Annotated in this window: 47 protein-coding genes, 1 tRNA gene, 2 rRNA genes and 3 pseudogenes (2 of these 53 cut by a window edge); 24 read left to right on the forward strand and 29 right to left on the reverse strand. The window is 34.0% G+C overall.

Annotated features, from left to right (window positions below):
* On the reverse strand, positions 1-274 hold the 5' end (the start) of the coding sequence (locus ACFE3K_RS05430; protein WP_410521674.1) for a lytic transglycosylase domain-containing protein. It extends 1,688 nt beyond the left edge of the window; only the first 274 of its 1,962 coding nucleotides appear in the window; the start codon lies at positions 272-274; its stop codon lies off the left edge, out of view.
* Between the two features lie 35 nt (positions 275-309).
* On the opposite strand from ACFE3K_RS05430, the gene fabD reads away from it, so the two are divergent.
* The 3 genes from fabD to ACFE3K_RS05450 all read left to right on the forward strand — a co-directional run bounded on the left by fabD (position 310) and on the right by ACFE3K_RS05450 (position 4,456).
* On the forward strand, positions 310-1,239 hold the full coding sequence (gene fabD / locus ACFE3K_RS05435; protein WP_375358568.1) for an ACP S-malonyltransferase: 930 nt from the start codon (positions 310-312) through the stop codon (positions 1,237-1,239).
* Positions 1,240-1,317: 78 nt separating this feature from the next.
* On the forward strand, positions 1,318-3,147 hold the full coding sequence (locus tag ACFE3K_RS05440) for a ribonucleoside-diphosphate reductase subunit alpha (protein WP_375358569.1): 1,830 nt from the start codon (positions 1,318-1,320) through the stop codon (positions 3,145-3,147).
* Positions 3,148-3,466: 319 nt separating this feature from the next.
* The gene (locus ACFE3K_RS05450) at positions 3,467-4,456 is read left to right on the forward strand and encodes a ribonucleotide-diphosphate reductase subunit beta (protein WP_375358570.1); all 990 of its coding nucleotides are present in this window, start codon (positions 3,467-3,469) and stop codon (positions 4,454-4,456) included.
* A gap of 399 nt (positions 4,457-4,855) precedes the next feature.
* Here the strand turns inward: ACFE3K_RS05450 and ACFE3K_RS05455 are convergent, their stop codons facing one another.
* The gene (locus ACFE3K_RS05455) at positions 4,856-5,587 is read right to left on the reverse strand and encodes a hypothetical protein (protein ID WP_375358571.1); all 732 of its coding nucleotides are present in this window, start codon (positions 5,585-5,587) and stop codon (positions 4,856-4,858) included.
* Positions 5,588-5,669: 82 nt separating this feature from the next.
* Between ACFE3K_RS05455 and odhB the strand changes: the two genes are divergently transcribed.
* The 6 genes and pseudogenes from odhB to dcm form a co-directional block, all read left to right on the forward strand.
* Positions 5,670-6,857, forward strand: a complete 1,188-nt coding sequence (gene odhB, locus ACFE3K_RS05460) for a 2-oxoglutarate dehydrogenase complex dihydrolipoyllysine-residue succinyltransferase (RefSeq protein WP_375359491.1) — start codon at positions 5,670-5,672, stop codon at positions 6,855-6,857.
* 21 nt (positions 6,858-6,878) lie between these two features.
* Positions 6,879-11,315: a pentapeptide repeat-containing protein gene (locus tag ACFE3K_RS05465; RefSeq protein ID WP_375358572.1), complete on the forward strand. Its 4,437-nt coding sequence runs from the start codon at positions 6,879-6,881 to the stop codon at positions 11,313-11,315.
* A gap of 199 nt (positions 11,316-11,514) precedes the next feature.
* A 23S ribosomal RNA gene (locus ACFE3K_RS05470) occupies positions 11,515-14,295 on the forward strand.
* 154 nt (positions 14,296-14,449) lie between these two features.
* Positions 14,450-14,564, forward strand: a 5S ribosomal RNA gene (rrf, locus tag ACFE3K_RS05475).
* Positions 14,565-15,855: 1,291 nt separating this feature from the next.
* Positions 15,856-15,963 (forward strand): DNA cytosine methyltransferase, encoded by a 108-nt coding sequence (locus ACFE3K_RS05480; RefSeq protein WP_375358573.1) that lies wholly within the window; start codon positions 15,856-15,858, stop codon positions 15,961-15,963.
* Between the two features lie 12 nt (positions 15,964-15,975).
* Positions 15,976-16,794 (forward strand): annotated as a pseudogene (gene dcm / locus ACFE3K_RS05485) (DNA (cytosine-5-)-methyltransferase); the annotation flags it as partial.
* Positions 16,795-17,211: 417 nt separating this feature from the next.
* Here the strand turns inward: dcm and ACFE3K_RS05490 are convergent.
* The 3 genes and pseudogenes from ACFE3K_RS05490 to ACFE3K_RS05500 all read right to left on the reverse strand — a co-directional run.
* Positions 17,212-17,535 (reverse strand): annotated as a pseudogene (locus tag ACFE3K_RS05490) (transposase); the annotation flags it as partial.
* A gap of 43 nt (positions 17,536-17,578) precedes the next feature.
* Positions 17,579-18,223, reverse strand: a complete 645-nt coding sequence (locus ACFE3K_RS05495; protein WP_375358574.1) for an IS630 family transposase — start codon at positions 18,221-18,223, stop codon at positions 17,579-17,581.
* On the reverse strand, positions 18,132-18,581 hold the full coding sequence (locus tag ACFE3K_RS05500) for a helix-turn-helix domain-containing protein (RefSeq protein WP_375358575.1): 450 nt from the start codon (positions 18,579-18,581) through the stop codon (positions 18,132-18,134). The genes ACFE3K_RS05495 and ACFE3K_RS05500 overlap by 92 nt, the downstream gene beginning before the upstream one ends.
* Positions 18,582-18,802: 221 nt before the next feature.
* On the opposite strand from ACFE3K_RS05500, the gene ubiG reads away from it, so the two are divergent.
* The 3 genes from ubiG to ACFE3K_RS05515 all read left to right on the forward strand — a co-directional run bounded on the left by ubiG (position 18,803) and on the right by ACFE3K_RS05515 (position 21,715).
* Positions 18,803-19,561 carry a bifunctional 2-polyprenyl-6-hydroxyphenol methylase/3-demethylubiquinol 3-O-methyltransferase UbiG gene (gene ubiG / locus ACFE3K_RS05505; RefSeq protein WP_375358576.1) on the forward strand — a complete coding sequence of 253 codons (759 nt, stop codon included), beginning with the start codon at positions 18,803-18,805 and terminating at the stop codon, positions 19,559-19,561.
* Positions 19,562-19,577: 16 nt separating this feature from the next.
* Entirely contained in the window at positions 19,578-21,032 is a 1,455-nt protein-coding gene (gene gltX, locus ACFE3K_RS05510; RefSeq protein WP_375358577.1) for a glutamate--tRNA ligase, read from the forward strand.
* Between the two features lie 122 nt (positions 21,033-21,154).
* Positions 21,155-21,715, forward strand: coding sequence for a DUF6314 family protein (locus ACFE3K_RS05515; RefSeq protein ID WP_375358578.1), 561 nt, complete (start codon positions 21,155-21,157; stop codon positions 21,713-21,715).
* A gap of 463 nt (positions 21,716-22,178) precedes the next feature.
* Here the strand turns inward: ACFE3K_RS05515 and ACFE3K_RS05525 are convergent, their stop codons facing one another.
* From ACFE3K_RS05525 to ACFE3K_RS05540, 4 genes are all read right to left on the reverse strand, one after another.
* Positions 22,179-22,913 carry a Bax inhibitor-1/YccA family protein gene (locus ACFE3K_RS05525; protein WP_375358580.1) on the reverse strand — a complete coding sequence of 245 codons (735 nt, stop codon included), beginning with the start codon at positions 22,911-22,913 and terminating at the stop codon, positions 22,179-22,181.
* A 174-nt stretch (positions 22,914-23,087) separates the two neighbouring features.
* Positions 23,088-23,315, reverse strand: coding sequence for a hypothetical protein (locus ACFE3K_RS05530; RefSeq protein WP_375358581.1), 228 nt, complete (start codon positions 23,313-23,315; stop codon positions 23,088-23,090).
* 70 nt (positions 23,316-23,385) lie between these two features.
* On the reverse strand, positions 23,386-23,649 hold the full coding sequence (locus ACFE3K_RS05535) for a hypothetical protein (protein ID WP_375358582.1): 264 nt from the start codon (positions 23,647-23,649) through the stop codon (positions 23,386-23,388).
* 247 nt (positions 23,650-23,896) lie between these two features.
* Positions 23,897-24,886 (reverse strand): hypothetical protein, encoded by a 990-nt coding sequence (locus tag ACFE3K_RS05540; protein WP_375358583.1) that lies wholly within the window; start codon positions 24,884-24,886, stop codon positions 23,897-23,899.
* A 258-nt stretch (positions 24,887-25,144) separates the two neighbouring features.
* On the opposite strand from ACFE3K_RS05540, the gene ACFE3K_RS05545 reads away from it, so the two are divergent.
* The 4 genes from ACFE3K_RS05545 to ACFE3K_RS05560 all read left to right on the forward strand — a co-directional run bounded on the left by ACFE3K_RS05545 (position 25,145) and on the right by ACFE3K_RS05560 (position 27,420).
* Positions 25,145-25,229: transfer RNA gene (locus tag ACFE3K_RS05545), tRNA-Leu, on the forward strand.
* Between the two features lie 274 nt (positions 25,230-25,503).
* The gene (gene tolQ, locus ACFE3K_RS05550; RefSeq protein WP_375358584.1) at positions 25,504-26,229 is read left to right on the forward strand and encodes a protein TolQ; all 726 of its coding nucleotides are present in this window, start codon (positions 25,504-25,506) and stop codon (positions 26,227-26,229) included.
* Positions 26,229-26,663: a protein TolR gene (gene tolR / locus ACFE3K_RS05555; RefSeq protein ID WP_341747488.1), complete on the forward strand. Its 435-nt coding sequence runs from the start codon at positions 26,229-26,231 to the stop codon at positions 26,661-26,663. Before tolQ ends, tolR begins: the two co-directional genes overlap by 1 nt.
* A complete protein-coding gene (locus tag ACFE3K_RS05560; RefSeq protein ID WP_375358585.1) occupies positions 26,653-27,420 on the forward strand; it encodes an energy transducer TonB in 768 nt (255 codons plus the stop codon). The genes tolR and ACFE3K_RS05560 overlap by 11 nt, the downstream gene beginning before the upstream one ends.
* Positions 27,421-27,490: 70 nt before the next feature.
* On the opposite strand, the gene ACFE3K_RS05565 is transcribed toward ACFE3K_RS05560, so the two are convergent.
* On the reverse strand, positions 27,491-28,015 hold the full coding sequence (locus tag ACFE3K_RS05565; protein WP_375358586.1) for a disulfide bond formation protein B: 525 nt from the start codon (positions 28,013-28,015) through the stop codon (positions 27,491-27,493).
* A gap of 273 nt (positions 28,016-28,288) precedes the next feature.
* Between ACFE3K_RS05565 and ACFE3K_RS05570 the strand changes: the two genes are divergently transcribed.
* From ACFE3K_RS05570 to ACFE3K_RS05580, 3 genes are all read left to right on the forward strand, one after another.
* Positions 28,289-29,866, forward strand: a complete 1,578-nt coding sequence (locus tag ACFE3K_RS05570) for a lysine--tRNA ligase (RefSeq protein WP_375358587.1) — start codon at positions 28,289-28,291, stop codon at positions 29,864-29,866.
* A gap of 133 nt (positions 29,867-29,999) precedes the next feature.
* Positions 30,000-30,449: a helix-turn-helix domain-containing protein gene (locus ACFE3K_RS05575; RefSeq protein ID WP_375358540.1), complete on the forward strand. Its 450-nt coding sequence runs from the start codon at positions 30,000-30,002 to the stop codon at positions 30,447-30,449.
* Complete coding sequence (locus ACFE3K_RS05580) at positions 30,443-31,021, forward strand: IS630 family transposase (protein ID WP_375358393.1); 579 nt, start codon at positions 30,443-30,445, stop codon at positions 31,019-31,021. Before ACFE3K_RS05575 ends, ACFE3K_RS05580 begins: the two co-directional genes overlap by 7 nt.
* Positions 31,022-31,269: 248 nt before the next feature.
* On the opposite strand, the gene ACFE3K_RS05585 is transcribed toward ACFE3K_RS05580, so the two are convergent.
* The 8 genes from ACFE3K_RS05585 to ACFE3K_RS05620 all read right to left on the reverse strand — a co-directional run bounded on the left by ACFE3K_RS05585 (position 31,270) and on the right by ACFE3K_RS05620 (position 42,167).
* Entirely contained in the window at positions 31,270-32,541 is a 1,272-nt protein-coding gene (locus tag ACFE3K_RS05585; RefSeq protein WP_375359492.1) for an MFS transporter, read from the reverse strand.
* 27 nt (positions 32,542-32,568) lie between these two features.
* Positions 32,569-34,383, reverse strand: a complete 1,815-nt coding sequence (gene aspS / locus ACFE3K_RS05590; RefSeq protein WP_375358588.1) for an aspartate--tRNA ligase — start codon at positions 34,381-34,383, stop codon at positions 32,569-32,571.
* A gap of 156 nt (positions 34,384-34,539) precedes the next feature.
* Positions 34,540-36,513, reverse strand: coding sequence for a UvrD-helicase domain-containing protein (locus tag ACFE3K_RS05595; RefSeq protein ID WP_375358589.1), 1,974 nt, complete (start codon positions 36,511-36,513; stop codon positions 34,540-34,542).
* Between the two features lie 87 nt (positions 36,514-36,600).
* Positions 36,601-37,161 carry an IS630 family transposase gene (locus ACFE3K_RS05600; RefSeq protein WP_375358342.1) on the reverse strand — a complete coding sequence of 187 codons (561 nt, stop codon included), beginning with the start codon at positions 37,159-37,161 and terminating at the stop codon, positions 36,601-36,603.
* On the reverse strand, positions 37,155-37,604 hold the full coding sequence (locus ACFE3K_RS05605) for a helix-turn-helix domain-containing protein (RefSeq protein ID WP_375358519.1): 450 nt from the start codon (positions 37,602-37,604) through the stop codon (positions 37,155-37,157). The genes ACFE3K_RS05600 and ACFE3K_RS05605 overlap by 7 nt, the downstream gene beginning before the upstream one ends.
* 301 nt (positions 37,605-37,905) lie before the next feature.
* On the reverse strand, positions 37,906-38,676 hold the full coding sequence (locus ACFE3K_RS05610) for a PD-(D/E)XK nuclease family transposase (RefSeq protein ID WP_375358590.1): 771 nt from the start codon (positions 38,674-38,676) through the stop codon (positions 37,906-37,908).
* 216 nt (positions 38,677-38,892) lie between these two features.
* Positions 38,893-41,256 carry a glycosyltransferase gene (locus ACFE3K_RS05615; protein WP_375358591.1) on the reverse strand — a complete coding sequence of 788 codons (2,364 nt, stop codon included), beginning with the start codon at positions 41,254-41,256 and terminating at the stop codon, positions 38,893-38,895.
* Complete coding sequence (locus ACFE3K_RS05620; protein WP_375358592.1) at positions 41,253-42,167, reverse strand: NAD-dependent epimerase/dehydratase family protein; 915 nt, start codon at positions 42,165-42,167, stop codon at positions 41,253-41,255. The genes ACFE3K_RS05615 and ACFE3K_RS05620 overlap by 4 nt, the downstream gene beginning before the upstream one ends.
* A gap of 89 nt (positions 42,168-42,256) precedes the next feature.
* On the opposite strand from ACFE3K_RS05620, the gene ACFE3K_RS05625 reads away from it, so the two are divergent.
* Positions 42,257-43,393, forward strand: a complete 1,137-nt coding sequence (locus ACFE3K_RS05625) for a glycosyltransferase family 4 protein (protein ID WP_375358593.1) — start codon at positions 42,257-42,259, stop codon at positions 43,391-43,393.
* Between the two features lie 15 nt (positions 43,394-43,408).
* Here ACFE3K_RS05625 and ACFE3K_RS05630 read toward each other — a convergent pair whose 3' ends face one another.
* The 8 genes and pseudogenes from ACFE3K_RS05630 to ACFE3K_RS05665 form a co-directional block, all read right to left on the reverse strand.
* Positions 43,409-45,277 (reverse strand): patatin-like phospholipase family protein, encoded by a 1,869-nt coding sequence (locus tag ACFE3K_RS05630; protein WP_375358594.1) that lies wholly within the window; start codon positions 45,275-45,277, stop codon positions 43,409-43,411.
* A gap of 174 nt (positions 45,278-45,451) precedes the next feature.
* Positions 45,452-45,649 (reverse strand): transposase, encoded by a 198-nt coding sequence (locus ACFE3K_RS05635; RefSeq protein WP_375359443.1) that lies wholly within the window; start codon positions 45,647-45,649, stop codon positions 45,452-45,454.
* A gap of 22 nt (positions 45,650-45,671) precedes the next feature.
* Complete coding sequence (gene ltrA, locus ACFE3K_RS05640; protein WP_375358595.1) at positions 45,672-47,078, reverse strand: group II intron reverse transcriptase/maturase; 1,407 nt, start codon at positions 47,076-47,078, stop codon at positions 45,672-45,674.
* Between the two features lie 480 nt (positions 47,079-47,558).
* On the reverse strand, positions 47,559-48,026 hold the full coding sequence (locus ACFE3K_RS05645; RefSeq protein WP_375358596.1) for an IS5 family transposase: 468 nt from the start codon (positions 48,024-48,026) through the stop codon (positions 47,559-47,561).
* 242 nt (positions 48,027-48,268) lie between these two features.
* A pseudogene (locus ACFE3K_RS05650) lies at positions 48,269-48,562 on the reverse strand (DUF2335 domain-containing protein); the annotation flags it as partial.
* Positions 48,552-48,722, reverse strand: a complete 171-nt coding sequence (locus tag ACFE3K_RS05655; protein ID WP_341747583.1) for a hypothetical protein — start codon at positions 48,720-48,722, stop codon at positions 48,552-48,554. The gene ACFE3K_RS05655 and the pseudogene ACFE3K_RS05650, both read right to left, overlap by 11 nt.
* Positions 48,723-49,211: 489 nt before the next feature.
* Positions 49,212-49,979, reverse strand: a complete 768-nt coding sequence (locus ACFE3K_RS05660) for an NAD kinase (RefSeq protein ID WP_375359493.1) — start codon at positions 49,977-49,979, stop codon at positions 49,212-49,214.
* Positions 49,970-50,560: a phosphatase PAP2 family protein gene (locus ACFE3K_RS05665; protein ID WP_375358597.1), complete on the reverse strand. Its 591-nt coding sequence runs from the start codon at positions 50,558-50,560 to the stop codon at positions 49,970-49,972. Before ACFE3K_RS05665 ends, ACFE3K_RS05660 begins: the two co-directional genes overlap by 10 nt.
* A 141-nt stretch (positions 50,561-50,701) precedes the next feature.
* On the opposite strand from ACFE3K_RS05665, the gene ACFE3K_RS05670 reads away from it, so the two are divergent.
* Both ACFE3K_RS05670 and ACFE3K_RS05675 read left to right on the forward strand, forming a co-directional pair.
* Complete coding sequence (locus ACFE3K_RS05670; protein WP_375358598.1) at positions 50,702-52,375, forward strand: ribonuclease J; 1,674 nt, start codon at positions 50,702-50,704, stop codon at positions 52,373-52,375.
* A 311-nt stretch (positions 52,376-52,686) separates the two neighbouring features.
* Positions 52,687-53,757, forward strand: a complete 1,071-nt coding sequence (locus ACFE3K_RS05675; RefSeq protein WP_375358599.1) for a hypothetical protein — start codon at positions 52,687-52,689, stop codon at positions 53,755-53,757.
* Between the two features lie 34 nt (positions 53,758-53,791).
* Here ACFE3K_RS05675 and tsaB read toward each other — a convergent pair whose 3' ends face one another.
* A complete protein-coding gene (gene tsaB, locus ACFE3K_RS05680; protein WP_375358600.1) occupies positions 53,792-54,469 on the reverse strand; it encodes a tRNA (adenosine(37)-N6)-threonylcarbamoyltransferase complex dimerization subunit type 1 TsaB in 678 nt (225 codons plus the stop codon).
* A 53-nt stretch (positions 54,470-54,522) separates the two neighbouring features.
* Here tsaB and ACFE3K_RS05685 point away from each other — a divergent pair, with 53 nt between their 5' ends.
* The gene (locus ACFE3K_RS05685; protein ID WP_375359494.1) at positions 54,523-55,935 is read left to right on the forward strand and encodes a phosphomannomutase/phosphoglucomutase; all 1,413 of its coding nucleotides are present in this window, start codon (positions 54,523-54,525) and stop codon (positions 55,933-55,935) included.
* 112 nt (positions 55,936-56,047) lie between these two features.
* On the opposite strand, the gene ACFE3K_RS05690 is transcribed toward ACFE3K_RS05685, so the two are convergent.
* Together ACFE3K_RS05690 and ACFE3K_RS05695 are read right to left on the reverse strand one after the other, a co-directional pair.
* A complete protein-coding gene (locus tag ACFE3K_RS05690; RefSeq protein ID WP_375358601.1) occupies positions 56,048-56,647 on the reverse strand; it encodes a RelA/SpoT domain-containing protein in 600 nt (199 codons plus the stop codon).
* A 119-nt stretch (positions 56,648-56,766) separates the two neighbouring features.
* Positions 56,767-57,336 carry an IS630 family transposase gene (locus ACFE3K_RS05695; protein ID WP_375358602.1) on the reverse strand — a complete coding sequence of 190 codons (570 nt, stop codon included), beginning with the start codon at positions 57,334-57,336 and terminating at the stop codon, positions 56,767-56,769.
* 51 nt (positions 57,337-57,387) lie between these two features.
* Between ACFE3K_RS05695 and ACFE3K_RS05700 the strand changes: the two genes are divergently transcribed.
* Positions 57,388-57,671 carry the 5' portion of a helix-turn-helix domain-containing protein gene (locus ACFE3K_RS05700; RefSeq protein ID WP_375358543.1) on the forward strand. The gene runs 217 nt beyond the window's last position, so 284 of the gene's 501 nt are visible here — the first part of the coding sequence; the start codon lies at positions 57,388-57,390; its stop codon lies beyond the right edge, outside the window.

Raw genomic sequence — 57,671 nt, forward strand, 5'->3', positions numbered from 1 at the left:
TATCGACTTGCGGCCAGTGGGGATTGTTTTGTATAAATTTTATTACCTCTTCAAAGCTATTTTTCTTATAATTCGGGTCTAAGAATCTTTGAGACATAATAATTTTGATTAAGGTTTTATCTTTTGAAGTCTTTGCCATCTTTTCACAATCTTGCCATGCTTTTTTGTCTAAATGTATAAAAGTTTCTTTGACATAGTCCGATGCCATTGACTCTGATATTAATAAATTTAGAATAATTAAAACTATTGACAGTATTGTTGAAATTCTCATAATCGACAGCGGATAAATTAAATTATTATGGTATTATTATGAATAGAGCATTTGTCTTTCCAGGTCAAGGGTCACAAATGGTTGGTATGGGGAAAGAATTCTACGATAACTTTCAGGAGGCAAAAGAGACATTTGAAATTGTAGATAATACTCTTGGAAGAAAATTAAGCCATATTGTCTTTAATGGATCAAGTGAAGATTTAACTTTGACTATTAATGCTCAACCAGCACTAATGGCAGTATCTATGGCAATATTGAATGTCATTAAGCAACAAACAAATAGAAATATTACTAACCTGTGTTCATATGTTGCAGGTCATTCTTTAGGAGAATATAGTGCATTATGTGCAGCGGAAAGTATAGATATACAAGTAACTACCCAATTGCTAGCAGTACGTAGTAAGTCCATGCAAGAAGCCTATCCGGTCGGTCAAGGCTCAATGGCGGCATGTATAGGCGTACCTCTAAAAAAGCTTGAAGAAATCATCAAAGAGGTTATAGACCTTGATATAGCTAACGATAATATAGATGGACAGGTGGTAATTAGTGGTAAAACTATAGCAGTGGAACGGGTAATATCTATAGTAAAAGATTTAGGCTATAAAGCTATTAAATTGAATGTAAGTAGTCCTTTTCATTGTAGTTTGATGAAGCCAGCAGAAGAGCAAATGGCAAAGGCTTTAGACAAAGTAGCAATTAACAAACCGTTTGTTCCGGTGATACAAAATGTTACAGCTAAACCAATAACTAACCCTATAGAGATAAAACAAAACTTAATCTCCCAGATTTGTGGTAGGGTGAGGTGGCGTCAAACTTTAAACGAATTGGAAAATCTGAAAATAGAACAAATAGTTGAAATAGGTGCAGGTAAGGTTCTAACTAATATGCTGAAAAAAACTGACCATAAATTTAATTTGATTAATGTTTGGAGTCTTGTAGAATTGGAAGAATTTTTAAAAATTATGTGATTATGGTATTAGTGTTAAGACAAAAATCTGCTATGATCCCAATTTAATTAAAACAATAAGATATAAGATAATATAATAATGGCAACGCAAGCAAATACTAAATTTCCTATAAAAATTGATAAGAAACGAGATGATTTACTGACTAATTTTGGCAAAGCAGTGCTAAAAGATAGATACTTACTAGCCGGAGAGGGGTTTCAAGATCTATTTGCTAGAGTAGCTAGCTATTATGCTGATAATGCAAAATCAGCTCAGCAATTATATGAGTACATAAGCAAGTTGTGGTTTATGCCAGCTACACCGGTTCTTAGTAACGGTGGAACTGACAGAGGGATGCCTATCTCTTGTTTTTTAAATGAAACAGATGATAGTTTGGAAGGTATTGTAGATCTTTGGACTGAGAATGTTTGGTTAGCCTCACGTGGTGGTGGTATAGGAAGCTATTGGGGCAATGTTCGTTCTATTAATGAAGCAATTAAAGGCAAAGGTACTTCTTCTGGCATTATTCCATTTGTCAAGGTTGTCGATTCTATGACTTTAGCTATTTCTCAAGGGTCAATTAGACGTGGTAGTGCTGCTATATATTTACCAATTGATCATCCTGAAATTGAGGAATTCATAGACTTAAGACGCCATACTGGTGGTGATACTAATCGTAAAGCGTTAAACATGCATCACGGCATAGCTGTAACAGATGCATTTATGCAAGCAGTTGAGAGTGATGGAAATTTTCCATTAATCAGCCCTGCTACTAAAAAAGTTGTACGTGAAGTTAAGGCTAGAGATTTGTGGGTTAAGTTACTAACTACTAGAATAGAAACTGGAGAACCCTATATTTTATTTATTGATACTGTCAATAAATATATTCCGCAGCATCATAAAAAACTTGGGCTACAAGTAAAAACTTCTAATCTTTGTAGCGAGATTACCCTGCCAACTGGCATTGATCATTTGGGTAAGGTTAGAACTGCTGTGTGTTGTTTGTCTTCTGTAAATTTAGAATATTTTGATGATTGGCAAAATGACCCTGAGTTTATTCCTACCGTAATGCGTTTTTTAGATAATGTACTTGAAGATTTTATTACTAAAGCACCTAGTACCATGGAGCGAGCTAAATATTCAGCAATGCGTGAACGTAGCGTAGGTTTAGGTGTTATGGGTTTTCACTCATTCCTACAATCAAAGGATGTACCAATAGAGTCGGTAATGGCAAAGGTTTGGAATAATCAAATATTTGAACATATTCATAAAGAAGTTGATAAAGCTTCAGTAGTTCTATCTGATGAACGTGGTGCTTGCCTCGATGCAGTTGAAGTAGGTATTAACGAACGGTTTAGTAATAAAACAGCTATTGCTCCTACGGCATCAATCTCTATTATTGCTGGCAATAGTTCTCCTGGAATTGAACCATTTGCTGCTAATAGTTTTGTCCAAAAGACTCTTACTGGATCTTTTAATGTACGTAACAAATATTTAGAAAAGCTGTTAAGCACCAAAGGTTTTAATAATGAGCAGGTTTGGTCATCAATTGCAACTCATGAAGGCTCAGTGCAACATCTAACCTTTTTATCCAGCCATGAAAAAGATGTTTTCAGAACTGCTTATGAGATTGATCAAAATTGGCTTATTGATCTAGCAGCAGATAGGACACCACATATTTCACAATCTCAATCTCTAAATGTTTTCTTAGCAGGCAATGTAAGTAAGATGTATTTAAATAATATCCATTTTAGAGCTTGGAAAAAAGGGGTTAAGAGTTTCTATTATTGTAGATCAACCTCAATTCAAAGAGCTGATAAAGTATCACACGATGTCAAGAAAGCGGATTTTCAAGATATTGAAAGAGATAATAAGAAAAAACAAGAAAAAGAAGTTGTGTCTTATGATGAATGTTTATCCTGTCAGTAATAGACTTCCTGCATAATTCTACTTTTGCTGGTAATTTGTGCGTCGATCTGATACTCGAATCCTCACGTACATTTGAGTACGCTGCGGGTCGAGGTTCTGTGTCTCCTACAAATTCCTCAGCAAAAGCGAATTATGCAGGAAGTCTAATGAATATACGCGAATTCGGGATAAGAATTTGTCAATTCTTATCCAATCGTCATTGCGAGCGAACGTATGTGAGTGTGGCAATCCGTGCAGCTTGTCATATAGATTGCTTCGTCGACCTATGGTCTCCTCGCAATGATGTTTTATAGTAGTATACTTAAAAAGGAAATATAATATGTCTTTACTTAATGCCAGTCCAATCTACAAACCATTTTCTTATCCATGGGCTTATGAAGCGTGGCATATTCAACAACGAATTCATTGGTTACCAGAGGAAGTGCCGCTAGCTGATGATCTAAAAGATTGGAAATATAATTTAAGTCCTGGAGAAAAACACCTATTAACCCAAATATTTCGCTTCTTTACTCAAGCTGATATTGAAGTAAATAATTGTTATATGAAACATTACTCTAGGGTATTTAAGCCAACTGAAGTACTGATGATGTTATCAGCGTTTTCTAATATGGAAACAATTCATATTGCTGCTTATTCTCATCTGCTTGATACCGTAGGTATGCCAGAAACTGAATATTCAGCATTTCTCAAATATAGAGAAATGAAAGATAAATACGACTATATGAAGCGTTTCGGTGTAGAAACTAAAGAAGATATTGCTACTACTTTAGCAGTATTTGGTGCATTTACTGAAGGGTTACAGTTATTTGCTTCATTTGTTATTTTACTTAATTTTCCTCGTTTTAATAAAATGAAAGGTATGGGGCAAATTATTAGTTGGTCAGTAAGGGATGAGACGTTACATACTGATTCTATCATTATGTTATTTAAAACTTTTATTAGGGAAAACCCTGAAGTATGGACTGAAGAGCTTCGTAGCCGTCTTTATGAAGCGTGTGCTACTATTGTGCATTTTGAAGATGCCTTTATTGAGCTAGCATTTGAAGTTGGTGGCATTGAAGGTCTGACAGCTAGAGAGGTAAGACAATATATTCGTTATATTGCCGATCGCAGATTAATGCAGCTTGGACTTAAAGAGATTTATTTAATTGATACTAATCCGTTGCCTTGGCTTGATGAAATCTTAAACGGTGCTGAACATACTAATTTCTTTGAAGGAAGGGTGACAGAATATACCAAAGCTGCAACTACTGGATCGTGGGAAGATGTATTCGCTGAGATGGATGGTAGGAGGAGTGGTACTACTTAACCTGAATTCGATGTAACAAGTTACATCGAATTCAGTATTATATATAGAAACAATCAGGTTTGAAGCGGCTGCCCACCTGATTGTTAAAATATAATACTCTATTCAATATGTGATTTTAATTATTAAAATCACATATTGAATGATGACAAAAGTTAAAATGCACCCGCGTCAGCCGCTTCAAGAGTGCATTTTCCCTTATAACAAAGCAAGTATCGATATAAGAATTATTAATTCTTATATCGGATTCGCATGACTTAATGTGTTCTTGCTGGATTATTAGGTTTTCTACTAATGCGTGATACGTGGTCTACCATGTTTGGAGGTTTTGGTGTTGGGACTTTAGCTTTAGGTAAAATCTTTTCCTCCTTAGGTGGTTTGTTAATTGTTGTGTCAAAATCGCTAAATAAACTTGTCTGAGTTTGAGGATTTATTTTTAGCAGGATCACCAGTAATAACGTTTTTTATATAAGACAGGATAAATCGACCGCAATTTATATTATCAGCTATTTTCTGATGACCTAGATATGATGATTTAAAGGTAACTCTATCTTTTCCAAATGTTTCTCCTAGTGAGTCTCTAATTGGCTTTAGTGGGTAGAAACGGCTAAGCCATCCTTTGGAATCCTGATGATGAGATGTTATATTGCCAGCATTATCTTTATTAAGTTCTAAATATGTGAAGTGTTTCTTTGTCAGAAGTCCAAAAAAATATTTGTTAGACTGACAAATAGGAATTATTGCTTTCTTCCAGTTAGTATCTTGGTTTAATACTCCAAGTGTATCCTTTAATGGGGCTGCAGTTGTTGTAAGCGTACTACCTTTTTGAGCATCATGAGATGGAGCAGTGATATAATTATTGTCATTTTTAAGATAATAATTGATTTTATTCTCAGGATTCCCCGGATTTTCATACGTCTCTGCTGATAGTTTATATCCTTGCTTTCTAGATAAACCTTTCAAGAAATTATATATCTGAGTAGGCTTATATGCCATATATGGCTCAATTTCTTTCCGATCTTTCATTTCATTCCCTATAATATCCTTAATATATATTAGTGGTAAATAAAATAATAGTATACTAAAATGACTGCAAAAAATAGATGTTTTATAGATAGATGTTTTTAACATCATTTGAGTGCTAAAACAATTTTTGTTATTAGTGCAAGATATAAATAATAGTATAATAGAATATAATTGGGAGAATAAAATAATTATGAGTATTGAAATTATAGTTCCATCTCTTGGAGAGTCTGTATCAGAAGCGGCTATTGCTAAGTGGCATAAAAAACAAGGAGATGCGGTAAAAGTGGATGAACTACTTTTAGAACTTGAGACAGAGAAAGTTACGTTAGAAGTAAATGCACTTTCCTCTGGTGTAATAAGCAAAATACTTAAGAATGAGGGCGATACAGTATATGTGGGTGAGAGCGTAGGACAAATTACCGAAGGAGAAGCTTCTAGTGTAGCTTCACCTAGTACACTAGACAAAGAGATAAAACAGCAACCTGCAAGTACCAACAAGGTTAATGTTCCGCCCTCGGTGCAAAGATTAGTGAGCGAAAATAAACTACAATTAGCTGACATAAAAGGTACTGGTCGAGAAGGCAGAGTAACCAAGGGAGATGTACTAGAGTTCATAAATACCCCGCCTGTGAAAGAAACAGAATTACCTGTTATAGCCAATGTTGTACGTGCAAATGAGGGGATGGTTGAGCGTGTTAAAATGTCACGTCTTCGTAAAACTATAGCGGATCGTTTAAAACAATCACAAAATACTGCAGCCATTCTAACTACTTTTAATGAAATTGATATGTTGAAAGTTATTAATTTGCGTATGCAGTATCGTGAAGAGTTTGAGAAGAAACATGGCGTGAAGCTAGGATTTATGTCATTTTTTGTAAAAGCTACTATTGAAGCTCTTAAAGCAGTCCCATCGGTAAACGCCGAGATAGAAGGGGATGAGATTTTGTATAAGAATTATTATGATATTGGTGTTGCAGTAGGAACAGAGCAGGGTCTAGTAGTTCCAATAGTTAGGCAGGCTGATAAATTGAGTTTTGCTAAGGTTGAGAAAGAAATTGCTGGTTTGGGTAAAAAGGCTAGAGAAGGAAAATTATCTATGTCTGATTTATCAGGTGGAACATTTACCATTTCAAATGGCGGTGTTTATGGATCACTATTATCAACTCCGATTATTAATCCGCCTCAATCAGGTATTTTAGGTCTTCACAAGACTGAAGAAAGACCAGTAGTGGTTAATGGTAAGATAGAAATACGTCCCATGATGTACGTTGCTTTATCTTATGATCATCGTATTATTGATGGCAAAGAAGCAGTTACTTTTCTTGTAAAAATAAAGGAATTGATTGAGAATCCTGAGAAATTGTTATTAAATCTTTAATACAAAGAAGGAGTATAAGTTATGGTGAAAAATAAACCTGTTTTCTCTGATCTCGCTGTTAGGATTGAAAAATTTCGTCCTACTAGCAAGGATATAAAGGATTATATTACAGCTCAGCATGCAACTTTAGCAAGTGACCCTAAGGAAAGTTTAAGCCTTAACCAATATTTAAAGGAAAAATATTTTTCAGATGATAATGTAGTAGTAGTTGCAGATTTATCCGATAGGACTTTTAGTAGATCTGGTAATGTAACAGACCTAAGCGGAGGAGATTTTACTGGTTGTATACTTAAAAATACTACTTTTACAGGATGTAATTTAGCTGATGCGGTGTTTTGTGATGTTGATTTTGACAATGCTTATTTCGAAGATACTATTCTAAAAAACATAGATTTTAGAGGGGCTGACCTTGCTAATTGTAGGTTTTCTGATGGCTATAAAGGATACTCTCAAATAGGGAAAGAACGTGATATTGAGGGGATAAAATTCAGTACCACTTCTTCTTTAGGCAGAAAATATGCTGACATAAAAAGTGATTTAGTTCGCAAAAAAGAGCAGCAAGATCTTATAAGTAGTAAACAAAAAGAATTAGAGGAGGCGGAGAAGAAGTTAAGCTTGAAAGCTCAGGCTTGGCGTATTGGAGGTTATAAAACCGGGAATTCAGAATATGATAGGCTGCAAGAAGATCTGCAACTAATGGTTGAGCAAAAAATATTTCCTAGAGAAGATAATTCAATGCATGAAACTTTTCAAAACATTTTTGGCAGTAGCAGTTGTACTTTTAATCCAGCTTATGTACGAGGATCAACTAAAGAACAGCGGGATCAAGAAACGCAATATGTACCCTTAGCTCGGAAAGATATAGAGCAATATTTGCAGGCAAGAAAGAGTAATGAGAATTTAAGCTTAAATGATTTTGCTAAATCTAAATTCGAGAAATCACAGATAAGATCAGGAGCAAGAATTATTGCAGATTGTTCTAGTAGAGTTGATACTTCTACTAATAATGAATGGTATGATAGAGTTGATTTATCTAATTTAGATTTCTCTGGAGCAGATTTAGGGGGTGCTGTGTTCGCAGAGTCCGTTTTATCCGGATGTAGATTTAATGGTACTAATATTAGTGAAGCGAATTTCGAGAGTGCAGAACTTGATCGAGCTAATTTTTTAGGGTCTAAAGCAGATAACGCGAATTTTTTTAATAGTAATTTAAGTCAGGCAGTCGTTGGTAATAGTCAGTTTACACATGCTTTTATGGCTCGTTCTAATGGTCAGGAGGTTGTGATAAATAACTCCAACTTTGATTATGCGAATATAAAAAAAGGTAAATGGGATCACGCAAAATTGACTGATTCAACATTTAATCAGTCAGATTTGCAAGGTATCTCTTTAATTTCAGCAGATTTACGAAGAATACAAATGCAGCATGCAATATTAGATAAAGCTGTTTTAACAAAGTGTCAAGTTATAGAGAGTAATTTATCTAATGCTTTGATGGAAAAGGTTGAAGCACATAAGGCAAAATTTAAAGATACTATATTGCAGAACATAGAAGCAAAAGGATTAGATTTGTCGGATGCTGAGTTAAGTGGTTTGACTAAGTTGGATGGAGCGAATTTAGAAGCAGCTATTCTAAGAAGGATTAATGCTGAAGGAGTGAATTTTATTAATGCCAATCTAAATATGGTGGAAGCACAAAAGGCGAATTTCAGAAATGCAATTTTAGCAGGAGTAGAGGTCAAATTTGCTAACTTAACAGAGGCGATTTTAGAAGGAGCGAAGGCTAAAGGAATCAATGCAAGTTATAGTATACTAAAAAAAGTTCATGCACAAAAGGCTGATTTCTCGAATAGTATAATGAGGAGTATTGACGCTCAGGAAGGGGATTTTACCGAAGTAATATTCATGAATGGTGATCTTACAAAATCAAAATTGCAGCAAGCGATATTGGAAAAAGTACAAGCAGAAAAGGTTAAGTTAGAAGGAGTTAATTTACGTGCGTCAAAGTTAGCTGAGGCTGATTTGTCTAAAGCTACGGTCGATATTGATACTGATATTGTGGACGTAAATTTGATTGGTTTACAAGGCACATTCATTCAGAATGGTCAAGAAATTATTCCGCAAAAGCTTCAAGAAGAGCACAAACAATTGGAGCAAGTAAAAAAAGCGGAGCAATTAGAATTAACACTAGAGAATTTACCTTACATCGCTGTAGGTTTATTAAAAGAGCCAGGGACATTTCTTCTTGATATTGCTACTATAGTACCTTCAGCTATTAGGAATCCGCTGGATACAAAGAAGCTATTATATGATGAGCTATATGCTGATTTCCTGAAATTTCAAGAAGTGAGTGGAAAATTATTAAGTGATAAGTTGCTAATTGAAGAAAGGAAAAAATTACAAAAAGAACAAGTAGAGCATGTATCTAATCTAATCAAGGGAGCTGGTGCAGTGGCTGATATATATATTCCTGCTCTGAATGAAGCACGATCTGATCTATTGAAAGATCAGATCGCTCAGCGTGTTTTGTTGCCAGTTTTAGAAGCTGTGTTAAATCCCGCTCCAATGATTTCACCTACAGAAGCTAGTAGAGTTAATCCTGATATATTTGATGGAGTAGATAAAAATTTTATTAGAATGATAGTGCCGTTGGTGCTAAAATTAGGAGGTGGCGTATTAGAAGGAGAATCAAATAAAAAATTACAAGAAATTTATAAAAATCTAATAATTTCTAACGAGAATTCAGGACGTAATATCATTAAAAATGCTTTAGAAATCTTTACCAGCCCTAAAGTAGCAGAAGTAGTCCAAAAAGATTTAGTTGAGTTTTTACGTGATTCAGCTAATCAAAAAGAAATTACCAAAATTGCTGAGAATGTTCTAGACGATAAATTTACTAGATTTGTGTCAAAAGAATTTTTTAGGGATACTGTATCACTAGTAACTAATGCAAGTAGCACGATATTAGAGCATACTCCTGAAATGGTTATGATCTATGAGTTCTATATGAAACATCAAGATTTGGGCTTGGAATTATTGACTAATAAAAATTTATCTCCAACTCGAAAAGAAGAAATAATAGGAACGCAAAAAGCCATGATATTGTCTATTTTAGATAATACTAGTAAGGTTGTTCAGGATCTAGCTCCTGCCTTAAAATTGACTCTACCACAATATTTTGCTGATAATAAAAAGAATATTTTAGAATTTTTGGATAAAACAGAAGTGCAGCAAAATATAAGATATCTTGGTCTGAATCCTAAATTTGTACGTGATGTAACAGCAGCAACTATTCCATTTATTGTTGATGTTTTACCGATAATAGCAGAACTTACTGAAAGTTGTTTAGCATACAAAGAGGGGTTAGAACGAATCATTGAGCAAGCTAAAGAGGTTATGAACGTACCTGAATCCAAACAAGCAGAAAAAGTTGGTAAATTAGTAAACTCTCTTATTAAGTTTAATAAGGATAATCCTAAGGTTAAAGAAGTTTTACAAGAAAAAATACCTGAGCTTTTAATAAAACATGCTAAAGACCTTGGCCCTGTGGTTGAGAAATTTTTAAATGAAACCGAGATGGGTAAAAAACTAAAACTAAAAGGTGAAGCAATTGTTAAAGCACTAGGGAATCATGCTAAGGAAGTAGGAACAATAACGGCTTCATATAAGAAGGGAGAATATAGTGCAATGGTTCGTCCATTGATTAATTTGTTATCTGATACAAAAGTTCTAAGTTTAGCTGTAGAAGCTACTGTTAACCTTTGGAAGTATAATTTTCAAAAACATTTTGTGTCTAATTCAACACGTGAAAAAGTAATTGGTGAAAAAATGAACCAAATTATGGAAGATTTTTTGTTCAATCCTCTTGTGATAGCTAAGTCAGACAAGAAAATAGATTTATCTTCTATCTTTCAGGAGCAGGCTGAGAAATATAGTCGAAATAATTCATCTGAGTATTCACCGATACTTTATTATTCCTTAAATAATAAAGATTTGAGAGGATTATCTTTTGAAAAAGTAGATATGAAATTAGATAATTTTGAAATTAAAGGGTTTAATTTTAATGAAGTGACGTTAGGAAAATGTTCTCTGAAAAATGCTAAGTTGAAAGAATGCTCTTTTAAGAGAGTTACTTTTAAAGAACATATAGACTTTGAAGGAGCTACCATTGATGGTGATACTTTAACTACACTTCTTTCAGAAATTAAAAAATATAATAAAAAACATCCGGAAAAAACAATGAATTTAGATAATATCAGAGTTGTTGGGAATATAAGCGAAGAAGTTAAATCAAATCCTTTGCTAAAAAATGTAGATTTGAATAAAGCTACCGTAAAAAAAATAGAAGTTATTCCACCAGTACCTAAAGCAAGTCAAACAATATCATCAAATGAACATAGAGAAAGATATGATAGAAATGCTAACAAAGAAAGACAAACAAATCTGTTAATCAGATAAAATAATGTTTGACATTGTTCTGAATAATCGGTATAAAACTTCACACAGGGCAAAAATCCTGTAGCTGTTTGAAAAGTTGATAAAACTGAAAACTAAATACACACTGCGATAATAAAAATTTATGATCGTGAGTGGATACTGTATAAGTAGCAGAATTAGTTCTGTACACATCGTACAATCTCAAGCTTTAAAAGAATCAAAGTAAATAAAATAAGAGCATTTGGTGGATGCCTTGGCACTAGAAGGCGATGAAGGACGTAATACGCTGCGATAAGCTTCGGGGAGCTGCGAATAAGCTTTGATCCGAAGGTTTCCGAATGGGGAAACCCACCTGCTTAGCAGGTATCGTATAGTGAATACATAGCTATGCGAAGCAAACCCAGTGAACTGAAATATCTCAATAGCTGGAGGAAAGGACATCAACCGAGACTCCGTTAGTAGTGACGAGCGAATGCGGACCAGGCCAGTGGCTTCAGAATAAAAACTAGAACAACATGGAAAGGTTGGCCATAGAGGGTGATAGCCCCTTATAGGTAAAAAGTTTTGGAGTCCTTGAGTAAGGCGGGACACGTGAAATCCTGTTTGAACATAGGGGGACCACCCTCTAAGCCTAAGTACTCTCTAGTGACCGATAGTGAACAAGTACCGTGAGGGAAAGGTGAAAAGAACCCCGATAAGGGGAGTGAAATAGACCTGAAACCGAATGCTTACAAGCAGTCGGAGCAGACATTGAGTTTTAAAGCTCGTTTATATGTTCTGTGACGGCGTACCTTTTGTATAATGGGTCAGCGACTTAGTTTATCTAGCAAGCTTAAGCCGTTAGGTGTAGGCGTAGCGAAAGCAAGTCTGAATAGGGCGACTTTAGTTAGATGAATTAGACCCGAAACCGAGTGATCTAGCCATGGCCAGGTTGAAGGTGGAGTAATATCCGCTGAAGGACCGAACCCACTACTGTTGAAAAAGTAGGGGATGAGTTGTGGCTAGGGGTGAAAGGTCAATCAAACTCGGATATAGCTGGTTCTCCGCGAAATCTATTTAGGTAGAGCGTTATAGCGATTACCGTCGAAGGTAGAGCACTGGATGATCTAGGGGGTCCTACAGACTTACCAAACTCAACTAAACTCCGAATGTCGACGAGTACAGCATAGCAGACAGACTGTGGGTGCTAAGGTCCATAGTCGAGAGGGAAAAAGCCCAGACCGCCATCTAAAGGTCCCTAAATCATGACTAAGTGTTAAAGGATGTGGGAAAACCAAAACAACTAGGATGTTGGCTTAGAAGCAGCCATCATTTAAAGAAAGCGTAATAGCTCACTAGTCTAAATAAGTTTTCCTGCGCCAACAATGTAACGGGGCTCAAGTCATGTACCGAAGATGCGGATTTGCACTTTAATAGTGCAGATGGTAGCGGAGCGTTCCGTAAGCCTGTGAAGGTGAACTGTGAAGTTTGCTGGAGGTATCGGAAGTGAGAATGCTGACATAAGTAGCGATAAAGAATGTGAGAAACATTCTCGCCGAAAGTCCAAGGGTTTCTGCGTAAAGTTAATCTGCGCAGGCTTAGTCGGCCCCTAAGGTGAGGCTGAAAGGCGTAATCGATGGGAATCAGGTTAATATTCCTGAACCGAAAGGGTGTGACGAAGATAGTAAATTGTATATGCTTATTGGATTGTTATATGCAGTGAATATCTTCCAGGAAATAACACCCTTATTAAAGACCGTACCCTAAACCGACACAGGTGGACAGGTAGAGTATACCTAGGCGCTTGAGAGAACGATGCTGAAGGAACTAGGCAAATTGCATCTGTAACTTCGGGAGAAGGATGACCTATAAATGGGCAACCATCTATAGGTGGCACAAACCAGGGGGTAGCGACTGTTTATTAAAAACACAGGGCTCTGCAAAGTCAATAGACGAAGTATAGGGTCTGACGCCTGCCCAGTGCTGGAAGATTAAGAGGAGGGGTGCAAGCTCTGAATTGAAGTCCCAGTGAACGGCGGCCGTAACTATGACGGTCCTAAGGTAGCGAAATTCCTTGTCGGGTAAGTTCCGACCCGCACGAATGGCGTAACGATTTCCCCGCTGTCTCCAGTATCGACTCAGCGAAATTGAATTCTCCGTGAAGATGCGGAGTTCCCGCGGTTAGACGGAAAGACCCCGTGAACCTTTACTATAGCTTTGCACTGGTATTAGGAATTAGATGTGCAGGATAGGTGGGAGACTATGAAGCGGTGGCACAAGCCACTGTGGAGTCATCCTTGAGATACCACCCTTTTGATTCTTGATATCTAACCGCGATCCTTGAATCAGGATCCGAGACAATGCATGGTGGGTAGTTTGACTGGGGCGGTCGCCTCCCAAAGAGTAACGGAGGCGTGCGATGGTTAGCTCAGGTTGGTCGGAAATCAACTGTTAGAGTGCAATGGCATAAGCTAGCCTGACTGCGAGTCTGACAAGACGAGCAGAGACGAAAGTCGGTCATAGTGATCCGGTGGTCCCGAGTGGAAGGGCCATCGCTCAACGAATAAAAGGTACTCCGGGGATAACAGGCTGATGATTTCCAAGCGTCCATAGCGACGAAATCGTTTGGCACCTCGATGTCGGCTCATCACATCCTGGGGCTGGAGAAGGTCCCAAGGGTTCGGCTGTTCGCCGATTAAAGTGGTACGTGAGCTGGGTTTAGAACGTCGTGAGACAGTTTGGTCCCTATCTGCCGTGGGTGTAGGAAGTTTGAGAGGATCTGCCTTTAGTACGAGAGGACCGAGGTGGACGTACCTCTGGTGGACCAGTTGTCGCGCCAGCGGCATAGCTGGGTAGCTAAGTACGGAAGGGATAACCGCTGAATGCATCTAAGCGGGAAACCCACCTCAAAACTAGACTTCCCGATCAGAGCCGTGGAAGACCACCACGTTGATAGGCTAGGTGTGGAAGCACGGTAACGTGTGTAGCTAACTAGTACTAATAGCTCGATTGTTTTACTTTGCTGAGGTTGTACTTGTGTACAGTATTAATTCTGCAAGAAACATAAAAAGGTTTTCAGTTTTATCAACAACTCAAATTTTAGACCTCTTTTGAAATTATGGTTCTATGAATAAATGTCTAAAGAAGTCTATATATAAAAAAATTTGTATTGCTAGCTTGGTGGTTATAGCACGAGTGAAACACCCGATCCCATACCGAACTCGAACGTGAAACCTCGTAGTGCTGATGGTACTATGCCCTGAGGCATGGGAGAGTAAGTCGCTGCCAAGCTTGCAATGCAAGTTTTGTGTGAAGGTCATGTACACTCAAATGATCCTACGAATTGCATTTGAAAATGAGGGGTAAACTAAAGTAATACGTGAGTTCCTGATGTTTTTAAAAAACAATTCTTAAAAGCGTAAGAGTATACAAATTGTCATTAGACATTTGTTTTGTGTTCCAATTCTCCAGATCATTTAACTACCCTTGCAAGCAAGTCTTTTAAAAAGTAAGTTTTAAAAAATCAACTAAATTATCTACTAACAATAATCCATATTATTTGATAAAATTAGAACAAAAAGAAGGAGGTAATATGAACAATATTAACACTAAGTTTTACATACTACTAGTAATACTACTTGGTATATTCACTTATTCATTAAATCTTTTTAATAAAATATCTCAGTGTTCTTTAGTATTTGTGTTTTTAGCTATAACTGCAAATATCATATCTGAACTATATGGTAGGAAAAAACCTTGGATTGCTATAACGTTGAGTATAATAGTAAGCTTTTGTTTGTTAAGGGACTTCAATTATTATATTCATGGTCGTGTTATTAATGGAATTATACTTGTATCTTTTGTATCTATATTGTTATCAATATATTGTAGTACAAGTATATTTGTACAACTCAAGTCAACATGTTCTTTGAATACAAGAAATTTTGCTGGTTTAATGATGGGTGTGGTTGTAGATGGCATTGTGATGTCAGGATTTTTTGTAAATATATTCTCTACAAGTAGAGTTTTGTCGATGTTTTTAAAAGAAGTATTATTTAAATGTGCATATTCATTAACAGTTTATATATGTATATTTTTGGGGTCATTTTTAGTCCAAAAAGTATATTGCAATAATAGGACTACCCGTGAACTGAAGAATTTTTGAGTAAAAAATACAGCTGAGTACCGCAAGAATCTTGGATAATGACGATGCAATTCTTGATTTTCTATTCTAGAGTATATATACTCAAATGATATTAAAGGGTGTTGGCAAAGTAGTAATAAAGTAAAATTATCGTCATATTTTGAGAATATATTATATAATTTTACTTTTTTTGTTGGCAATTTAACTAAAGAATTACTTAAAAATTTGCTTTATATAGCATTTATATGACTTTGCCAACATTCTATGTACCTAACCCAAGGAACTCTTAGCTAAAAGCGATGTCATTTCCACTTTTGCAGGAATGGCATCGATAGTAGTTAAGATTATATTTATACCAACTATTGGTACAATTCTTAAATTGCCCTGATCAAATCTAACGGAATTAACTATATCATAACTTATTTAAACAGGAATAATGTGTATAAATTTATAGACTTGTTTTGCGGTATTGGTGGATTTAGGATTGCTTTAGAAGGAAAAGGAATGGAGTGTGTTTTTTCTTCAGATATAGATAAGGATATTTAAGAAACTTATGTAAAAAATTTCGGAGAAAGACCTTATGGCGATTTAAATGAAATCTCAGAAAAAAAATACCAAAACACGATATATCTATGTGCAGGTTTTCCTTGTCAACCCTTTAGTATTTCTGGTAAGCAATTGGGATTAAAAGGCAGTAACGGAAGATTATTTTATGAAATAATTAGAATCGCCCAATATCATAAACCATATGTTTTATTGCTTGAGAACGTCAAAAATATAATTAATATTGATAATGGATCGGTAATTAAAACAATAGATATAAAATTGGATGAAATTGGTTATAAAGTTTATAGGCATATTCTAAATTCTTCTTTTTTTGGTATACCTCAATCAAGAGAAAGGGTTTATTTTGTTTGTTTACGTAAAGATTACGATAATGATCTAAAATTTAAATATTTACCGCCAAAAGAAACTTTTGCAAAAGTTTCTTTGGATGATATTTTAGAAGAAAAAGTTGATGATATTTTATATATTAAAAGAGATGACATAGTAATAGATGGCAATAAAGAAATTGAAAGAAATTTAAGACCTCTAAGAATTGGTTATGTTAATAAAGGCGGTCAAGGAGAAAGAATCTATAGTCCCTTGGGACATGCAATAACTCTTTCCGCTTTTGGTGGAGGAGTAGGTGCAAGAACTGGCTTATATTTAATTAATAATAGAATTAGACGATTATCAGTTAATGAATGTAAAAACTTAATGGGATTTCCAAAAAATCACCATGTTATAGAAGGGGTAAAAGGTTATCAACAGCTTGGCAATGCTGTTATACCAAAGATGATCAGTAATATTTATGATTCAATTGGAATATCATAATTATGAATAGAAATGCTTATATAGGAAAAAATGTTGAGGTTCTGTTTAAAAATAGCATAGGAGATCATCAAAAAATCATACAAAAAATTCAAGAAAACTTTAAAATACAAGGAAACTTCATAACTGCGATTTGTAGTGGAGTACATAATGAAAAAGTAGATGTAAAAATGGAATTTTCTTGTGGGAGAAATATTGATGCCAATATAAAGGCTTTTAAGACTGGTTTAAATCAACTAACAAGAACCACACCTGAAAAGTTCTGCGAAAAATTTAATTTGGATTGCTTAACGTGGTTGCAAAATCTACTTGTTGAAAAAGCCAAAAGAGGAGCTACAAAATATGATTTTTTTCCAAAAAGTGAAAAAGAGAAAGCAATATTAATATTTAAACCTATTGTAAAAGATATAGTGGAATGGTCTATGTCTTATAAAAAATCTCGAGAAATACTAGGTTCTGTTGACAAAAATTATAACGTAACCATATTAAAGTTCCAACAAAATTTAGAAAAGCTAAGAAAGTGGCTGGAGCCTTATCAAATCTAGAAAATATACGCCTAAAATGTTTGATTTTACCAAATAAGCACTCAATTAAATATCGTTCCTTATAAGTATGTTTATCATATTCACGTTGTACTTTACGGTTAGATTTTGGTGGTATAACAATCTCACACCCCTTATTTTCTAAACTTTCTACAAATGCACTACTATCGTATCCTTTATCGGCTATCACAGTCGTATTCTGAACATCTTGAGTAAGATTTCCCGCTTGATACTAATTGCAATAATTAACACGGTGTATTTATCCAATCTCTATACATAATTGATTTTACTAAATCTACATTATGAGCAAGTTGATTCCAAGCGTAACAAGCCATAGTAACGATATCTTCATATACACCATAACATTGGTTAGACAAGAAATGATTTTTAATCCATTCCCAAACTTGTTCCATTGCATTAAGTTCCGGTGCGTAGGGCGGAAGCGGTATCAAAGTGATATTGCTTGGCACAGTTAGTTTTTTGGCTGTGTGCCAACCTGCATTATCCGTTAGTAAAGCTATATGTCGGTTGCCTTGAATACTGCGAGAAAGCTCTTCTAAGAATTTATTCATTGCCTGTGTGTTTGCATATGGTAAAATTAATGCACAAGCTTCTCCTGTCTCATGGCAAGCAGCTCCGTAAATATATGTTGAAATAAATTGCTGTTGCCGAACTTTACGGGGTCCAGTGCCACGCTTAGCCCATATACGAGTTAAGCTACCTTGTTGCCCAACTCTAGTTTCATCCTGAGACCATATATCAACTTTACATCTATCGATATTTTTGCTAATAATTTTGTTAACATGTCTGGAAAGTTTTTTTATATCTATTTTGAGTCTCTTGATTTGATTTTGGATGCATTGAACGAGAAGTAATCCAGCTAAAACCAAGGCGGTGCATAGTATTGTAGACTGTTTTTAAAGCACATTTAGCACCATATTCCTCAACTAACATGATATGTAGCTCCTTTCCAGTTATATACCCACCAGTTTTACTTTCACTGAGCGTATTGATTTTATCAAAAATAGCAGACTCTTGTATACTGTTAATCTTCCTAGGGGCACCGCTTCTTTGTGATTCAAATAATCCTTCAAAACCATGATTCCTAAATCTTCTGAGCGATGATTGCACAGTTTTCCAGTGTGACTTCACTATTTCAGATATGGCTTTACAAGATTTGCCTAATTGAAGGTGATACATCGCCAATAAACGTATACGATTTCGACCATGCGGCTCATGTTTCATCATTTTTATAAAATCATGACCTTCAAAACCTTGCGGTAATATTAACCTAGCTATTTGAGTACCTATTTATCAGTTAAAAACCCATTTTATAACACCGTGTTCATTATTGCAATTAGTATTATACGATTTTTGCTAGATAATTTGAGAATAGCACTTAGTGCTTCATGATTTCTATGGTATATTATAAGTAGATTTAAATAATTTAATAACCAAGTAAAAGGAATATGTCTACAAAATCTTCTATTAATCAAATAGAACTAGAAAAGTTTAGTAAAATTTCTAGCGGGTGGTGGCAGGAAGATGGAGAGTTTAAAATTCTTCATCAAATAAATCCTATTCGTCTTGGTTATATAATAGATAAGATAAAAGATCATTTTAATATAGATGATGATGTAGTACTACCTTCAAAATTAGATATTTTAGACGTAGGATGTGGCGGGGGATTAATTACCTCTGCTCTCTGTAAACTAAATGGCACAATTACTGGCATAGATGCATTACAAAGTAATATAGATATTGCGATGAAGCATGCTAAAGAAGAAAATTTGAATATACAATATCTTAAATCGACTGCTGAGGAATTAGTATACTCAAATAGCAAACAGTATGATGTGGTACTATGTTTAGAAGTTATGGAACATATAGACAATCCTAGTGATTTTGTAAAAAACCTTGCCAATCTAGTGAAACCAAATGGCATGATTATAATTTCAACAATTAACCGTACTGTAAAAGCTTATATGTTAGCTATTTTGATGGCAGAATACCTGCTTAATTGGATACTAAAAAAAACCCATGACCATAGTAAATTTCTTAAACCATCTGAAATTTATTCTATGTTTAGTAAAAATAACATAGAGCTTAAAGAGCTTAAGGGCTTAACTTATAATATTGTCAATAGAAGTTGGCAGTTGAGTGATGATATAGAGGTAAATTATTTTGCTTATTTAACTAGACCTCTTGCAGAACTCCCTCTAGATTAACTTTAAAGAAAATACTATGACTATAATTACTAGATTCGCCCCCTCCCCTACTGGCTTCTTGCATATTGGCGGGGCAAGGACAGCATTGTTTAATTATTTATTTGCCAAACACCATAATGGCAAATTTTTACTTCGAATTGAGGATACTGATAAAACAAGATCAACCGAAGATGCAGTAAATGCCATATTTTCTGGTTTGGAATGGCTTGGTTTAGACTGGGACGGTGAAGTGATTTTTCAGTCTAAAAGAAATGATTTATACAAAAAAGCAGCTCTGAAATTACTAGATGAAGGAAAAGCTTATTATTGTTTTACACCTCAAGAAGAAATAGATCGGCAGCGAGATAATGCTATAGCTAATAAACAACATTTTTTATTTCAAAGCCCTTGGCGAGATGCTGACCCTTCTAAATTTCCGAAAGGTTACCAATCCACAGAAGCAGTGATTAGGCTGAAAGCTCCAAGAACTAGCTATACAACTATCCATGATGCTTTACAAGGGGATGTTACCATTGAAAACTCCCACCTAGATGATATGGTGCTGTTACGTAGCGATGGAAGTAGCACCTATATGTTGGCAGTAGTAGTGGACGACCACGATATGCAGATTACCCATATTATCAGGGGGGATGACCATTTAACTAACGCTGCTCGTCAAATCCTACTTTATCAAGCCTTTGGTTGGGATGTGCCACATATGATACATATACCATTAATACATGGTGATGACGGGGCAAAATTATCTAAAAGACATGGAGCTCTTGGAATAAAAGCATACCAAGATATGGGATATTTACCCGAAAGCTTGTGTAATTATTTACTAAGGTTAGGATGGAGTCACAAAGATAATGAGATTATTTCAAGACAACAAGCTATAGAATGGTTTAACATTGAAGGTCTTGGCAAATCACCTTCCCGTCTTGATTTTGCCAAAATGGATAATTTAAATGCTCATTATCTACGTCAGCTTGATGCTAAGCTATTAACAAAAATGATTTGTGAGAATTTGCAAAAAACTTATAAAATTACCACGGAAGAAACGGAATATATTAAGCAAGCAATGCCAAACTTGAAGATAAGAAGTACAAATTTAGTCGAATTAGCTAAACTAGCCAAGATTTACTTGATTAACGTTCCTATTATCTACTCTGAGGAAGCCAAAGAGATAATCAAGAATTGTAATAAAAATTTGCTAGAGCAAGTTATTGAGGAATTAAAGAATTTACAAAATTTTGATAAAGACTCAATTCAAATAAAATTTAAAGAAATCGCCAAGAATAATAATATTAAACTTGCAGATCTCATGCAATCCATTAGATCTCTAATAACAGGCATGACTGCTTCCCCAAGTATTTTTGAAATTATCGCCATAATTGGTAAAGAAAATGCTATTGCTAGGTTGAAATGTATACTGCTCGTAAATGAAGAGTTGGTAGACGATAGTATAACTTCAAGAAGAGCTAGGCAGTAGCAAAGTCGAGCAGCGGAGCGTACATTAGTAACTAGGCAGCTTCGATCTTTGGTCGCGGGAACGCCAATTCTTGAAGTTCTATCTGAGTATACTCAAATGATTTAATAAATTTAAATGATCCTATGAATGGGAACAATAAACAAGGGGTGAGCAGACTAGCTATACATGAAGTACGTGAGCACGCGAAATCTCAGCAAGTATTTACAAAGAAACAATTCTTCAAAGTAGAAGAGTATATATTTCATAACCTAGTTGGAACATATGCTATTACGAGAATTTTAGGCAATTATGGTACAGCTAAAGGAATCGCTTACTTTATAGAAGATAAAGGACATCGCTCACCTCATTCACGTATATTATACAGAGAGGAGCTTGATGTTGAATATTATGGTAATACCAATAGGGTAAAAGCTTTTAAGGAGTATCTATACTCTCTAGAGCAAAACAAAATTGTTAAATATTTTGTTAATGAAAATAACAATGGTTTATTTTACCAATTACATTTTATCTCTAATATTCCTTTTCAGGATAAAGTTCAGGCTAAAGGTACACATCAATGCAACTTGGATATTTATCAAGCTAATTACACATTTTTAAATAAGAATTCTTTTGAACTGAGTTATAAAGTTTTAGGTCCTAACAAAAATTATACGATAAAAACTAGTTTTACTAGAATAGCCTGAACTCAATATAATGTAACATTACCATACCTTCAATGTCACCCTAGAGCAGTTTAAAGGTCTCAACTAATGACAGAAAATACTAAATTAGACCTCTTTCGAAACTCTACTTCTAGTTGGTGATTTGCACGTCGATGCGGTACTCGAATCCGTAACGGAATTAGAGTACGCTGTGGTTCGAGGTAAAGCGTCTCCTTCAAATCCCTCAGCATAAGCGAGTTTCAAAAGAGGTCTATTATAGAAACAAATAATTGTCATCGCGAGCCACAAAGTGGCGTGGCAATCCAAATAAACAGCTTGCTGTTGTATTTTTTGCCACTGCAACTTTTGGATTGCCACGTCGCCGCTTGCAGCGACTCCTCGCAATGACGATTTAACAACAGCACTTCGCTAATAGACAATTTTTTAACTCACAATTGTTATGCTTTCACGGAAATAACAGCTCTGTATAACTACAACTGTAATACTAGTTTCTTCTATTACCAAAGAATCTTAGAAGATGTAAGAACAAATTAATAAAGTCTAAATACAAATTAAAAGCGGCCATTATGGACATTTTTTGTCCTAACTCTCCACCTCCAGACATAAAATACATAGACTTAATTTTTTGAGTATCCCATGCAATAATACCCATAAATATACCAACCCCAATGAGAGACGTTGCAAAATATATAGCTGAGCTTTGTAAAAATATGTTGACTAGTGACACAATGATAAGACCAAATAACCCCATGATAAGAAATGACCCCATTGATGTCAAATCCCTATTGGTACTATACCCATAAAGACTCATTGCACCAAAAACAGATGCACAAATAAAGAAAGTTTGAGCAATTGACTCTCCTGTATAGATAAGCCCGAGGGATGCTAAAGACATACCAGTTAAAGCAGCATAAACCCAAAACAATACTTTAGTAGTATCTAGACTCATCCTGCCAAATCCCATAAAAAAGTACAAAGCAATTCCCACAGGAGAAATCATTACCAATGTCCCCAAACCGGTATAGCCCATGAACTGTCCATTTGATTCAACTTGAAATAAAAGCCTAGTTAATGGCTCAAATGATATAGTAGCAAAAGCCATTACTCCAGTTAGCACAAGAGCTAAAGCCATATAATTATAGACTTTCAGCATGTATTCTCTCAGTCCGACATCATATGTTTTCTGAGTAGCAGTAAAAGTCTTTGTGTAATCAATCATAAGAAACCCCATGAATCATGTTATTATTTATACTATAATAGTATAAGCTTCATACCTTTTCTTTTCAAGAAGAAAAACGTGAAATATTTATTTAAGTTATCATGAAACGTTTATAAAAGCAAAGAAAAGATTAGAGAGGAAATTTTATAATTTAGTTTCCTAGATTAATATGTATTATTCACTAACACTATCAGAATTATCATCATTACCAGAAAGTTTCAACTCATGTATCTTGCCATCCGCCGCATTCATTTCGTCCCAAATAGAAATATTATAAATTTTAGTACTTTCAGCATTATTATTAGTACTTCTATTTTTAGGTAATTTATGTTCATTATCTTCTAAGTCAGCTAGATAACCCTTGTCTATATCATCTTTTATGTTTTTAGTTTTTTTGGGCATACAATATTTATGTCAAATGTAAGATTTATAAAATTAAAAATGTAGATATCAATCCTGAGTTTTTATTAAGTTATCTTGTAAAACCACTAGATTGCCCATGTTTTTTGCCTGTATTGGGTGTAGCATTACTTTGAAATGTGGAAGCCATATATGGAGACATAGTTTCTCCCAGCTTTTTTGCCTCTGTTTGCATTTTTGGGTTATCTTTATGTTCTAGTATAGCTTTTTTAGGAGCAACGGACGATAATCTCTCTGTTGTTGATACATCTTGACCATGAACAATTGTCCTAGTTAGTAGGTCAAAATCTAGGTTATCATTACCTAAAATTGTCATCGCTAGTGCGTCAGGATAATCTCCAATTATTGTACGTATTTCTGCTCTTCTTTTAAACTAGGAGTAAGTGTGTCTGCGAGATAACCTCGTAGATTTCTTGCCTGCATTCTCTGCTCTAGACTAGGCGAATCTGGAATATCATTAAGCCGTGCATACGCTCCTTTCACGCCTGCATTACCTGCTACTGATGTCAAAAGTGATTCTGTTACATTCTGAGCAGCAGCATTCTCTAATGGCAGAGCGTCGTCTACTCTCTTACTGTTCTGTCGAACCATTTCTCATCTAATGGAGGTAGCTCGCCTTGTTGCACTACTTCTGATTTATTTGCTGCTTTATGATTGGCAAGAAATTTGACTATATCAGTACTACCAATTTTGTATATCATTAACGTTCCGTCTGTATCAGGAGTACGCAGGTCACATGAGTAAGGTTTCTTAGAGTCTGTCACTAAGTTCTTAAAAAGATCTTTCCACTTGGGACGTGGGACAATACATTCCCAAACTAGTTTATTAAATTCTTTCTGACTTTCTTTATCAAGACCATTGGAATCTCTAATTTTAATTATAGTATTAAATAATTTTTGAGCATGCACTGCTTTCTCATTATTTTGCTCTTTATCCACGAAGTTAATTGAGTGTACGTTGTTACTATGTTGCAACATTTTTGCAAAATCTGCAATAACTTTTTCTGGAATATCAGCAGAAGCTAAAGAAATTTTAGTAGAGTTTCGATTCAAAAGAGATTGTGGTAAATATACCATGCCGTCTGTTCTAATTTCGTTATTATCTAAATTTAGATCAGTAATAGTAGAATTATTAGCAAGAAGTGTTGCAACTTTTTCAGCTCCTTTATCTCCTAGATTATTATTCGATAGATCAAGATCAGTAACAGTTTCATTATGATCAAAAGCGGATGACAAAGCTCCCATGCCCTCACTTCCAATTTGGTTATTACTTAACTTTAGAATCTTAAGCTTACTATTCTGAATAATGCCTGCAACTAGCTCAGCTCCGACATCTCCCAAATTGTTACTAGATAAATTAAGCTCGGAAATTGGATTTTCTATAATAGCCTCTAATATCTCTTTGTCCAATTGAACCTTACTATTAGATAAATCAAGAGCCTCGACATTCTTTTTTCTTAGCTGTGTTATTAATTTTGCTTTTTCTTTAGGATTTGTAAGGTCTATGTTCTTGTAATTAACAGAAACTGATTTTGGTTTGAATATATTTTTCATAAGAAACCTTAATTAATTAAAACTAACTATAATTAACTATGCTTCTTATCACTTTGGCAAGATAAGATAACAAATACGACAAGGATAATTTAGGTTGTGTGAACATTTCTATCTAATGGTCTTATATATCGTTATTTCCGTTCTCGAATTCGTAACGGAATTTAGTCCAAGGCAATTTAGTTATTTACATGATACAAAGATATTGCTATTTTGTCTACAAAAGTTAAAAAAATATGAACTAATTTTTAGGGATTTAATGCCTCTGTGGTGGAATGGTAGACACGGTAGACTCAAAATCTACAGCTCAAAAGGCGTGCTGGTTCAAGTCCGGCCAGAGGTACCATCTATAATACCATTTCCCAAAACTAAATTGCTACTCGGAGTACGAGTGTCGAGCACCGGAGCGTACATACTAGTACGTGAGGAGCGGAGATCATGAAGTACGACGACGTGATGATTAGTTTTCGGAAATGGTATAACTTCAAGAAGAGCTAGCTGTGTGTACATGAGTAACGGAGCAACTGCGATCTTTAGGTCGCGGAAACCTTAATTCTTGAAGGTCTAGCTGAGTATATATACAGAAACAATATTTAGGCAATGAAGGTTAGTTACATCAAATGAGTACACATAACAATATTAATGACGTTGTAGAAATTACAGCACAAAGTGGTTTATCAATTTTCTCTATGATATCATCCACTGATATTATAGGAAAATCTGTTATGATAATTTTGGTAATCGCTTCAATTTGGGCATGGACAATAATTATAGATAAGATAGTTCATTTAGTTCAAATAAGAAAAAAAATTGCAACTTTCGAAGCTACTTTTTGGTCTGGAGCAGTTTTAGATCAGTTACATGAAACTATTAAAAGAACAATGAATAATCCTCTTGCTGCAGTTTTTGTAGCAGCTATGAACGAATGTAAACGCCAAAATCCTAACAACCTCACTGATGCACTTAAAATTAGCCATAAAGAGCGAATAATACAATCTATGTACTTGATAAGGAATCGTGAACTTGAAAGATTAGAGCAAAATTTAGGTTTTTTGGCAACTGTTGCTTCTAGTACACCATTTATAGGGTTATTTGGTACTGTTTGGGGGATTATGCATAGTTTTCAATCTATTGCAGCATCAAAAAATACCTCACTTGCTATCGTAGCTCCTGGCATTGCAGAAGCTCTACTTGCAACAGCAATAGGTCTATTTGCAGCAATTCCAGCAGTGATTTTTTATAACTACCTTTCTTCACAAATAATTAAGATTAATAATAAAATTGATGATTTCATTAATGAGCTTAGTTCTATACTATCAAGAGCCATAGATGAAGGGAAAATGTAATGGCTATACAATTACCAAATTCAAATAACCAAAGATATAGACGTAATTTAGTCAGCGAGATCAACGTTACACCACTAGTTGATGTTATGTTAGTGCTATTGATCATCTTTATGATAACCTCTCCAATGCTAGTGTCCGGTATTAATGTTGATTTACCAGAAACAACTTCTAGCCCACTGTCAGGACAAGATGAACCGTTAGTGATTAGTATTAACAACAAAGGAGAATTATATTTATTGGAATCTAAAATAGAGAGACAAAATTTAGCTACTAAGCTAACTAATATTACAAAAGAAAAGAAAGATATTAGAATTTTTGTAAGAGGCGACAAAAATGTGCCATATGGCGAGGTAGTTAGCGTTGTATCTGAAATCCATGCAGCAGGCTTTTCTAAGGTAGCACTAGTGTCAAATATTAAATATAATGAAAAATAATAATATTTTTTCTATTTCTTTTATTTGCTCCGTAGTACTTCATTTACTAATAATATATTTCTTCTTATTTGGTCTTCCATCATTGTTTAAAAAATCTCCTGAAGAACAAGTAATAGTTTTTGAAATGTTACCAATTAGTAATCAATCTAATGTACCCAATAAAACCAAACAACCTGAAAAAGCTATAGAAGAGAAGAAGCCTATAGAAGAAAAAAAGCCTGTAGAAACAAAGCCTATAGAAAAGAAGAAGCCTGCAGAAGAAAAAAAAACTGTAGAAACAAAGAAGCCACTCGAGAAAAAAAAGAAAATTCCTAATAAAAGTGACTTAGATTCTTTGCTTAAAAATTTAGAACAATCATCTGAAGGGTCGAGTGCAAAATCAAATAAACAAGCTAGGTCCAAAGAAAATAAAGAAACCCAAGAATCAAAAGGTCCTTACGATGACACATTGCCTCTTTCCATCAGTGAAATATCTCTAATTAAACAACAAATAGAGAGAGTATGGAGCAAACCTATTGGGATACAAAACCTTGAGCAGCTACGGGTAACTTTGTATATAGCTTTAAATCAAGATGGCAGTGTCAAAGAAGTAAAAGTCAAAGAAACAATGTGCCCAAATATAACAAAAATAGCTTGTGACGCTCTATCTGACAGTGCAATGAGAGCAGTATGGCAAGCAAGTCCTATTAATAATCTAGACCCTCAGCGTTACAATAGCTGGAAAGAATTTAATTTTCTTTTTGATCCAAGTATGTAAAATACTTGCATAATTATTATATTTTTCAAGATTTATACTTAGTGCTAGTCAAATTTCCTTTATATTAGTATTAATTTTCGGATTTGGGATTAGGATAAAACCAAATAAAGAGTACGGCAAATAATAAAGATAGGTTTAGTAGTAAATTCCATTCTGTCATAGATATATCAAATAATTTAATTGCCGGTTTTGTGCAAGTCGCAATAGGTTGGCTATAAAATATTTCTTTAATATCTTGAATGGATAAGTGCTTTGGAATATGGATTAAAGTTGAACAAAGACTACTTGGTTCAAATATCCCTCTTTCCACTCCACTATGATAGCCTGCTAATATACAAGCACCTAATAAATTTAGAACGATAAAAAATAAAGTATATTTGCTGATTTTCTTAATAAGAATCGCTACAACTGAAATCTTGATTATAAATAAATATGGGAATCTTTGATAAATACACAAAGGGCAAGGTAAAAAATGTAATATATATTCTACAAAATAAGCCAAAGATAAGGCAAAGATGCATGTACAAATTAGGGCTATATGTAAAACTCTAAAGCTATCTTTGCGAATAAAATGGACAATAGAAAGAATAGTCATAAGTAAATACTAATTTTTAAGTGCTATTGTCTAAGAATATTAGAAAAAACTCAAGAGATAAATTTACAGAAACCACGTATATTACTGCTCGTAAATGAAGAGTTGGTAGACGAAGGTCAACTTCAAGAAGAGCTAGGAGTGTTAAAGTCGAGCAGCGGAGCGTACATTAGTACGTGAGCAGCGGAGATCTTTAGACACGACGACGCCAATTCTTGAAGTTCACCGAGTATATTCAATATGCGAAATCAAACTATATGGAAATGGATATTATAGATGTCAGAATTAGAAATTTTAGAAGATGCTGTTAAATCACATGCTTGGCCTTTTTTAGAAGCAAAAAAAATATTAGATCAACTGGGTAGCAAAATTCCAGCTAAAGGTTATGTATTATTTGAAACTGGTTATGGACCGTCAGGGATACCACATATAGGTACATTTGCAGAAGTTGCTAGATCTATAATGGTGCAAGAAGCATTTAAACAACTATCCAATATCCCAACTAAGATTATCTGTTTTTCTGATGATATGGATGGTTTGCGTAAAGTCCCAAATAATATCCCAAACCTTGATATGGTGGCATCACATATTGGCAAGCCTTTAACATCTATTCCCGATCCTTTTGGCGAATGTGAAAGTTATGGACATTATATGAACGCTAAGCTTCGCTCATTTTTAGATAGATTTGGCTTCAAATATGAATTTTTTAGTAGTACAGAATGTTATAAATCCAGTTTATTTGATCAGATGATGCTTAAAGTCATAGACAAATATGATGAAATAATGGCTCTAATGTTACCAACTTTTCGAGAAGAACGACAGGCAACTTATTCACCTTTTATGCCAATTTGTCCAAAAACCGGTATGGTACTACAAGTACCTATTGCAAAGATCGATCGCTTAGCCGCTACTATTACCTATAAAGACAATGAAGGGAAGTTTGTGGAAGTTCCTGTGACAAAGGGACATTGTAAGCTGCAATGGAAACCTGATTTGGGTATGCGGTGGGCTGCCCTGCAAGTGGATTATGAAATGTATGGTAAGGAGCATATGCCTAATGCTAGGTTATATTCTGAGATTTGTCGAATTTTAGAGGGGATTCCACCAGTACAATTTTTTTATGAATTATTTCTTAATGAAAGCGGAGAGAAAATCTCTAAATCTACAGGAAATGGCATTACTGTTGATCAATGGCTGCAATATGCACCGATGGAAAGTATGTCGTTATTTATGTACCAAAATCCAACAAGAGCCAAACGTTTACATTTTGATGTGATACCTAAAAATGTTGATGAATATATTACCTTTAATAAAAGGTATCATTTAGAACTAGATCAAGTAAAGCGTTTTGCGAATCCAGTACATCATATTCATCACGGGAATGTGCCTAATATCGAAACTTTTGGCATTAGTTTTAGCTTATTGCTTAACCTAGCATCGGTTTGTAATCCCGAAGATAAATCGGTACTTTGGGGGTTCATCAGTAAATATGCTCCAGAGGCGACGAAGCAAAATGCTCCGTATCTTGATCATTTAACAAATTTTGCCATTGATTATTATAATGACTTTATTAAAGCGAATAAGCGTTATTTAACCCCTGATGCTCAGCAGAGAATTATCTTACAAGAAATCAGCACTATGTTATCTGCTTTACCAGTAGATATTACTTCCGAACAAATTCAAGAGAGGATTTATGATATAGGTAATAATCATGGTTATAGTAATTTACGAGATTATTTTAAAGAATTATATCAAATATTACTTGGGCAAACTGAAGGACCAAGGCTTGGGTCTTTTATTAAGCTTTTTGGTATTAAGGACTCTATAAATTTGATTCAACAGAAACTAGTTTAATCTTAAGTGTCGATGTAATACTAATTGCAATAATGAACACGGTGTTATAAAATGGGTTTTTAACTGATAAATAGGTACTCAAATAGCTAGGTTAATATTACCGCAAGGTTTTGAAGGTCATGATTTTATAAAAATGATGAAACATGAGCCGCATGGTCGAAATCGTATACGTTTATTGGCGATGTATCACCTTCAATTAGGCAAATCTTTTAAAGCCATATCTGAAATAGTGAAGTCACACTGGAAAACCGTGCAATCATCGCTCAGAAGATTTAGGAATCATGGTTTTGAAGGATTATTTGAATCACAAAGAAGCGGTGCCCCTAGGAAGATTAACACTATACAAGAATCTGCTCTTTTTGATAAAATCAATACGCTCAGTAAAAGTAAAACTGGTGGGTATATAACTGGAAAAGAGCTACATATCATGTTACTTGAGGAATATGGTGCTAAATGTGCTTTAAAAACAGTCTACAATACTATGCACCGCCTTGGTTTTAGCTGGATTACTTCTCGTTCAATGCATCCAAAGTCAAATCAAGAGACTCAAAATAGATATAAAAAAACTTTCCAGACATGTTAACAAAATTATTAGCAAAAAATATCGATAGATGTAAAGTTGATATATGGTCTCAGGATGAAACTAGAGTTGGGCAACAAGGTAGCTTAACTCGTATATGGGCTAAGCGTGGCACTAGACCCCGTAAAGTTCGGCAACAGCAATTTATTTCAACATATATTTACGGAGCTGCTTGCCATGAGACAGGAGAAGCTTGTGCATTAATTTTACCATATGCAAACACACAGGCAATGAATAAATTCTTAGAAGAGCTTTCTCGCAGTATTCAAGGCAACCGACATATAGCTTTACTAACGGATAATGCAGGTTGGCACACAGCCAAAAAACTAACTGTGCCAAGCAATATCACTTTGATACCGCTTCCGCCCTATGCACCGGAACTTAATGCAATGGAACAAGTTTGGGAATGGATTAAAAATCATTTCTTGTCTAACCAATGTTATGGTGTATATGAAGATATCGTTACTATGGCTTGTTACGCTTGGAATCAACTTGCTCATAATGTAGATTTAGTAAAATCAATTATGTATAGAGATTGGATAAATACACCGTGTTCATTATTGCAATTGGTATAAGACTCGATAATCAAGTTTTTTAGAATTATTAAAAGATACGTCTATTAGCGAGGAGTCGCGAAAATCGGCGTCGTAGCAATCTTTTGAAGTAATACTTGTCCCTACTTCACAATAAAATTGCCGCGTTGGCGATTCCATCGCCTTTCCTCGCTAATAGACGTATAAAGAAGCTGTATTTACTAACTTTCAACAGTTGTGGGATGATATTGTTTTGACGCTAGTACTACAACTATAGTAGTATAATTTTATCAATTGATATCAATTTGCAACTTAATTTTGTTTTTATAATCTTTCTCAAAACATTTTGCCATAAAATATGCTAATATTGCAAAGAACATAAGATATATGATTGGCAATAATTGAAAATTTAGGTATCTCATTAATATTAAACAAACAGAATTAGCGCTACCAGACATCAACATTGACCCAATATTATGACCAAGACTTACTGCACGATAACGATCATTGACAGCAAAAGCTTTTGTCATTATACCATGCGAAAGAGCATTGAAAGGAGCAACAAAACATGCTAGCATTAAACAAGACCCCAAAGCTAAATTAACCATCTGATAGTTAACGGATATAATAAATAATAGACTAGATACAATAGTACCAAATAAGCTAAACTTAAATACTAACATTTGACTAAGCCGATCTGCTAACAAGCCAGCAATAGGCATAGGAATGGCAAAACATATGGTTATTAAAACTGAAAATGTACTAATAATGAAACTAGTTTGCGGTAGGATCATAGGTAAATATTGTTTCATAAACATAACGGATATTTGATAAGTCGCACCAAATCCACCAGCAAGAAACACTGCCATCAAAATAACTCGCCACTGCTTCTTAATTAAAATAGCTAAGCTTTGCGTCTTCGTTTTACTGTCTTGATTCTTTTTAAATTCCGGTGTTTCATCAAATGTTCGGCGAAAATATAAAACGATTAAAGCTAAAGGTAAACTAAAGAAAAAAGGAATACGCCAACTCCAATCTGGAAAAATATGGGCATTAAAAAAATTGGTTGCCCCATTCCCTAGTAATAAACCTATAACCCCAGTACAACGAGTTATTGCTGAAGCTGTATATCGGTATTTTTCTCCTAAATGTTCGATAACATAAATAGCCGCTCCATCATATTCTCCACCTATAAAAAAACCTTGCATAAAGCGACACAAAGCCAAAATTATTGCACCCCACACACCAATAGATGAGTATTCTGGCAGGAAGCCTATAACCATCGTAGGTATTCCAATACCTATGATGGTTATACTTAATGCAGTTTTACGCCCATACAAGTCTCCGATACGGCCAAAAATCAGTGATCCCATAGGTTTTGATAAATATGCTATCGCATAAATAGCAAAAACATTTATTAGATTAGTTAGATAATCAGTATTTGGAAAGAATTTTGCTGCCATAATACCAGCAGAGAAACCATACAAACCATAATCATAATATTCAACTATTGTACCTAGAAATGCTCCAATAATTTTATTTCTTGTTTTTTTTTTCACTATATACTGCTCATAATTTAGTACTTGTGTTTAAGAGCCTTCAATTAACAATTTATTTCTAACTGAAGGTGCTAAGTTAATATTAAGCTCTTTTAAAGCTTTCTCATCAATATAATCAGGAGCATTCATCAATAAATCTTCCGCTTGCTGATTTAGTGGGAAAGCTATTACCTCTCTAACATTAGTTGAATCAGTTAATAACATAACCATCCTATCTATTCCTGGGGCTATCCCGCCATGTGGAGGGGCTCCAAATTTAAAAGCCCTGATCATACCACCAAACTTTTTATCAACAACTTCCGGGGGGTATCCAGCAATCTCAAAAGCTTTATACATTATTTCCGGTTTATGATTTCTAATTGCTCCACTAGATAACTCAATACCATTACAAACAATATCATATTGATATGCTTTGATGGCTAGTAAATCATCTACTGTTTTGGCTGATTCTAGCACTTCCATGCCACCTTGTGGCATAGAAAATGGATTATGGCTAAAATCTATTTTCTTGGTTTGCTCATTTAATTCATAAAATGGGAAATCTGTTATCCAACAAAACTCAAAACAATCTTTTTTAAGTAGGTCTAATTCTTCACCTAATTTAGTTCGTAGCTTGCCAGCAAGTTTAGATGCTTTATCAGCTTTATCACTAGAGAAGAAGACAGCATCACCATTTTGTAGATTCGCTAAAGACTTTAAATTCAATAATTGCTCATCTGTTAGAAATTTAACAATAGGTCCTTTAGCTTGTCCATTTTCTAGAAACTGGATATAACCAAGCCCGCTTGCTCCCTCAGAAGTTGCAAATTCTGCCATTTTATCAAAGAAGCTTCTAGGTAAAGCAGAAGCTTTAGGAGCTGGCACAGCTCTAACAACAGAGCCATTTTTTATATTTTCTTTAAAAATAGCAAAGTTAGAATTTCTCAATAATTCTGTAACATCTGCAATGATCAGAGGGTTTCTAAGATCTGGCTTATCAGAACCATATTTTAGCATTGCTTGTTCATATGGAATTTGTACAAAAGGTGTATTTGATACTTCTTTATCAGAAAATTTGCTGAATATCTCATACATTACCGGCTCAATGGTATTAAATACCTCTTCCTGCGTAACAAAAGACATCTCTACATCCAACTGATAAAACTCACCTGGTGACCTATCAGCCCTAGCATCTTCATCTCTAAAACAAGGGGCTATTTGAAAATAACGATCAAATCCTGACACCATCAGCAATTGTTTAAATTGCTGCGGTGCTTGTGGTAATGCATAAAATTTACCAGGATGTAATCTGCTTGGAACTAAGAAGTCCCTAGCTCCTTCTGGTGAACTAGCCGTTAGAATCGGTGTTTGAAACTCCGTAAACCCTTTTTGTGTCATCAGATGCCGTACGTGAGCAATAACTTGCGATCTTAACATAATGTTATTATGTAATTTTTCACGCCTAAGATCTAGGAAACGGTATTGTAACCTAGTTTCTTCGGAAGAAATTTGTTCAGAATTAACTATTAATGGTAAAGCTTCTGCATTAGACTCAATTATAAACTCACTTACCAATATTTCAATTTTACCAGTCATTAACGAGTCGTTTATTGTTTCATCACTCCTTGCTATCACTTTACCTACAACAGTTATAACTGATTCATACCTTAACCGACTAGCATCATCCATTAAACTTGGATTTTGATCAGTAAATACCAACTGGCTTATACCAAAATGATCCCTAAGATCAATAAAGACTAAATTACCGTGATCCCTTCTTCTATGTACCCAGCCGGATAATTTTACCCTTTGCCCAGTATCCTTTAATCGCAATTCATTACAATTATGCGTCCTGTATTTATGCATTCTATATCTCTTAAAATGAAAGGATTATATAAAAATATCTCCATTAAGCAATAAGCTTCTTCATCCTTGCAAGCTAAATTTCTCTTAAAACTTGTAGAACAATATATCATGAAATTTGAATACACTAATACCATTTATGAAATAATTTTATAAAGATTAAAAAGAAACTTTGTGTTTTGTACCTAAATAATTAAGTTGTTTGGTTGAAGAAGTTCTAATACAAACATTACCTGGTATTTCTCCAAGAAACCTAGAAGGAGAGGATCTTATTATTTCATAAAACATAAAACGACTTTCTGCATAAGTAATATACAGGTCTTTCTTAGCTCTAGTAATACCCACATAGGCGATTCTCCTCTCTTCTTCTAGACCTTTTTCCCCCTCTCTGAGTGATCGCTGATGTGGAAACACCCCCTCTTCCCAACCTGGTAGAAAAACTAGATCAAATTCAAGACCTTTAGCAGCATGAAGAGTCATAATGCTAACAGAACCACCAAAATTTGATTCTAATTCCTCATTTTCCATTACCAAACTAGAATGTTCTATAAAGTCTTGAATATTATCGAATTCCGCGATTGCTCTAAGCATTTCATTAATATTTTCAATTCTGCCAGTTGCTTCATCTGTTTTTTCTTCTTGTAGCATCTCAAGATAACCTGACTCTTCTAGTAAAGACTTAGTGACATTAATAGCTGGGTCATTTCTATATCGTAAACTCCAATTATCGATATTACTAATAAATTTGTTTAGACTATCTTTGACTTTATTTTTAAAAATTTCTGCTTGTAACATCTGACGAATGGCAGCAATAATAGGTATATTATGTTCAACCGCATAATCTTTTATTTGTTTTAATGTGGTATTACCAATTGCTCTCCTTGGAACATTTATTATGCGTTCAAGAGCAAGATTGTCACTATGATTTAAAGTGATACGTATATAGGCAAGTAAGTCACGTATCTCCATTCGTTCATAAAACTTAAGACCACCTATAATTTTGTATGGTAATGCATTACTAATAAACACTTCTTCAAATGCTCTAGTTTGGAAACCTGCTCTAACTAATATCGCAACTAATCCTGCATTATACTTTCCCTCTGTAACTAACTTGCTAATTTCAGATACAACGAATCTTGCTTCTTCTTTATCATTCCAACAAGATATAATTTTAATTTTTTCTCCATCATTTTTATCAGTCCATAATGTTTTACCGTGACGATTCTTATTATGGTTAATTACACTTGATGCAGCTAATAAAATTTTTGAACTAGATCTATAATTTTGTTCTAATTTTATTATTGTAGCATTTGGAAAATCCTTTTCAAAACGTAATATATTCCCGACTTCTGCACCCCGCCAACTATATATAGATTGATCATCATCACCAACACAGCAAATATTTTTTGAGCTACTTGCCAGCATCCTCGCCCAAAGATACTGAACAGCATTAGTGTCTTGATACTCATCAATCAGAATATATTTACATTGTTCCTGATAATACTTTAATATTATAGGGTTTTTTATAAACAATTCATTATTGTAAAGTAGTAAATCCCCGAAATCTACTACATTAGATGCTAGTAAATTTTGCTGATATTCGTCATAGACAACTTGAGCCACTTTATGAATAGGTAGCTTAATATCAGATTCAGAAAGTTTATATGGCAATAATCCCTGATCTTTCCAACACGAAATAATAATATATAAAAGTTTGGGAACATATTTTTTGGTATCTATATTTTTCTGCTTAACTATATCTTTAACCAATTTAAGTTGATCATCAGGGCTAATAATAGTAAACCTACTATTCAAGCTAAAATTCAAATGTTCTGCTTGCTGACGCAAAATTCTTGCTGCTATAGAATGAAATGTACCTATATTTAGCCCATAACAATCAATCATTTTGTTGATTCGATCTTGCATTTCTCTAGCAGCTTTATTAGTAAAAGTAACTGCTAGAATATTTTGAGGTAGAGTTAACCCTTGCTGGATTATGTTGGCTATTCTAGTCGTTAACACTTTAGTTTTACCAGTCCCTGCTCCAGCAAGCACAAGAATAGGACCATGTACATGGGACACTGCTAGCAGTTGTTGAGGATTTAATGAGTTTAGGAAACTTTGTTGTGTCATGATCTAGTACTACAATTGTAGATTAGTGGAGTTATAGTCAGATAGTTTGATATTTTGTTTATAATGATGTCATACCAATTGCAATAATTAACACGGTGTATTTATCCAATCTCTATACATAATTGATTTTACTAAATCTACATTATGAGCAAGTTGATTCCAAGCGTAACAAGCCATAGTAACGATATCTTCATATACACCATAACATTGGTTAGACAAGAAATGATTTTTAATCCATTCCCAAACTTGTTCCATTGCATTAAGTTCCGGTGCATAGGGCGGAAGCGGTATCAAAGTGATATTGCTTGGCACAGTTAGTTTTTTGGCTGTGTGCCAACCTGCATTATCCGTTAGTAAAGCTATATGTCGGTTGCCTTGAATACTGCGAGAAAGCTCTTCTAAGAATTTATTCATTGCCTGTGTGTTTGCATATGGTAAAATTAATGCACAAGCTTCTCCTGTCTCATGGCAAGCAGCTCCGTAAATATATGTTGAAATAAATTGCTGTTGCCGAACTTTACGGGGTCTAGTGCCACGCTTAGCCCATATACGAGTTAAGCTACCTTGTTGCCCAACTCTAGTTTCATCCTGAGACCATATATCAACTTTACATCTATCGATATTTTTTGCTAATAATTTTGTTAACATGTCTGGAAAGTTTTCTTATATCTATTTTGAGTCTCTTGATTTGATTTTGGATGCATTGAACGAGAAGTAATCCAGCTAAAACCAAGGCGGTGCATAGTATTGTAGACTGTTTTTAAAGCACATTTAGCACCATATTCCTCAACTAACATGATATGTAGCTCCTTTCCAGTTATATACCCACCAGTTTTACTTTCACTGAGCGTATTGATTTTATCAAAAATAGCAGACTCTTGTATACTGTTAATCTTCCTAGGGGCACCGCTTCTTTGTGATTCAAATAATCCTTCAAAACCATGATTCCTAAATCTTCTGAGCCATGATTGCACAGTTTTCCAGTGTGACTTCACTATTTCAGATATGGCTTTAAAAGATTTGCCTAATTGAAGGTGATACATCGCCAATAAACGTATACGATTTCGACCATGCGGCTCATGTTTCATCATTTTTATAAAATCATGACCTTCAAAACCTTGCGGTAATATTAACCTAGCTATTTGAGTACCTATTTATCAGTTAAAAACCCATTTTATAACACCGTGTTCATTATTGCAATTAGTATCAGAAACATCAAAAACTTATTATGCTAATTCTCAATTTTCAAAAATTTCCATAAGCTACACTTAAGATTCATTAGCTACAAGAGTTAATTTTTGGATGTCTTCTATACTCAAACCAGTAGACTCAGCAATGACGTCAATTGATAATCCAGCTTTAAGTAAGTTTTTAGCTATAACAATTTTCTCTCTAGCTTCTCCCTCTAGCTTCTCCTCTAGCTTCAGCAGCTTGCAATTCATCTCTATCGTTATAAAGCTTTTTTTGGTAATAGGAGTAGTTTGCCCTCTCTTCTTTGGTCATTTTGAGAATGCTCAGCTTGTCTGCTATTTGCCTCATATAAGGCGAATGATAGTTTGGTGGGACTTCATCATATTTCATGACATGTAGCCAGTCATCAATCTCTTTCTCTAAACGATCATTAAATAAAGGTACTGATATATAAAAATATTCTGGTAGGATGTTAGTAGCATCAAAAACCTCAGAAGTCTCCATGTTCTTAATATGCACATTTAATCTTTCATTAGTTTCTATCTCATGAATAATAGTTTTACCATGGTAAATAGCTCCATTACCATTTCCTATAGGAAAATAGAGTAGGGATATATGAAATATCTTTATTATTTGGGTATAATCTTCTCTTTGAGCAAGGTTATCAACGATGAGTCTTGAGGTGTTAAAGCAGGCCTTATGAATAAAAGAATCCTTAACATTACGCTCGATTTCAATAATGTATTTATGGTGATCTTCGTCTTCTACAATTACATCAGCTAGACTTCTTTTGCTTTTACTATCTTCTTTGTTACTCTCGGTCTCAAGTAAGGCTACTATTTTAACGTCCTTATAACCCTTGGTCTTAAGAAGAGCTGAGATAAAACCTTCTACTATAGCAGAATCGCCTTTATCTTTCAGAAGGTACTTAATAGCATAGTCAAAGGAAATTAACGGTTTATCGTTACTCATAATAATTATTTATGTTATTAGTAGTACTCAGTTATACTCAAATGATCCTACGAATTGGATTTGAAAATGAATGGTGAGCATGCTAGGCTATGATATTTTCAAAAAACAATTCGTAGGAGCAGAAGAGTTATTAATATTAAAGCTAATATAGCATAAAATCAATAGTACTACTAGCTTCATTATTAAATGAACCAATGTGGTTGAAGTTAAGCATAGTTAATTCATATGATTATCTTTTATAACTGTCAGCAAAGAGTTTTTTAAAACAAGCACTTTTTCATTATATTTTTTAATGAAGTCAGGTAGCTTAGAACAGATTATATCAATATTTTGTCGAACCTTTTCTATGGCATTAAATATAGTTAACGGACAGTCAACACGGTTAACCGTTAACATATCACGTAAAAATTCATCATCATAAACATCCGCTGTAGGACCGACTAAACAAGGTACTCCTAAACCTAGGCTTTCTAAAACTATCATAGGGGAACATTCCGAATTAGTAATGTATAAAGTTAAATTAGTATTTGCCATCAATTTTATTAATTCTTTATGTGGTAAATTCTCAGGAAAAACTTTAAGTTCTACATCTTCCATCATCCAAGAAGCATATTTATTGTTATCAAAAGAGAAATTAGTATAACAACAAACTCGATCTTTGAACATACTTATCGCCGCAAATTGAGGGTAGAGATTCTTGATCCATATGTTTGATGTACTCCATATACCAATTGTAAATTTACCAGTTTCTCGGGAAATTATCTTTTTTTCTAGCAGCAATGGTATGAAGTTTTGTAATAGATAAGATTGTACACCATTGGCTATAAGAAATTGTTCTAGACCATTTTTCAGAGTGATAATGGATTTAATTTTATGCTGCTTATATAAATTCAACCATCTATCAAAAGTTTGGCAATGACCAATACCTACCCATTGGGCAGGAGAACCATGCCATAAATAGTAGATATTTAAACAATTATCCCCTTTCACTTCATGTAGCTTCTCTACTAATTGAATATGAACATCAAGCCCTCCAGATATAATTAAGTTTTTAATACCTGTTTTTATAAGTAATTTTGCTATTTGAGTAATAATTTTGTCAGGTAAATACGAGTTAATATAACTTATCAAAACGTTGAGTTTTCCCATAGGAAAAGGAATGGTTTTATTAAATAATCCTTTAGTAGAATTAGCAACTCCAGGAAAAATGCTAGGATAAATTACATAAATATCATCCATATCTTTTTGCCCTAGAGGCAGCGGGTCTAGATTTCCGCCGTTGCTGGAATGACATTGATCTTGTTTTTGTCCTTGATATTTGATTATAAAATTTTTAAAATTATCATAGTCATTTTTTGAAAAAAAAGAATAGAACATAGTAATTATTCGTCTAACAGGCAACTTAACCCAAGAATATTTTAGAAGAAATCGTGCTATTTTCTTAAGAAAGGGTAAGGAAAGGAGTCTTGAGAGTAGTCTATACGTTACAGAGGAAGAATCTTTATTATTAACAAGCTCTATATTTCTTAAAATTTGGTGTTTTGTTTGTAATATCTGTTTTTTAGTATGATTATTTACTGAATCTTCTATAAATGAATACCATAAGTTTTGCATTTGAGTTTTATTTGCAAAGATTTCTTGATAAGAAAGACAGTTTTGTTGTTTAATCTTTGCTAATAGTTCCCTTTCAACATTTAATTTTTTTATTGCATTTATAAATCCTGTATGATTCCGGTTAATTATAAATTCATGTTGCACCTCAGGTAACACCTCCCTAGCAATACCTACATCCGTAGTAATAATTGCACAACCAAATGCCATAGCTTCAATAATGGGTAGCGGCGTTCCTTCTTGCACAGATGCTATTAGCAAAATGTCTGTTTTTTTTAAAATCTCCCAAATTTCTTGTTTAGAACGTATTCGCTCATTTTTATCCACTATACATCTTTTGATATGAATTCCATCTTTATCAATCTGTTCTAGTGCCGGTATAATTACTGTTTTTAGACCTTTATAATCAGGAGTACTACTATACCAACTTCTCCAAGAACTATTACCAATCCATGTTACAACTAAACTTGCATGATCTTCATCATGACTTGATTCCGCATCATGAATTAGTACATTATCATAAATTACTTGCCAAGGCTTTGGATAATCTATGATATTTGCATAAATATCATATAATCTTTTAGAAGTAGTGTAGTAGTTATCAATAAATTGGAAAGTTGGTAAATTTTTTAATATTTCACTTTCACTTTCAATAAATAGATGATCAGGTATGCTAGTGGTAATGGTAGTATTTACTAATATTTCTCCTGTAGCCTTACTATTACTAGAATTATCTGCTATGCTTCTTAGTAATGCTGTCAGATAGCCACGATAGAAAAAATGTATTAATTTAATAGAAGTATATTGGTTTAATTTGATTAAAAAATCCTTATATGTTTTGTAATCACAGCTGTAAATAATATGACAATCATATTGGTTGCTTAGCAAAGATTGAACATATTGAGCGACGTTATCAAAAGCCCATCCCCTAATATCAGATACTAAAATCAGGGTTTCTTTTGAATTCATAAATTTACACTAAATAGCTCTAATAATACAGCTTCTAACTCATATACTGGCATATAATTTAAAAGTTGCTGAGCCAATTCTGTGCTGCCAACAGAAATATTTATACTCCCGGTCTGAGTTGGTAGATATTTTATTCCTTTGACAATAGCAATCTTATTAATTAGTTGAATAAGTTCATTTATAGAGTAGGTACGTCCCGTACAAACATTTAATATAGGGGCTGAGGTACTCGCAATAGACAAGGCTCTAACACACATATTGGTAACATCTGAAACATGTATAAAATCACGACTTTGATTACCATCACCAAAAACAACCAGCTCCTTACCCTCTTCTACTTTCTGTTTAAATATTGATATTACCCCAGAGTAATCAGAACCTCTAAGTTGCCCTTTACCATAAACATTAAAAAGGCGTAAACCACAGGTTTTAAGAGATTTAATCTCACCAAAAACCTTAGCTTGCAGCTCACAGGTTAATTTATCCACTGCATAAGGAGAAAACGGGTTTACCTTACCATTCTCTTGTAAAGGAAAGTCACTTACTGTGCCATAAACGGCAGCAGATGATGCATATACAACGGGTATATTCTGTTTACTTGCCTGAAGAAATATATTAATAGTTCCTGTTAAATTCACTTGATGATTGTGATACCAATTATCAATTGATTCCTGTACATTTGCTATCGCTGCAAGATGGAAGCAACCATCAATATTTCTAAATAGTTTTTCTAAAATATTTTGATCTAAGATATTCCCTTGAATAAATTTAACATTTTTTTTTAACGAATTCTTGAGATCGCCTGTTGAAAGATCATCTAATATTACAACCTGCTTGCCTTCTTTTACTAGTAAGTCAACAAGATGTGAGCCGATGAAACCAGCCCCTCCAGTAACTAAATAATTTGACATATGTTATTAGTGCAATTAATTTTTATGATATAATTAAGTGGGTATTTGCTCTATAGGTATATTTATAGAATTATTATTAAGAAAAGCAAATGAAAAAAATTATCATTTTTACAAACACAGATTGGCACTTTTATGCCCATCTTCTACCAATTGCTTTAACTGCCAAAATGCAAGGCTATGAAGTTAAAGTGTTAACAAATATTAGTGAGTTCAAAGATAAGATAGAACAGCATGGTCTACAAGTAATCCCAATTTCAATAAAGCGTGGAAGTATCAACCCTGTTACTGATTTACTATTATTAATCAAGTTAATTAGCATATTAAATAAAGAGAAACCAAATATATTGCATAATTTTACTATAAAACCAATTTTTTATGGAAGCATAAGTGCTTTCTTGTGCAATATATGCTCAAAAAAGAAGAGCTTACCACGAGTTATTAACACTTTTGTTGGTATGGGTTTAATTTTTATAAGTAGTAATCTTTTGCTAATATTAGTTAGAAGCATTATCGTTAGAATAATATCCATAATAGGATATTATAAAAGTATGTTATTTGTTGTACAAAACGATGATGATTTAACTTTACTGGTAAAATTAGCTATAGCACCCAAAAATTTAATTGTTAAACAATGCAGCGTTGGTATAGAAACTGAAAAGTTTCCTTTTCTTCTAGAACCACTAGGTAGTAAAATAGTGGTGGCATTGGTAGCTAGAATGATTATTGATAAAGGTATATATGAATTTATATATGCTGCAAAAATATTAAAACAAAAAGGTATAAATGCTGAGTTTTGGTTAGTTGGTGAACCTGATAAAGATAATAAGCAATCAATAGCACAATCAATATTAGAAGACTATCAAAATCTAGGATATATCAAATATCTTGGTTATCAGAAAAATATAGAAGAAATATGGAAAAAAGCACATATTGCAGTATTACCTTCCTACCGTGAAGGGCTAAGTCGTAGTCTTTTAGAGGCTGGAGCATATGGTAGAGCCATTATTACTACTGATGCCCCAGGTGGTAGAGAATTAATACAAGACCAAATAAACGGATTATTAGTTAAACCGCAAAATACAGAAGATTTAGCAAGAGCTATGGAGCTATTAATCACTATGCCTATACTTAGAAAACACTTAGGTAAAAAAATTCGACAAGATATTTTAGAAAAATATGATTGCCAATTAATATCCGAGAAGATGGTTAATTTTTATATAAACTAATTTTTGGATTTGGTATCATCTCACTCTAACCTGCTGCCCTACTCCCTTTCCTCCACTACTAATTTGAAATGCCTTTCTTTTATTTTTACCTAGAAAATTATCAAAATCTCCTTTTGTAAACTTAAATTCAGTAATATTCTTTGCTGGACTTTTACTTGTATCAAATCTCTGATCTTGTTTTTTATCAATAGCTAATAATTCTACAAAATCATTTCTAATTTTATTCGGTGTTGTTGGATTATTTAAGGTCTTAATCAGTGATTCTATAGACTTGGTATCATTTCTAAGTTCATTATTGCGTGCAGTTGCTGCAACTAGTACATACTCTCCTAATACATCCTTGTTATCTTTCCCCTCCCAGCGTTCTTTCGTACAAAAAGATAACAACTTGTCAGCTTTTTCTTGATGATTTCGCATAACATCACGATCTTGCCAAGAGTTCTCTTTCTTAATTTCCTCTGAGGGAACTATATAACCTAATAGCTTATTAAAAAAAGTTTTATTCAAATTTTCATTATCATAAACTTCATAAACACTTAGGAGAAATTCTTGTTGTTCAAACGCTTTATCTACCTTTTTACCAAGTTCAAAATTATTTAAATACCTCAAAGTCTGAAAAAGAGCTTTAAGATGTAAGTAAGGTGCATATTTTTTAGCATCATCAAAGCTAAGAGTAGATATATCTTGAGTATTTAATGCAACCGCATTTAATGCATTCTCACGTAAATTATCAAAAGTCTTTTCATTAGTTTTTGTGTATATAAGATTTCCACCAACTTTAGCTAGCATTTTATATACTACATCAATTAAAAATTTCACTAGGGCATTTGGACCTTCAAAATTCTTAGCACTATATATAGCAATATTTGCTGAATCATCCATACCACTACCGAAGGCAAGAGCTAAAACCCTACCTCGCTTTTTTGCTAGGGTAACATTCTCAAAACCATCCAACTCTTCCGTAACATCGACTTTACTGTTATTTTCAGGGAAATAGTCCATAGGAGTATTGTCTCTATACCCCCCATCGACATACTCGACACCATCAATTTTTACAGGTTGAAAAACTAAAGGAAGAGAAGCGGAAGCATGGCAAGCTCTAGCAATTGGAACATCAGGAGTATTTTCAGCACTAAAAATTTGCAAAGTACTATCATCTCGCCTTACTGCAGTAATTAATAAGTCTTTAAATTGCACTGGATCAAGAAGTCGTAAAAGAGCTAAATCCTTAAAAAGGAGTTCACCACCCTTTTGACATTTGTCTGTTAATTCAATGAATTCTTTGCCGTTAGATTCTATTATAGCTTGAATTTTCTTGGATTGTTTTTTAAAATTTTGTTCCTGAAAATCTAAACCTTGAATATTTTCATTTATATCAGCAATCTGTTGACTATTATTGTCATCTTGTTGTTTTAATGTTTCAATCGTATTTAAAAGATCTTGCCTTTTTTTGTCTAACTCTCTCAGTTCTTCTGAAATCCTTTCATGTCTCGCTGTAGCAAGTTCCACAAAATTTTTGCCCTTTAAAAAATTATAAGCAACTTTTCTTATAGTCTTATCTACAAGCTCGTATAATGGAGTGCCATCTTTGCTAAGCGGCACCGGACCAATTGAAAATCCTTGAGTCCCAAGTAAATCTTTGAAGTTTGTATTTTTTGAAATAGCTTCATATTCTTTAGGTGGTATACCAAATGCTGTCACTGCAGCAGCTATTGCCCCTGCCGATGATCCTGCAACTCCTTCTACCTCATCAATTACTTCAGATTCATTCAAACCCTCTAAAACACCAGAATATCCACCCCCCTTAGCTCCACCACCACTATAAACCACATATTTTAAAGGACTTTGCTGCCTTTCTTGCATTTCTTTTTGTAATTTACTCATAATCTTTACTCAATTATTATAAGATTCTTATATAATTTCATCTTCTAGGTTCTGTTGACAAAAATTATAACGTAACCATATTAAAGTTCCAACAAAATTTAAAAAAGCTAAGAAAGTGGCTGGAGCCTTATCAAATCTAGAAAATATACGCCTAAAATGTTTGATTTTACCAAATCAGCACTCAATTAAATATCGTTCCTTATAAGTATGTTTATCATATTCACGTTGTACTTTACGGTTAGATTTTGGTGGTATAACAATCTCACACCCCTTATTTTCTAAACTTTCTACAAATGCACTACTATCGTATCCTTTATCGGCTATCACAGTCGTATTCTGAACATCTTGAGTAAGATTTCCCGCTTGAGTTATAGCCGAGTAGAAATCATAGCTCTTACCATCCTTTAATTAATAAAGTTTCATTGCTATGATAGCCCTCACAGAACCGTGCTTGTGGTTTTCCCACACACGGCTCTTCAATATAGCTATTCTGCTTTGAAGTAGTACCATATAAAGAAAACTTTATTTTTGGCATTGGTAGCGGATTCCACTGCAAATAGTTTTTAAACCATTTATAGCTTACTTTTCTACTACCTCTTCGGTTTATCCACTTATGTACCATTTGTACAGTTCTATAGTAAAACTTAGAGATCGATTGAAAATTACCGCTAATACCAACATAATTATAATGTCCTGTTAGTTTTGATTTTAGTGTTGGCCACCATTCTTTCAAAGCTATTTGCGATCTTATTGACTTTAACCATTCTTGAGTTTCTTTTAGTTTTCTTGCAAAGCTACTCTTCATTGTCTTATGACCCATTACAAAGTATCCTTGCCTACTTTTTCCACAATAGTGAGTAAAACCAAGAAAGTTAAATGTCTCCACTTTCTCTTTCCTTTTACTTGCTAGTTGCCAAGGTCGTCTACCAAACTTAACCTTCCTTGTTTTCTCTTCTGATATGCTTAATCCAAAACCTTTTAGCCTATCTTGTAGTAAGTTTAAAAATTCTTCTGCATCTTTAGCACTTTCACAACACACCACATAATCATCACAGTATCTTATTAACTCAACATAGCCTTTAGCTTTTGACTTAAAGACTTTCTCAAACCATAGATCTAAGACATAATGTAAGTAAATATTTGCAAGTATTGGACTTGCTACTGAGCCTTGCAGTATACCTTGATCACTGCTACTAACAACACCATCCTTAGTTGCTCCAGCTTTTAAAAGTCTTCTTATTAGCCACATAAAATTCTTGTCTAATATTCTTTCTTCTAAACACCTTTGCAACCAATAATGATTTATGTTATCGAAAAATTTCCTAATATCTACTTCTACAACATAATTAATTGGCTTTTTCATTACCACTTCATTTAAGGCTTTTATTGCTGAATGACAGCTTAAGTTAGGTCGAAATCCGTAAGAGCATTTTAGAAAATCTTGCTCATATATTGCTTCTAACAATTTCTTTACTGCTAATTGCACTATTTTATCTTCAACTGTTGAAATACCAAGCCCTCGCTTTTCTTTGCTGTTAGTTTTAGGTATATATACCATTCTAACTGCACTAGCCCTGTAGCTTCTATCTTTTAGTCTCTGCACAAGCTTTTCTACATGCTCCTCTAGATTCTTGCCATATTCTTCAACCGTTACTTCATCTATGCCATAAGCTCTGTTCCTTTTCAGCTCTTTGTAACATTTAATAAGATTCTCCTTATTTATATGATGCACAAGTGCTGTAAATTTTAGCTTCTTATCTTCCTTAGCTTTAGCAGATATAAGTTTAAGTTTACTTTCCATTCTACTCTCTAACCTCCGTGTATTAGTGAATTAAGCGTACTTACACTAACGCTATATTGCTGACCCCTTCCCCATGTACATGGCTTTCCCATGCTCAGAATACTATGAGTCAGTCCGACTTCCATTGTATCATACTTTAATTCTTGCTCTTAACAGCTTGTTTTAAAGTACTCACTTGCGTAAGAATACAATGGATCTCCTAGGTTCAGGTAAATTCCATCTTGTAGCGTGTCATGGTCTGTGACTCCGGTAGAGCAATAGTTGCTCGCCTTATCGCAACTACACATCCTGTTTTCCATGAAATGAAGCATGTCAACCTCTATGATATCGCATATTTCGGAGCTTATATCCTTCACTTACGTTACAACCCACTACATCCCTCCTCTCAGCTTCACATAATTCGTTACCTCCATATATGTGAAATTTGGTTCTACGCTGTTGGCTAAACTTTACGTAGGTTGGATTTTCACCAACTGTAATTTACCCGCTTTGCCTAGCGCCATCATTTCTTTGCCCAGCAGTTAGTATAAACTTTAATGGATTACCAAGGACATCAACAAGGGTATGAATTTTAGTACTAACACCACCTCTGCTTCTACCTAAAGCCGCTTCTTCTTGATTACCTTTGATATATCCAGATGAGCAAGCATGTGCTCTCACAATAGTTGCATCAATCATAATTGATTCCATATCTGCATCTACTTTAACATAATCCATTAAATCATCCCATATACCTTTGTCAACCCATCTCTTAAATCTGCGATAAATACTGTACCAACAACCATAATCATCCGCTAGAAGACGCCATTGGCAACCTGTTCTAACAATAAACCATATTGCTTCAATAAAATATCTCATTTTTTCTTCATTCTTGTTGTGTATACCATTTCTTTCCTTAAAAAATAATAAAATTACTTCCCATGCTTGTTCTTCTATGTAATACTTCATATTGGTAGTTCCTTTTTTTGATAACTAGAAACTACCATTTCTTCTTACTATGGCAACTTTTTATTCCTCTTGCCTAACTATAATTTTTGTCAACAGAACCTAGTATAGTCTTTCCGCTTAGTAAATTTAGCAGAAGACAAGAATACTCCAGTTCCTATGGCTAACAATACTGAAACCGTGAAAATACTGGCAATTATAAAATGTCCCAATACAGCCAAAACTATAGTAGTAATACAGACCATTATCATGAATATAATGCTACTTATTCTACCTTTTTTTGTTACGCTTTCATAAACCTCAATACTTTTAATATCCATCTGATGTCTATGTACTTGCTCTTTTTCTGCCATGGCAATTAGCTTTGTCAATGTTCCTGGATAAATATTTTCATATTCTGCGATTAAATCTACAGGTGGCAAAATATGTGCAAACTTCTTACTATAGAAGCTATTATCTGACTCCTGAGGATTACTAACTTTTAAATATCCTTTGTTCAACCTATTGTTATTAGCAAAAAAACTTTTACTATCTTTCATATTCTTTTCTTATTTCTTGAAATGTTGAATTAATATCTTTTTCTACTCTAATAAAGTATTCAAGTAAATCTGTCTCTGGCTTTTTTCTTACTGTCGTTTGAGATATTTTAAATACACTAAAAAAGCCTATTAGGAAATGTCTTACAAATTCTTTATTCATTTATTCTCATATTAAATTATAAGATTAGCAAGTATGCAAGTTTAAGTATACTAGGTCATAGCAATCCTACATTTTTTATGTCACTACTGTTAAGAGTCCTCCCGAGCGTCTATTAGCGAGGAGTCACGCAAAAGCAGCAACGCGGCAATCTAGGATACGCGAAGCGTTACTCTAAAAAAACAGCTTCGCTGTTTACCTAGATCGCCACGGCATCTAAAGAGCCTTGCTATGACGATTATAGAAAAATGTAAGATACTATGATACTAGGTTCACAGCACCTAGAGTGATTATAACAAAGCTTTAAGAAAAATGGGAGAAATAATCTTTAGTTTTGATAAAAATCATTTTTTTAACCTCAGTTTAATGTAATAAATTATATAGTAGGCTCAAGTAATCATCGCCATTAGGGAGGGATGTCACCAAAGTAACTCCTCGCTAATAGCTCATAGGCTATTCTCCCTATGACTTTTATGTTATACGTAAGGTGAATTACTCATTAAATTGCTCTTTAATAATTCGATTTTCAAGGCTATTTTTTTTATCAAATAGTAACTTTATCTTCTTGTGTTTTACAGATTTAATTAATACTGACTTTATATTATTAAACTCTTGAAAATCTGCAGCTGCATTTACTGGTCTTTTATTACTTTCTAAGATTTCAAACTTTATAGTAGTAGAAAATGGTAGTAACGCAGCATGCCAGCGTCTTGGACGGAAAGGACAAATTGGTGTGAGGCATAATACGTTTGACTCAAGTGGCAAAATAGGACCTCCAGCAGATAAGTTGTATGCACTACTGCCAGCTGGGGTTGCAACCATTGCCCCATCGGCTACTAATTCACTCATACGCTCAACTTGATCAATTTCGATCTTGAATTTAGCAGCTTGGTTGGTTTTACGAAATATTGATACTTCATTAATAGCTAGGGCAGTATAGGTTTTATTGTCTATGCTTTCTGCTTGCATTTTTAATGGGTATAAATGAGAAATTATAGATTCTTGTAAATTATCCATTAACTTTTCAACAATAACTGGATTCATTAAAAACCCAATGTTACCAGAATTAATTCCATAAAAAGAAACATCAAGATGCATATAACGGTGTATCGCATGTAGTAATTCTCCGTCCCCTCCAACTACAACAATTATTTCTGCTTCTTCTACCTTACAAAAGTTATAAACTAGTTCAAGCTGTCTAACTATTCCTAATGATTTTGTCGAACTATTATAAACAATCGCAATTTTATTTAAATTAATTTTAGTTTTTGCCAACATAAATATAATAGATGATTAATTATTAGTGTAACAACACATGAAGCCAGTACATCACTTAAAAAATGTCCTCCCATTAATATACGACTTAGTCCAACTAATGTACCAAAAATCAATGTGATACTATAAATTCTTGAGAAAAATATCAAAGGAGCAACATAAGCAAAACTAGTTAAGCTATACGCCATAGCTGCATGGCCTGATGAAAATGAGCAATTATGTAAACATTCATTAGAGATTGAGAAGGCTCTAGTAAAATTTTTTGTACCATTAAACTCTTTAATCTGCAGCGGACGAGCCCTACCAAAATTTTCTTTAAATATATAATTTACTAGTAGTCCAGGACCTATTGCTGTAGATAAAATTATATAAAAACCCCCTGAAATAATAAGCCTATTAAAAGTTTTGTACTTAACAATTAAGTAAAGTAGGTATAATAATATTACTATAGTCAGTATAGTAGTTAATATTGGAATAACTTCAAATAATAATTGTACAATATTATTGTTACGATAGATAAATCCATTATTGCTGTCGTAGAATAATTTTGAGGAATCTATATCCAAATTAGGAAGTAGTATAGTTAATAATAAAACTATACCAAAGGTGAATATACTAGTATAAACTAAATTAGTATTAATCATAGACTAAAAGCCAAAAATAAGTTATAAAAGTATACTTAAATCCTACATCATATAGAAGTTAATATGTCATTCAACATTAAAAACCATAAAAATGATTTACTATTTTTACCACTTGGTGGTGCAAATGAAATAGGCATAAATGTCAATCTATATCATTATCAAGGAAAATGGTTGATGGTTGACTGCGGTAGCGGTTTTGCCGATGATTATTTACCAGGTGTTGACATGATAATTGCTGATATTAGCTTTATTGAACGCTATAAAAAAGATATAGTAGCTTTAGTTCTAACTCACGCACATGAAGACCATTTGGGAGCAATCCAATATTTGTGGAGTAGCCTAGAATGTCCAATATATGCTACTACCTTTACAGCAAATTTTCTAAAACTTAGATTAGCAGAATATGATTTTGCTAAAACTATAAAAATTCATGAAGTAAAGCCTTCGGCAAAAATAAATCTTGATCCATTCCAACTAGAGATGATACCGCTAACCCACTCAGCTCCAGAAATGCAGGCGATTATGATACGTACAGAAGCTGGCAATATTCTCCATACAGGAGACTGGAAATTTGATAATGATCCGGTACTTGGTAAGAAAGCTGATGAAGCTCTACTAAAATCTTATGGGGATGAAGGGGTTCTAGCTTTAGTCTGTGACTCAACTAATGTATTTAATGAAGGAACTTCTGGTTCAGAAGGAGAAGTGCGTAAAAGTTTAGTAGATATTATAGCAGGTTGCTCTCAGATGGTTGTGGTAACAACTTTTGCCTCAAATTTGGCTCGTCTTGAGACTCTAATTCACGCAGGTCAGATGGCAAAAAGAAAAGTTGTCCTATCGGGAAGAAGTTTGCATAGAATTTTGCTTGCAGCACAGGAAAGTGGTTATATGAAAGATATTGCCCCTTTGATCGATGAACGAGATATAGCAAGATTTAAAAGGCAAGAACTTTTAGTTATTGCTACTGGTTGCCAAGGTGAGCCTCTAGCAGCTACTGCAAAAATGGCAAATAATAGTCACCATAGTATAAAGTTAGCTCCTAAAGATACAATTATATTTTCTTCAAAAATTATTCCTGGCAATGAAAAGAAAATTTTCCGTATGTTTAATATTTTTGTGAGGTCAGGAATTGAAGTGGTAACTGAACGAGATCATTTTGTACATGTTTCTGGGCATCCATCAATTGACGAACTCAAACACATGTACTCTCTAATTAGACCTCAGATTTGTGTACCAGTGCATGGTGAGCCGGTACATATACATGAACACGCGAAATTAGCTCGTAAAAATGTTATAAAACATGCTGTTGAAGTCGAAAATGGTAGCTTAGTATTACTTGATCCTCATAATCCTCGTATTTTATTCAAGGTAACAACGGGTTATTTGGCTGTTGATGGCAATTATCTTTTACCAGCAGACTCATCGATTTTTAGAACTCGTAGACGTATGCGTGATTCTGGTATAGTAGTGGCAAGTTTGGTAATAAATAAAAATGGTAGCCTTAGTTGCAGACCTATTTTATCTATGCCGGGTCTTCTTGACCCTGACGATGATGCACAGCTAATTAATATGATTAAAGATGATATTGTTGAAACGATAGAAATTCAGAGGAAATCAAAAGGTAGCATTCTCAATGAACAGATTGAGAATGCTGTAAGGTCGGCTATTCGTAAGACATTGAAACATGAGATAAATAAATCACCCATTATCATAGTCAATGTGGAAAAAGCTTATTGAGAACTAGTTTATTAATCTAGTTTATTGAATGCAAGTTAACTAAGGAGATATTATATTATGGAATCATATAGTTTTACATCTGATGTGATGCTGCACAAAATATAGATAAAGACTTACAATATGTAGCAGAGTCCTTTGATCCTAAATATGATAAAGCTTGTCAAAAAAATCCTCAATCTCGTGAAAAGCAGGTTAGCAAGGATATAGAGCGTGGTGTCTTTTATCTTGAAACCCAAGATGGACAGCTAGTAGACTTACTAGCTAAGTGTAAGTTAGGTAAAGATCAGGACTATGAGGTAACTTATCAAGATATGCATGATATATTAACAAAAGATTATCATTTATCACAAGAACAAACAAAATATATTTTATATGCAAATCACCAAGGGGGTATAGCTGGCGGTATAGGTGGATTGACTCCACTAAGATTTAAAGCATTTAATAACTATGGATGCGATCCTATGAATGAATGGCTAAGAGATGGTAGTATGTCCAAGATCACTATAGATAAAGATCGTAATGTATCATATATTGGCGGACAGAATTTCATGTTTGATTATAGTATGGGTGCTTTCTTGCCAAATAGTGACCTTAGAAAGATGATGGGTACGGAATTTAATAGCCAAGATTATATGGCTGTAAATATTACCGCTTCGTTGGGAGCAGTAGGAGATCTTGAACCAAAAACGCAGGTAGTAATTGATGTAGCTGGCACTGGTCAGATTGCTGATCGATTTATTAGCGATATACAAACAATCCAAACAAATTGTGAGCAAAAATCCCCTCAAGCAATTATTGATAGTAATAAGGCTTTATCGAAAGAATTATTAACTGCTCCTCTTAATGAAGAGCAATATAAAACAGATATGAAAAAAAGAGTTTCGGAAATCATATCAGATAAAAGAGTGAAGCCGGAAACAATAAGTACATTTAAAAAAGCAAATGGTGCTACAGAGGCTTTAGCTGACGTATTGATAGAGCAAATTGATCAAGCAATCGCAACTCAAAAAGATAAAAAAACAGGGAAATTAAGCTCACAATCTATTAATGACATTGCTAAAAAAGCTGCGGAACAGTTAAATAAGTTTATCGATAATCCAAGTAAATATACAGTAAAGAAATTTACTAAGCAATTAGTAAATGATCAAGCTGCATCATCGAATACGACAATGCCAAGGAAGAATTTTATTAAAAGAATTTGTGAATATTTAAAAGACAAATGGCATGGATATTCTGATGACAAGAGCAAACTACCATTGGCTGAACAATTGAAGAATGAGGCAAAATTTGTCGGACAAAAAGCAAAATCACATATGTCATCTAACGCACCAACGTCACCACCTCCACATAATGAAAAAACAGAAGGTAAAGGAAGAGGTTAGGAAAATTTTTAATAGACTTCTTGCAGCAGTAGAATTATGTAAGAAGTCTAATCTTCGCATCAGCTGGTCTAATATATAACGGTTCTATGGAGTTAGAGAAATTGTGCTTCCTTATTTTATCGGCTATATATTTGCATATATGCAGTGCCTTAACTCTAGTAAAACGAGGTAAGATTGTTAAATTTTTTATATCCCTAATCTTGTCGTATATCATCTCTACCCCACTACCTGCACAGACATTAATAGCAGCATTTTCTGTATTTAATAATTCCACAGCTTGGTCATAATTTATCAGTGACGGAATAGAAACTTGTTCATCTTGATCAAAAACTTGGCTATATAATAGTCCTCTATATGCATTGAGAAAAATAAAAATTTTATTATAATTTTTTACTTGCCTGCTAGCCATCCACCAGGAAAACTCAAAATTAGATATAGTAGCACCTATTATATCTGTACTTAGCAAAATGCCTTTTGTCACTGATAAGCCTATTCTAATGCCTGTAAAACTGCCTGGACCGTTTGTAACGGTTAAATAATCTAGGTCAGGATAAGAAAGCTTTGCTATTTTCAATGCTTCTTCAATCATTGGCACGATAGTTTCAGCTTGCATAGAAGACCTTAATTCCTCAATATAGGCTAGAATAACCTGATCTTCAGAGATTGCAACAGATGCACTATTATTTGCCGTATCAAATGCTAAAATTTTCATTTATAATATAATCGATATTTCAAGTTTTGTAAGTATACTCAATTATAATGACAATGGAAATAAATAGAACAATTTTTAGATTGTACGACATTCGTGGCAGCAGTCTAATAGATATTAATCCAACTATTGCTTATAAAATTGGCTTTTATTTTACCAAAATGCATATATCAAAGCAAGGGAATGAAATATTTATAGGACGTGATGGTAGGTTAAGCTCCCCTGCCCTTTATCATGCTTTGGTTAATGGTATTATTTCAGCTAAGGGGAAGGTTACCTCAATAGGTATTGTACCCTCCCCTGTTTTATATTTTGCTGATAAAATATTTAAGCCACAAGCTAGCATAATGATAACAGGATCCCATAACCACAAAGATGATAATGGCTTTAAGTTGTTATCACAAGGAAAGTCTTTTTTCGACCAACAAATACAAGATTTACTGAATAATATTCTAAGTCAAGATTGGTCCACCAATCTTATTATACCAAAAAATTTTCTAGCACTAAGTAATATACGCAATTTAAATGTTACCGATAAATATCTAGATAGGATTTTGCAAGGAATAACTATATATCCTCAAATAAAAGTCGCATGGGATCCTGCCAATGGTGCGGCTGGAAATATTATTGACTTATTAGCATTAATATTACCTAACAAAAATGTCGTTATAAATTCGCAAATTGATGGCAATTTTCCTAATCACCACCCAGATCCAACTATTCCCAAGAATCTAGAACAACTAATAGAGATAGTTAAGACTCAGGATTGCGATATTGGTATTGCATTCGATGGGGATGGAGATCGTATAGGCATTGTAAGTAAGAAAGGACGAATAATTTTAGGTGACCAAATCCTTGCTATATTGGCAAAAGATGTAATTGAGCAAAATCCAAATGCAACTATTATAATGGATATCAAATCAAGTAGCAGCATATTTAATCAAATTAAGTCCTATGGCGGAAATGTGATAATGTGGAAAACAGGTCATTCCTTTATCAAAGATAAGATGCACAAAACTAAGGCGTTACTTGGTGGTGAAACTAGTGGGCATATATTTTTTGCTGATAAATATTATGGATATGATGATGCAATTTATGCTGCCCTACGGTTTGTTGATTTACTATCAAGGTCAAAAAAAACTTTGGACGATATGATAGATGAGTTACCTAAATGTTATAGTACCCCTGAAATTAAGATTTCTGTATCAGATAACCTTAAATTTGATATTATTCAGCAAATAAAAGAGGATTTAAACAGTAGAAATATCACTTTTAATGATATTGATGGTATAAGGGTTGACTCACATAATATGCCCAATAAATCTCAATGGTATGCATGGTGGTTACTAAGAGCTTCAAATACTGAAGCTAAAATTATTGCTAAATATGAATCAGATAGTTTGGAAAAACTAAATAGTCTAAAACTAGAGCTTTCATCTTTACTAGCCAAACATGGTTTGAAACTATAGCTAACCCGAAAATATTTTAGCTATATACCCCAATTTGGGATAAGAATTGACAAACTCTTATCCCAAATTCGCGTTAACCACATATTTTAGCTACTCAATAACACTATGCACTTCATACTTTACGCAAGTTGTCTTGATAAATACGATAAAGGTTTATAATTGTTTGCTCATAATCAATAAGTTCTGGTATAGTCCAATTAAAATTGGTAAAGATGTCGTACGCTTTATTTAGCCCAGTATTAATAGCAGCCACATTCAACATGCCACTAGGTAGTAACTCTCTTATCTTTGCTGCCTGTATATTTTTATATTCATTGTGATTTGCTGTACCAAATTCTGCTATATCATGCATCTCATTGGTTCGTACCTGCATTTCCACATCACGTCTAGGGTTGCCGACACTCGTAACAATATGCAAGGCACGATAACCATTATCTTTAGGATAATCAATATAATTCTTTTTCTCTGTTGTTTTAACAGAATAGATGCCACAGATAATATCTAACACTTTAGAACAATATTCTAGCTTATCAACTATAAATCTAAAAGCAACTAGATCCGTTAATTCGTTAGTCTTTAGTATCATCTTATTTAAGGCAGAACAAGGGTCTTTTAATCTATAATATGTTGTTGCTGCTATATCATGTTCACTTAGCTTAGTACTAATAATATCGGCTATTTTATGTAAATCGTTAGTATCTTGAAATTGCATATTTGATATTCTAGTTAAGTTGTCGTGAATTTGTTTTTAAAATAATGTTATGGAGTCTTTGATGCTAACAAATAAAAATAAGCTTGTCAATTGATAGAAAGTTATACCAATTGCAATAATTAACACGGTGTATTTATCCAATCTCTATACATAATTGATTTTACTAAATCTACATTATGAGCAAGTTGATTCCAAGCGTAACAAGCCATAGTAACGATATCTTCATATACACCATAACATTGGTTAGACACGAAATGATTTTTAATCCATTCCCAAACTTGTTCCATTGCATTAAGTTCCGGTGCATAGGGCGGAAGCGGTATCAAAGTGATATTGCTTGGCACAGTTAGTTTTTTGGCTGTGTGCCAACCTGCATTATCCGTTAGTAAAGCTATATGTCGGTTGCCTTGAATACTGCGAGAAAGCTCTTCTAAGAATTTATTCATTGCCTGTGTGTTTGCATATGGTAAAATTAATGCACAAGCTTCTCCTGTCTCATGGCAAGCAGCTCCGTAAATATATGTTGAAATAAATTGCTGTTGCCGAACTTTACGGGGTCTAGTGCCACGCTTAGCCCATATACGAGTTAAGCTACCTTGTTGCCCAACTCTAGTTTCATCCTGAGACCATATATCAACTTTACATCTATCGATATTTTTTGCTAATAATTTTGTTAATACCAATTGCAATAATTAACGCAGTGGTCTAAGATGGGTTTTTAACTGATAAAAGGTACTCAAATGGCTAGGTTAATATTACCACAAGGTTTTCATGGTCATGATTTTATAAAAATGATGAAACATGAGCCGCATGGTCGAAATCGTATACGTTTATTGGCGATGTATCACCTTCAATTAGGCAAATCTTTTAAAGCCATATCTGAAATAGTGAAGTCACACTGGAAAACCGTGCAATCATCGCTCAGAAGATTTAGGAATCATGGTTTTGAAGGATTATTTGAATCACAAAGAAGCGGTGCCCCTAGGAAGATTAACAGTATACAAGAGTCTGCTATTTTTGATAA

Origin of the sequence: Candidatus Tisiphia endosymbiont of Neophilaenus lineatus, assembly GCF_964264975.1 — a bacterium.
Classification (GTDB): Bacteria; Pseudomonadota; Alphaproteobacteria; order Rickettsiales; family Rickettsiaceae; genus Tisiphia.

Bases quoted from the DNA above. Each gene is read 5' to 3' on its own strand.
- ACFE3K_RS05675 (WP_375358599.1), top strand. From the start codon at position 52,687: ATGCATGATATATTAACAAAAGATTATCATTTATCACAAGAACAAACA.
- aspS (WP_375358588.1), bottom strand. From the start codon at position 34,383: ATGCATAAATACAGGACGCATAATTGTAATGAATTGCGATTAAAGGAT.
- ACFE3K_RS05690 (WP_375358601.1), bottom strand. From the start codon at position 56,647: ATGCAATTTCAAGATACTAACGATTTACATAAAATAGCCGATATTATT.
- ACFE3K_RS05455 (WP_375358571.1), bottom strand. From the start codon at position 5,587: ATGATGTTAAAAACATCTATCTATAAAACATCTATTTTTTGCAGTCAT.
- ACFE3K_RS05630 (WP_375358594.1), bottom strand. From the start codon at position 45,277: ATGAGTAAATTACAAAAAGAAATGCAAGAAAGGCAGCAAAGTCCTTTA.
- ACFE3K_RS05610 (WP_375358590.1), bottom strand. From the start codon at position 38,676: ATGAGTAACGATAAACCGTTAATTTCCTTTGACTATGCTATTAAGTAC.
- odhB (WP_375359491.1), top strand. From the start codon at position 5,670: ATGAGTATTGAAATTATAGTTCCATCTCTTGGAGAGTCTGTATCAGAA.
- ACFE3K_RS05620 (WP_375358592.1), bottom strand. From the start codon at position 42,167: ATGTCAAATTATTTAGTTACTGGAGGGGCTGGTTTCATCGGCTCACAT.
- ACFE3K_RS05575 (WP_375358540.1), top strand. From the start codon at position 30,000: ATGATGAAACATGAGCCGCATGGTCGAAATCGTATACGTTTATTGGCG.
- ACFE3K_RS05560 (WP_375358585.1), top strand. From the start codon at position 26,653: ATGAAAAATAATAATATTTTTTCTATTTCTTTTATTTGCTCCGTAGTA.
- ACFE3K_RS05655 (WP_341747583.1), bottom strand. From the start codon at position 48,722: ATGAATAAAGAATTTGTAAGACATTTCCTAATAGGCTTTTTTAGTGTA.
- ubiG (WP_375358576.1), top strand. From the start codon at position 18,803: ATGTCTACAAAATCTTCTATTAATCAAATAGAACTAGAAAAGTTTAGT.
- fabD (WP_375358568.1), top strand. From the start codon at position 310: ATGAATAGAGCATTTGTCTTTCCAGGTCAAGGGTCACAAATGGTTGGT.
- ACFE3K_RS05600 (WP_375358342.1), bottom strand. From the start codon at position 37,161: ATGTTAACAAAATTATTAGCAAAAAATATCGATAGATGTAAAGTTGAT.
- ACFE3K_RS05440 (WP_375358569.1), top strand. From the start codon at position 1,318: ATGGCAACGCAAGCAAATACTAAATTTCCTATAAAAATTGATAAGAAA.
- tsaB (WP_375358600.1), bottom strand. From the start codon at position 54,469: ATGAAAATTTTAGCATTTGATACGGCAAATAATAGTGCATCTGTTGCA.
- ACFE3K_RS05515 (WP_375358578.1), top strand. From the start codon at position 21,155: ATGAATGGGAACAATAAACAAGGGGTGAGCAGACTAGCTATACATGAA.
- ACFE3K_RS05685 (WP_375359494.1), top strand. From the start codon at position 54,523: ATGGAAATAAATAGAACAATTTTTAGATTGTACGACATTCGTGGCAGC.
- ACFE3K_RS05465 (WP_375358572.1), top strand. From the start codon at position 6,879: ATGGTGAAAAATAAACCTGTTTTCTCTGATCTCGCTGTTAGGATTGAA.
- tolQ (WP_375358584.1), top strand. From the start codon at position 25,504: ATGAGTACACATAACAATATTAATGACGTTGTAGAAATTACAGCACAA.
- ACFE3K_RS05535 (WP_375358582.1), bottom strand. From the start codon at position 23,649: ATGACAATTTTAGGTAATGATAACCTAGATTTTGACCTACTAACTAGG.
- ACFE3K_RS05615 (WP_375358591.1), bottom strand. From the start codon at position 41,256: ATGAATTCAAAAGAAACCCTGATTTTAGTATCTGATATTAGGGGATGG.
- ACFE3K_RS05670 (WP_375358598.1), top strand. From the start codon at position 50,702: ATGTCATTCAACATTAAAAACCATAAAAATGATTTACTATTTTTACCA.
- ACFE3K_RS05580 (WP_375358393.1), top strand. From the start codon at position 30,443: ATGTTAACAAAATTATTAGCAAAAAATATCGATAGATGTAAAGTTGAT.
- ltrA (WP_375358595.1), bottom strand. From the start codon at position 47,078: ATGGAAAGTAAACTTAAACTTATATCTGCTAAAGCTAAGGAAGATAAG.
- ACFE3K_RS05540 (WP_375358583.1), bottom strand. From the start codon at position 24,886: ATGAAAAATATATTCAAACCAAAATCAGTTTCTGTTAATTACAAGAAC.
- ACFE3K_RS05450 (WP_375358570.1), top strand. From the start codon at position 3,467: ATGTCTTTACTTAATGCCAGTCCAATCTACAAACCATTTTCTTATCCA.
- ACFE3K_RS05530 (WP_375358581.1), bottom strand. From the start codon at position 23,315: ATGCCCAAAAAAACTAAAAACATAAAAGATGATATAGACAAGGGTTAT.
- ACFE3K_RS05500 (WP_375358575.1), bottom strand. From the start codon at position 18,581: ATGATGAAACATGAGCCGCATGGTCGAAATCGTATACGTTTATTGGCG.
- ACFE3K_RS05570 (WP_375358587.1), top strand. From the start codon at position 28,289: ATGTCAGAATTAGAAATTTTAGAAGATGCTGTTAAATCACATGCTTGG.
- ACFE3K_RS05565 (WP_375358586.1), bottom strand. From the start codon at position 28,015: ATGACTATTCTTTCTATTGTCCATTTTATTCGCAAAGATAGCTTTAGA.
- tolR (WP_341747488.1), top strand. From the start codon at position 26,229: ATGGCTATACAATTACCAAATTCAAATAACCAAAGATATAGACGTAAT.
- ACFE3K_RS05605 (WP_375358519.1), bottom strand. From the start codon at position 37,604: ATGATGAAACATGAGCCGCATGGTCGAAATCGTATACGTTTATTGGCG.
- ACFE3K_RS05645 (WP_375358596.1), bottom strand. From the start codon at position 48,026: ATGAAGTATTACATAGAAGAACAAGCATGGGAAGTAATTTTATTATTT.
- ACFE3K_RS05525 (WP_375358580.1), bottom strand. From the start codon at position 22,913: ATGATTGATTACACAAAGACTTTTACTGCTACTCAGAAAACATATGAT.
- ACFE3K_RS05595 (WP_375358589.1), bottom strand. From the start codon at position 36,513: ATGACACAACAAAGTTTCCTAAACTCATTAAATCCTCAACAACTGCTA.
- gltX (WP_375358577.1), top strand. From the start codon at position 19,578: ATGACTATAATTACTAGATTCGCCCCCTCCCCTACTGGCTTCTTGCAT.
- ACFE3K_RS05625 (WP_375358593.1), top strand. From the start codon at position 42,257: ATGAAAAAAATTATCATTTTTACAAACACAGATTGGCACTTTTATGCC.